At 39.2% G+C, this 57,671-nt stretch carries 62 protein-coding genes, 1 tRNA gene and 3 pseudogenes (1 of these 66 running past the window's edge); 50 read left to right on the top strand and 16 right to left on the bottom strand.

What is annotated here, in order from left to right; genetic code table 11:
• Window positions 1-720, bottom strand: the 5' portion of a protein-coding gene (locus KQH97_RS00330; RefSeq protein ID WP_216552029.1) for an aldo/keto reductase. The gene continues 276 nt to the left of window position 1, outside the view; only the first 720 of its 996 coding nucleotides appear in the window; its start codon is at window positions 718-720; its stop codon lies beyond the left edge, outside the window.
• Between the two features lie 158 nt (window positions 721-878).
• Between KQH97_RS00330 and KQH97_RS00325 the strand changes: the two genes are divergently transcribed.
• Together KQH97_RS00325 and KQH97_RS00320 are read left to right on the top strand one after the other, a co-directional pair.
• The gene (locus KQH97_RS00325) at window positions 879-2,450 is read left to right on the top strand and encodes a CotH kinase family protein (protein WP_216552027.1); all 1,572 of its coding nucleotides are present in this window, start codon (window positions 879-881) and stop codon (window positions 2,448-2,450) included.
• 293 nt (window positions 2,451-2,743) lie between these two features.
• The gene (locus KQH97_RS00320; protein WP_117865353.1) at window positions 2,744-4,108 is read left to right on the top strand and encodes an NCS2 family permease; all 1,365 of its coding nucleotides are present in this window, start codon (window positions 2,744-2,746) and stop codon (window positions 4,106-4,108) included.
• A gap of 118 nt (window positions 4,109-4,226) precedes the next feature.
• Here KQH97_RS00320 and KQH97_RS00315 read toward each other — a convergent pair whose 3' ends face one another.
• From KQH97_RS00315 to fucO, 7 genes are all read right to left on the bottom strand, one after another.
• On the bottom strand, window positions 4,227-5,282 hold the full coding sequence (locus KQH97_RS00315) for an SGNH/GDSL hydrolase family protein (protein WP_216552025.1): 1,056 nt from the start codon (window positions 5,280-5,282) through the stop codon (window positions 4,227-4,229).
• 105 nt (window positions 5,283-5,387) lie between these two features.
• Window positions 5,388-6,554 (bottom strand): ABC transporter permease, encoded by a 1,167-nt coding sequence (locus KQH97_RS00310; protein ID WP_216552023.1) that lies wholly within the window; start codon window positions 6,552-6,554, stop codon window positions 5,388-5,390.
• Window positions 6,541-7,662 carry an ABC transporter permease gene (locus tag KQH97_RS00305; RefSeq protein ID WP_216552021.1) on the bottom strand — a complete coding sequence of 374 codons (1,122 nt, stop codon included), beginning with the start codon at window positions 7,660-7,662 and terminating at the stop codon, window positions 6,541-6,543. Before KQH97_RS00305 ends, KQH97_RS00310 begins: the two co-directional genes overlap by 14 nt.
• 4 nt (window positions 7,663-7,666) lie before the next feature.
• Window positions 7,667-8,614, bottom strand: coding sequence for an ABC transporter ATP-binding protein (locus tag KQH97_RS00300; protein ID WP_038671318.1), 948 nt, complete (start codon window positions 8,612-8,614; stop codon window positions 7,667-7,669).
• Between the two features lie 139 nt (window positions 8,615-8,753).
• Window positions 8,754-10,046: a HAMP domain-containing sensor histidine kinase gene (locus KQH97_RS00295; RefSeq protein ID WP_216552019.1), complete on the bottom strand. Its 1,293-nt coding sequence runs from the start codon at window positions 10,044-10,046 to the stop codon at window positions 8,754-8,756.
• A complete protein-coding gene (locus KQH97_RS00290; RefSeq protein ID WP_117865364.1) occupies window positions 10,039-10,719 on the bottom strand; it encodes a response regulator transcription factor in 681 nt (226 codons plus the stop codon). The genes KQH97_RS00295 and KQH97_RS00290 overlap by 8 nt, the downstream gene beginning before the upstream one ends.
• Window positions 10,720-10,871: 152 nt before the next feature.
• Window positions 10,872-12,020 (bottom strand): lactaldehyde reductase, encoded by a 1,149-nt coding sequence (gene fucO, locus KQH97_RS00285; RefSeq protein ID WP_216552017.1) that lies wholly within the window; start codon window positions 12,018-12,020, stop codon window positions 10,872-10,874.
• Window positions 12,021-12,463: 443 nt separating this feature from the next.
• Here fucO and typA point away from each other — a divergent pair, with 443 nt between their 5' ends.
• Window positions 12,464-14,281, top strand: coding sequence for a translational GTPase TypA (gene typA / locus KQH97_RS00280; RefSeq protein WP_022287673.1), 1,818 nt, complete (start codon window positions 12,464-12,466; stop codon window positions 14,279-14,281).
• Between the two features lie 60 nt (window positions 14,282-14,341).
• Here the strand turns inward: typA and KQH97_RS00275 are convergent, their stop codons facing one another.
• Window positions 14,342-14,965, bottom strand: a complete 624-nt coding sequence (locus tag KQH97_RS00275) for a response regulator transcription factor (protein ID WP_216552015.1) — start codon at window positions 14,963-14,965, stop codon at window positions 14,342-14,344.
• Between the two features lies 1 nt (window position 14,966).
• Complete coding sequence (locus tag KQH97_RS00270) at window positions 14,967-16,052, bottom strand: sensor histidine kinase (RefSeq protein WP_253286322.1); 1,086 nt, start codon at window positions 16,050-16,052, stop codon at window positions 14,967-14,969.
• Between the two features lie 165 nt (window positions 16,053-16,217).
• Here KQH97_RS00270 and KQH97_RS00265 point away from each other — a divergent pair, with 165 nt between their 5' ends.
• From KQH97_RS00265 to KQH97_RS00240, 6 genes are all read left to right on the top strand, one after another.
• Entirely contained in the window at window positions 16,218-18,182 is a 1,965-nt protein-coding gene (locus tag KQH97_RS00265; protein WP_216552013.1) for an NAD(+) synthase, read from the top strand.
• A 126-nt stretch (window positions 18,183-18,308) separates the two neighbouring features.
• Entirely contained in the window at window positions 18,309-19,628 is a 1,320-nt protein-coding gene (locus tag KQH97_RS00260; RefSeq protein WP_117856709.1) for a glutamine synthetase family protein, read from the top strand.
• Between the two features lie 33 nt (window positions 19,629-19,661).
• Window positions 19,662-20,234 carry an ANTAR domain-containing response regulator gene (locus KQH97_RS00255; RefSeq protein ID WP_022288387.1) on the top strand — a complete coding sequence of 191 codons (573 nt, stop codon included), beginning with the start codon at window positions 19,662-19,664 and terminating at the stop codon, window positions 20,232-20,234.
• 100 nt (window positions 20,235-20,334) lie between these two features.
• The gene (gene fba / locus KQH97_RS00250) at window positions 20,335-21,198 is read left to right on the top strand and encodes a class II fructose-1,6-bisphosphate aldolase (protein WP_038671333.1); all 864 of its coding nucleotides are present in this window, start codon (window positions 20,335-20,337) and stop codon (window positions 21,196-21,198) included.
• Between the two features lie 131 nt (window positions 21,199-21,329).
• On the top strand, window positions 21,330-21,860 hold the full coding sequence (locus KQH97_RS00245) for a QueT transporter family protein (protein ID WP_038671335.1): 531 nt from the start codon (window positions 21,330-21,332) through the stop codon (window positions 21,858-21,860).
• A 303-nt stretch (window positions 21,861-22,163) separates the two neighbouring features.
• A tRNA-Leu gene (locus KQH97_RS00240) sits at window positions 22,164-22,250 on the top strand.
• Between the two features lie 195 nt (window positions 22,251-22,445).
• Here the strand turns inward: KQH97_RS00240 and KQH97_RS00235 are convergent.
• The gene (locus KQH97_RS00235; protein WP_117928158.1) at window positions 22,446-24,038 is read right to left on the bottom strand and encodes a recombinase family protein; all 1,593 of its coding nucleotides are present in this window, start codon (window positions 24,036-24,038) and stop codon (window positions 22,446-22,448) included.
• A gap of 108 nt (window positions 24,039-24,146) precedes the next feature.
• Complete coding sequence (locus tag KQH97_RS00230; protein WP_022286812.1) at window positions 24,147-24,329, bottom strand: hypothetical protein; 183 nt, start codon at window positions 24,327-24,329, stop codon at window positions 24,147-24,149.
• Window positions 24,330-25,645: 1,316 nt separating this feature from the next.
• Between KQH97_RS00230 and KQH97_RS00225 the strand changes: the two genes are divergently transcribed.
• From KQH97_RS00225 to KQH97_RS00035, 39 genes and pseudogenes are all read left to right on the top strand, one after another.
• Window positions 25,646-25,939: an RNA polymerase sigma factor gene (locus KQH97_RS00225; protein WP_216552011.1), complete on the top strand. Its 294-nt coding sequence runs from the start codon at window positions 25,646-25,648 to the stop codon at window positions 25,937-25,939.
• Window positions 25,923-26,177: an RNA polymerase sigma factor gene (locus KQH97_RS00220; RefSeq protein WP_178183696.1), complete on the top strand. Its 255-nt coding sequence runs from the start codon at window positions 25,923-25,925 to the stop codon at window positions 26,175-26,177. Before KQH97_RS00225 ends, KQH97_RS00220 begins: the two co-directional genes overlap by 17 nt.
• Window positions 26,170-26,847 carry a DUF4367 domain-containing protein gene (locus tag KQH97_RS00215; protein ID WP_178183698.1) on the top strand — a complete coding sequence of 226 codons (678 nt, stop codon included), beginning with the start codon at window positions 26,170-26,172 and terminating at the stop codon, window positions 26,845-26,847. Before KQH97_RS00220 ends, KQH97_RS00215 begins: the two co-directional genes overlap by 8 nt.
• Before the next feature lie 274 nt (window positions 26,848-27,121).
• Window positions 27,122-27,361, top strand: coding sequence for a hypothetical protein (locus KQH97_RS00210; RefSeq protein WP_216552009.1), 240 nt, complete (start codon window positions 27,122-27,124; stop codon window positions 27,359-27,361).
• A gap of 163 nt (window positions 27,362-27,524) precedes the next feature.
• A complete protein-coding gene (locus KQH97_RS00205; protein WP_216552008.1) occupies window positions 27,525-27,956 on the top strand; it encodes a hypothetical protein in 432 nt (143 codons plus the stop codon).
• 20 nt (window positions 27,957-27,976) lie between these two features.
• Entirely contained in the window at window positions 27,977-29,179 is a 1,203-nt protein-coding gene (locus tag KQH97_RS00200) for an ABC transporter permease (RefSeq protein ID WP_118124897.1), read from the top strand.
• Window positions 29,180-29,184: 5 nt separating this feature from the next.
• Window positions 29,185-30,393 carry a hypothetical protein gene (locus KQH97_RS00195; RefSeq protein ID WP_216552007.1) on the top strand — a complete coding sequence of 403 codons (1,209 nt, stop codon included), beginning with the start codon at window positions 29,185-29,187 and terminating at the stop codon, window positions 30,391-30,393.
• The gene (locus KQH97_RS00190; protein ID WP_216552006.1) at window positions 30,390-31,055 is read left to right on the top strand and encodes an ABC transporter ATP-binding protein; all 666 of its coding nucleotides are present in this window, start codon (window positions 30,390-30,392) and stop codon (window positions 31,053-31,055) included. The genes KQH97_RS00195 and KQH97_RS00190 overlap by 4 nt, the downstream gene beginning before the upstream one ends.
• Before the next feature lie 287 nt (window positions 31,056-31,342).
• On the top strand, window positions 31,343-31,504 hold the full coding sequence (locus KQH97_RS00185) for a hypothetical protein (RefSeq protein ID WP_181979667.1): 162 nt from the start codon (window positions 31,343-31,345) through the stop codon (window positions 31,502-31,504).
• Entirely contained in the window at window positions 31,488-31,754 is a 267-nt protein-coding gene (locus tag KQH97_RS00180; protein ID WP_216552005.1) for a tyrosine-type recombinase/integrase, read from the top strand. Before KQH97_RS00185 ends, KQH97_RS00180 begins: the two co-directional genes overlap by 17 nt.
• Before the next feature lie 202 nt (window positions 31,755-31,956).
• Window positions 31,957-32,682 carry a LytTR family DNA-binding domain-containing protein gene (locus tag KQH97_RS00175; RefSeq protein ID WP_181982743.1) on the top strand — a complete coding sequence of 242 codons (726 nt, stop codon included), beginning with the start codon at window positions 31,957-31,959 and terminating at the stop codon, window positions 32,680-32,682.
• A gap of 1 nt (window position 32,683) precedes the next feature.
• Window positions 32,684-33,928, top strand: a complete 1,245-nt coding sequence (locus KQH97_RS00170; RefSeq protein ID WP_216552004.1) for a sensor histidine kinase — start codon at window positions 32,684-32,686, stop codon at window positions 33,926-33,928.
• A 124-nt stretch (window positions 33,929-34,052) separates the two neighbouring features.
• Complete coding sequence (locus KQH97_RS00165; protein WP_216552003.1) at window positions 34,053-34,208, top strand: cyclic lactone autoinducer peptide; 156 nt, start codon at window positions 34,053-34,055, stop codon at window positions 34,206-34,208.
• Window positions 34,208-34,471, top strand: a complete 264-nt coding sequence (locus KQH97_RS08790; RefSeq protein ID WP_216552001.1) for an accessory gene regulator B family protein — start codon at window positions 34,208-34,210, stop codon at window positions 34,469-34,471. Before KQH97_RS00165 ends, KQH97_RS08790 begins: the two co-directional genes overlap by 1 nt.
• A gap of 237 nt (window positions 34,472-34,708) precedes the next feature.
• On the top strand, window positions 34,709-34,915 hold the full coding sequence (locus KQH97_RS08785) for an HNH endonuclease (protein ID WP_216551999.1): 207 nt from the start codon (window positions 34,709-34,711) through the stop codon (window positions 34,913-34,915).
• Window positions 34,916-34,927: 12 nt separating this feature from the next.
• Window positions 34,928-35,392, top strand: coding sequence for an SMI1/KNR4 family protein (locus KQH97_RS00150; RefSeq protein ID WP_117893104.1), 465 nt, complete (start codon window positions 34,928-34,930; stop codon window positions 35,390-35,392).
• A gap of 19 nt (window positions 35,393-35,411) precedes the next feature.
• Window positions 35,412-35,945, top strand: coding sequence for a T6SS immunity protein Tdi1 domain-containing protein (locus KQH97_RS00145; protein ID WP_117898093.1), 534 nt, complete (start codon window positions 35,412-35,414; stop codon window positions 35,943-35,945).
• 304 nt (window positions 35,946-36,249) lie between these two features.
• A complete protein-coding gene (locus tag KQH97_RS00140) occupies window positions 36,250-36,612 on the top strand; it encodes a hypothetical protein (protein ID WP_216551997.1) in 363 nt (120 codons plus the stop codon).
• Window positions 36,613-36,624: 12 nt separating this feature from the next.
• Window positions 36,625-37,077 (top strand): annotated as a pseudogene (locus KQH97_RS00135) (polymorphic toxin-type HINT domain-containing protein); the annotation flags it as partial.
• A 175-nt stretch (window positions 37,078-37,252) separates the two neighbouring features.
• Window positions 37,253-37,720, top strand: coding sequence for a hypothetical protein (locus KQH97_RS00130; RefSeq protein ID WP_117925367.1), 468 nt, complete (start codon window positions 37,253-37,255; stop codon window positions 37,718-37,720).
• A gap of 70 nt (window positions 37,721-37,790) precedes the next feature.
• Window positions 37,791-38,327, top strand: a pseudogene (locus tag KQH97_RS00125) (polymorphic toxin-type HINT domain-containing protein); the annotation flags it as partial.
• A 5-nt stretch (window positions 38,328-38,332) separates the two neighbouring features.
• Window positions 38,333-38,794, top strand: coding sequence for a hypothetical protein (locus KQH97_RS00120; RefSeq protein ID WP_216551995.1), 462 nt, complete (start codon window positions 38,333-38,335; stop codon window positions 38,792-38,794).
• A 214-nt stretch (window positions 38,795-39,008) separates the two neighbouring features.
• Window positions 39,009-39,551 carry a hypothetical protein gene (locus tag KQH97_RS00115; RefSeq protein WP_216551993.1) on the top strand — a complete coding sequence of 181 codons (543 nt, stop codon included), beginning with the start codon at window positions 39,009-39,011 and terminating at the stop codon, window positions 39,549-39,551.
• 50 nt (window positions 39,552-39,601) lie between these two features.
• Window positions 39,602-40,111, top strand: a complete 510-nt coding sequence (locus tag KQH97_RS08560) for a hypothetical protein (protein ID WP_253286321.1) — start codon at window positions 39,602-39,604, stop codon at window positions 40,109-40,111.
• Window positions 40,112-40,118: 7 nt separating this feature from the next.
• Complete coding sequence (locus KQH97_RS00105; protein WP_216551990.1) at window positions 40,119-40,322, top strand: hypothetical protein; 204 nt, start codon at window positions 40,119-40,121, stop codon at window positions 40,320-40,322.
• A 51-nt stretch (window positions 40,323-40,373) separates the two neighbouring features.
• On the top strand, window positions 40,374-40,916 hold the full coding sequence (locus tag KQH97_RS00100) for a polymorphic toxin-type HINT domain-containing protein (protein WP_367614644.1): 543 nt from the start codon (window positions 40,374-40,376) through the stop codon (window positions 40,914-40,916).
• Between the two features lie 15 nt (window positions 40,917-40,931).
• On the top strand, window positions 40,932-41,579 hold the full coding sequence (locus tag KQH97_RS00095) for a DUF2625 family protein (RefSeq protein WP_216551986.1): 648 nt from the start codon (window positions 40,932-40,934) through the stop codon (window positions 41,577-41,579).
• Window positions 41,579-41,998 carry a polymorphic toxin-type HINT domain-containing protein gene (locus KQH97_RS00090; protein ID WP_216552052.1) on the top strand — a complete coding sequence of 140 codons (420 nt, stop codon included), beginning with the start codon at window positions 41,579-41,581 and terminating at the stop codon, window positions 41,996-41,998. The genes KQH97_RS00095 and KQH97_RS00090 overlap by 1 nt, the downstream gene beginning before the upstream one ends.
• 10 nt (window positions 41,999-42,008) lie before the next feature.
• Window positions 42,009-42,506: a hypothetical protein gene (locus KQH97_RS00085; protein ID WP_216551984.1), complete on the top strand. Its 498-nt coding sequence runs from the start codon at window positions 42,009-42,011 to the stop codon at window positions 42,504-42,506.
• 9 nt (window positions 42,507-42,515) lie between these two features.
• The gene (locus KQH97_RS00080) at window positions 42,516-43,043 is read left to right on the top strand and encodes a T6SS immunity protein Tdi1 domain-containing protein (RefSeq protein ID WP_216551983.1); all 528 of its coding nucleotides are present in this window, start codon (window positions 42,516-42,518) and stop codon (window positions 43,041-43,043) included.
• Window positions 43,044-43,307: 264 nt separating this feature from the next.
• Window positions 43,308-44,087, top strand: a complete 780-nt coding sequence (locus KQH97_RS00075; protein WP_216551981.1) for a hypothetical protein — start codon at window positions 43,308-43,310, stop codon at window positions 44,085-44,087.
• Between the two features lie 46 nt (window positions 44,088-44,133).
• Entirely contained in the window at window positions 44,134-44,586 is a 453-nt protein-coding gene (locus KQH97_RS00070) for a hypothetical protein (protein WP_216551979.1), read from the top strand.
• Between the two features lie 138 nt (window positions 44,587-44,724).
• On the top strand, window positions 44,725-45,696 hold the full coding sequence (locus KQH97_RS00065; protein ID WP_216551977.1) for a hypothetical protein: 972 nt from the start codon (window positions 44,725-44,727) through the stop codon (window positions 45,694-45,696).
• Between the two features lie 58 nt (window positions 45,697-45,754).
• Window positions 45,755-45,982, top strand: coding sequence for a hypothetical protein (locus tag KQH97_RS00060; protein ID WP_216551975.1), 228 nt, complete (start codon window positions 45,755-45,757; stop codon window positions 45,980-45,982).
• 14 nt (window positions 45,983-45,996) lie between these two features.
• A complete protein-coding gene (locus KQH97_RS00055; RefSeq protein ID WP_216551973.1) occupies window positions 45,997-46,449 on the top strand; it encodes a hypothetical protein in 453 nt (150 codons plus the stop codon).
• Window positions 46,450-46,546: 97 nt separating this feature from the next.
• The gene (locus KQH97_RS00050; protein WP_216551971.1) at window positions 46,547-47,296 is read left to right on the top strand and encodes a hypothetical protein; all 750 of its coding nucleotides are present in this window, start codon (window positions 46,547-46,549) and stop codon (window positions 47,294-47,296) included.
• A gap of 10 nt (window positions 47,297-47,306) precedes the next feature.
• Window positions 47,307-48,221 (top strand): DUF5104 domain-containing protein, encoded by a 915-nt coding sequence (locus KQH97_RS00045; protein WP_216551969.1) that lies wholly within the window; start codon window positions 47,307-47,309, stop codon window positions 48,219-48,221.
• Window positions 48,222-48,236: 15 nt separating this feature from the next.
• The gene (locus tag KQH97_RS00040; protein WP_216551967.1) at window positions 48,237-49,118 is read left to right on the top strand and encodes a DUF5104 domain-containing protein; all 882 of its coding nucleotides are present in this window, start codon (window positions 48,237-48,239) and stop codon (window positions 49,116-49,118) included.
• Between the two features lie 27 nt (window positions 49,119-49,145).
• On the top strand, window positions 49,146-50,075 hold the full coding sequence (locus tag KQH97_RS00035) for a fibronectin type III domain-containing protein (RefSeq protein WP_216551965.1): 930 nt from the start codon (window positions 49,146-49,148) through the stop codon (window positions 50,073-50,075).
• 395 nt (window positions 50,076-50,470) lie between these two features.
• On the opposite strand, the gene KQH97_RS00030 is transcribed toward KQH97_RS00035, so the two are convergent.
• The 3 genes from KQH97_RS00030 to KQH97_RS00020 all read right to left on the bottom strand — a co-directional run bounded on the left by KQH97_RS00030 (window position 50,471) and on the right by KQH97_RS00020 (window position 53,795).
• The gene (locus KQH97_RS00030; RefSeq protein ID WP_216551963.1) at window positions 50,471-51,514 is read right to left on the bottom strand and encodes a GIY-YIG nuclease family protein; all 1,044 of its coding nucleotides are present in this window, start codon (window positions 51,512-51,514) and stop codon (window positions 50,471-50,473) included.
• Window positions 51,515-51,517: 3 nt separating this feature from the next.
• On the bottom strand, window positions 51,518-52,642 hold the full coding sequence (locus KQH97_RS00025) for an ADP-ribosylglycohydrolase family protein (RefSeq protein WP_253286320.1): 1,125 nt from the start codon (window positions 52,640-52,642) through the stop codon (window positions 51,518-51,520).
• Window positions 52,643-52,841: 199 nt separating this feature from the next.
• Window positions 52,842-53,795: an AraC family transcriptional regulator gene (locus KQH97_RS00020; protein WP_216551961.1), complete on the bottom strand. Its 954-nt coding sequence runs from the start codon at window positions 53,793-53,795 to the stop codon at window positions 52,842-52,844.
• A 111-nt stretch (window positions 53,796-53,906) separates the two neighbouring features.
• On the opposite strand from KQH97_RS00020, the gene KQH97_RS00015 reads away from it, so the two are divergent.
• Window positions 53,907-55,091, top strand: a complete 1,185-nt coding sequence (locus KQH97_RS00015; protein WP_216551959.1) for a sugar MFS transporter — start codon at window positions 53,907-53,909, stop codon at window positions 55,089-55,091.
• A 107-nt stretch (window positions 55,092-55,198) separates the two neighbouring features.
• Here the strand turns inward: KQH97_RS00015 and KQH97_RS08780 are convergent.
• Window positions 55,199-55,891: pseudogene (locus tag KQH97_RS08780) on the bottom strand (AraC family transcriptional regulator); the annotation flags it as partial.
• Window positions 55,892-56,955: 1,064 nt separating this feature from the next.
• On the opposite strand from KQH97_RS08780, the gene KQH97_RS00005 reads away from it, so the two are divergent.
• Window positions 56,956-57,671 (top strand): hypothetical protein (locus KQH97_RS00005; RefSeq protein WP_216551957.1); only part of this gene is annotated, 716 nt, incomplete at its 3' end.

The raw sequence follows: 57,671 nt of genomic DNA, 5'->3' as shown, positions 1-57,671 counted from the left end.
CGGTATGCCTTTTAGATATTTGCTTGTGAGAAAGCCCTGATACAGCGGCGAGAACACTGCAATGCCAAAGCCTTCAGAAAGTGCAAGGCTGTCAAGCTTATCGTCCTCTATCCAGCGGTTGAGTATGGAATATGAGGGCTGATTGACAATAAAAGGAGTTCTGAGCTCTCGGAAAATTTTCAGCATTTCGGCTGTGTCGGCTCTGTTGTAATTTGATATGCCAACATAAAGCGCCTTGCCCTGACTTACTGCATTGTCAAGTGCAAGGGCAGTCTCTTCAAGAGGCGTTTCGGGATCTCTTACATGGTGATAGAAAATGTCAACATATTCAAGCCCCATTCTTTTGAGAGATTGGTCAAGGCTTGCCGTGAGATATTTTCTCGAGCCGTTTCTGTCACCGTATGGACCTGCCCACATTTCATAGCCTGCCTTGGTGGAAATGCACATCTCGTCACGGAACTCTCTCATGCCACGGTCGAGTATCCTGCCGAAGTTTTCCTCTGCCGAGCCGTTGTAGGGATTGCCATAGTTGTTTGCAAGGTCAAAATGTGTGATACCGCTGTTGAACGCAGTGTGTACCATTCTTTCCATGTTCTCAAAATTGTTTTTCAGGCTGAAATTCTGCCAAAAGCCCAAAGACAACGCAGAAAGCTTAAGCCCGCTTTTTCCACAGCGGTTGTATATCATTTTGTCATATCTTTTATCGTCAGGTATAAACATTTCAAAAAACCTCCTATATAATCGTGTTAGTGCATAAATTATCCCACTTACTTTTATGATTATAGCATATTGTATTATCTATGTCAATGTGCTATAATTGAATAAGTTATATGATAAAAAATATGTGTGTAATGCACAATAAATGGAAAGATAATAATATGAGAAATGATATGAACAGAAGAATTATCGCTGCTGTATGTGCAGTAGTCATGACGGGAGCAATGCTCACAAGCTGTGCTAAAGAAACAGGGGAAAGTTCAAAAGCAGAGAGTAGTTCTGCCGGATCTCAGACTGTGACAACAACGGCTGAACCTGTTGTAACTCTCCCTGCCACCACAAAACAGGTGATAAACTCTGAACCTGCTACTTATGAAAGCCTGAGTGCTGACAAGGCTGAAAAAGAAAGCTTTAAGAAAAAGATACGATCACAAAGCAAGATACCTGTTATAAGCGTCACGACTGCCCCTGATGATATGATAGCTTCAAGGGAGACGTATACTTCCTGCGTGGTGGACGTTTTCAATTGTGATGAAAAATTGGAGATAAACGAAGCCTCAGCAGGCATAAAGGTAAGAGGAAATTCAAGCGCATATTACGGTGATGTTAGTCAGATCCTTGCAAACAAAGTGCCTTATAGGATAAAATTTGATAAAAAGACAAATATGCTTGGGCTTAATAACGGCGCAGAGTGCAAAAGCTGGGTGCTGTTGAAATCAGATTGGGATCTAATAAGAAACGATATCGCATTCCGTTTTGGCAGAACTATCATGGGTGACAGCAATTTCTGCTCAGGCGGTCAGCTTGTTCACCTCTATGTGAACGAGAAGTTTCAAGGCGTTTATGAGCTTTGCGAACAGTGTCAGATAAATCCAAACAGAGTGGATATCTCCGAGCCTGCGGAGGGCTACACCGACACTGATATAGGCTATTATCTTGAGCTTGACAACTATGCAACAAGCGATGAGGATAACCATTATATAAGCATGGACTATGAAAATGCCACTGTCACCGACATAAACGGCGAAACAAGGAAGTTCGTTTCTGCGGAATATTCTATCAAGAATGACCTCTATTCGCAAAATCAGATAGACTTTATTGACAAGTATCTCAACAATCTGTTCAAGATAGTTTATGAAGCCTGCGAGAACGGCAAGTATTACAAATTTGATGAAAATTATGACCTTGTTGACTCCGATGTTACTACCGCTGAGGAAGCCGTTTCTGCCGTTATGGATATAGACTCAGTGAGAGATATGTATATTCTTTATGAGATCGTACATGACTATGACTGTGGTGAGGGAAGCTTCTATATGTGCGTCGATCTTTCAAAGGACAGTAAATGTCCTAAGCTGAAATTCACCTCACCTTGGGATTTTAACTGGGCATATAATGACAGCACTGAGAAATATTATGCTGGTGCTTTCACAGACAAGAATTTTGTGGCTAAAAACGGCGACCGTTCAAACCCATGGTTTATCATTCTTTGCAAGCAGGATTGGTTTATGGCTACTGTCAAGGAAAAGTGGACGGAGATGAGCCAGGAAAAGCTTTTACAGGGCTGTATAAAAACAGAGCGTGAATATCTTAAAGAGTATGACGCCGACCTTAGAAAAGGCGAAGAGTGGGGTCCTGACTCTGCGGAGGATCTTTTCAATTGGATCGAAAACCGCATTTATTGGCTCAATAGTCAGTGGAAAATAAAGTCTGACGTTAGTAACAGTGCTTCTTAAATGATAAATTTTATTCAATTAAGGCAATACCGCGCAAAGATTGTGCGTCAGATGCGTAGTCAGATTTTTTGTCAGATTGTACAAAAATTCCGCAGGCATACTGCCGTATGTCAAGGGATTTTTGTGTGATATGACGGAAAATCTGCAAGCAGATGGCGTGCAAAGCCGTCAGGCGGGCTTTGTGCGGTGTTGCCTTAATAAATCAGGCTTGAAAAATGCTGTAAAATCGGTATAATAAGATAGTATCCCCATATTGAAAGGAGGAAATGTCTGCAACGCAGGCATAATAAAATATGACGGAAAAATTATTCAAGCTGAAAGAAAATCACACCGATGTTAAAACTGAGATAATGGCGGGCGTGACGACTTTCATGACCATGGCATATATCCTTGCCATAAACCCGAGCATTCTCGGCAGTACGGGCATGGATCCTACAGCCGTACTTCTTGCCACCTGTATCGCCTCTGTTATTGGAACAGTGTGCATGGGACTTATGGCAAATCTGCCTTTTGTGCTTTCCGCAGGCATGGGACTTAACGCTTACATGGCTTACACTGTTGTGGCAGGCTACGGCTATCCATGGCAGGTGGCACTGCTGGCGGTTTTCGTCGAGGGTATCGTCTTTATCGTGCTTTCTCTTACAAACGTCAGAGAAGCCATTTTCAATGCAATACCTGTGGTGCTGAAAAAAGCGGTGTCTGTTGGTATCGGTCTTTACATTGCCTTTATCGGACTTCAGAATGCCGGACTTTGCGTTGACAGTTCAGCCACTCTTGTTACCATAACAGGCTTCCGCAAGAATTTCACAACTTCGGGCATATGTGCGCTTCTCACTATCGTGGGACTTTTCATCACTATTATCCTATATATCAAAAAAGTCCGTGGCTCTATTCTTATGGGTATAGTGGCAACATGGGTAATAGGCATGATATGTCAGCTTGTAGGGCTGTATGTCCCTGACGCTGAAAGCGGCTATAATTCGCTTTTTCCTACAATGTCACTTACGGATTTTTCAAAGCTTGGCGAAACATTTGGTCAGTGTTTTAAGGTGGATATGCACAGCATTGGTATCTTCAATTTTATAGTTGTGGTATTCTCCTTCCTGTTCGTTGACCTTTTCGACACTTTAGGCACTCTTATCGGCGTATGTTCAAAGGCAGATATGCTTGATGAAAAGGGCAGACTTCCGCAGATAAAGCCTGCGCTTCTTGCTGACGCCGTTGCCACAACAGCAGGCGCAGTTCTTGGTACTTCCACCACCACAACATTTGTTGAGTCCTCAGCAGGCGTTGCCGCAGGAGGCAGAACAGGTCTTACCTCTATCACAGCCGCAGTGCTGTTTGCACTGTCAATGTTCTTTGCACCTATCTTCACGGCTATACCATCCTTTGCAACAGCTCCTGCACTTATAGTAGTAGGCTTTTTGATGTTCAGCTCTATCACTGACATCAAGTTTGATGACGGCAATTATACAAAGGCTATCCCTGCGTATCTTTGTATTCTTTCAATGCCTCTTTTCTACAGCATTTCAGAGGGTATCTCTCTTGGAATAATCTCATACGTTGTTATAAATCTTGTTTGCGGAAAGCGCAAGGATATCACACCGCTTATGTATGTGCTTGCAGTGCTTTTCGTGCTGAAATATGTGTTCTTATAAGGAAAGCTTTCAAAGAACAGTTCTGATACTAGCCATGCTTTCCTGTTCATTCTGCTACAGAATGAGAATTGGCGTAAAATGACAAAAAATCGGCAGCCGTTACCGACTGCCGATTTTGTTATATGCTTTTTATTATCTCTCTGAGTTTTTCCGTAAGCACTGCCGCTGCCTTGGTGTGGGTCTTTTCAGTAGGGTGCCAGTTTGCCGCAAAGCCGTCATTTGCGCCGTCCTGCTCATGGAACATCATTGAGCTTATCTTGCTGTCAGCGTGGCTTTTAAGATATATCTTTATGCCCTCTTCAACAGCAGGGAATATCCTCTCGCCCATTATTCCAACAGTGCAGAGAATGTAAGCCTGCGGATTTTTCTCCCGAACGACCGCAAGAAAATCAGCATAAAGCTTTGAGAAAACAGCCTGCCTGTCCTTGTAGTCACGGCAGTAGCTGTCGTCGTTTGTGCCAAGGTTTATAACGATTATCTGCGGAATATATTTGCTGAAATCCCAAGGGATATCCTGCGGAGCAGTTCCTGCAAAATTGCCCCTTGAAAAGCCGTAGCTGCAATAGAACTGTGGAATTGTCTGTTCGCTGATAGGCTCGTCACCCTCAGTATAGCCTGATACTATGCCATAGCCGCTGGCTGAAAACATACTGTATTCAGCGTCAAGTGCCTTGGCAGTCTTGTAGGCGTAGGCTTTTGTAACGTCCTCTGTGGCGGTGGTGAACTGGTGGTTTTCGTCCTCATCATCAACACCATAGCCACAGGTTATAGAGTCGCCGATAAATTCTATTTTAAGCGGGTTTTCAGGCAAAGCCTCAGCACTGCCCTCGGCGAAAGCCTCAATGCCAACTGCTGACATTGGAGATTCCGAAAGCTTTATTATCTCCACCACCGACTTGGCACTTTCCGTGCAGTCTATTACCGTGATCTCTTTTTCTGCACAGTCGATCATCTCGTCAACTACTCTCTTGCCGTCAACATAAACGGCTATCCTTGCATAGTCGATAGGGTTTTCGCCCACTGCGATATTGTCGCCTTTGAGCTTCAAAACAAGCTTTGTGCCGTCAAATGTGAATGACGCACCGCTTCCTGAAAGACCGAGCCACATTACCTCGTCTTTGAAATATACTCTGCCTGTGAGCTTTGCATTTTTGTCAAGCTGTAATCTATCCATACTTTTTCCTCTTTTTCATCTATGATCTTCTTTAGCTGACGCAAAAAGGCTGCGTGTCAGCTCCGTAACAATAAGAGTATAACACACAGCCATATTATTGTCAACTTATGCAAGGGAATTTACATCACCCTCACGCTTTTGCTTAACAAGCAGAGCAGCCACAGCAAAGAATGCCACTGCGAACAGCGCTTCGATACCAATGCAGATGAGATATTCCTTTGTGCTGAATACTCCGCCGCTCATGCCGAAAAGCATATTGTTGGCTTTGGTGTACCAGTATGCAGGGAACAATCTTCCCACTGCAAGAACGCCTCCTGTGAGCAATTCCTGCGGCACGAAAACTCCGCAAAGAAAGCTCATGCCAAGACCGATTATGTTCGATATAGCATTTATGCCGTTGTCGCTAAGGTCAAACTGCGCTATTATCATTGCTATGCCTGCGGCGGCAATGATATATACAAAGCTGTTAAGGCAGGCGAGCCAGAATTTCACGCTGAGCGTTTTGCCCCAAATTATTGCGACTATCATAAACAAAAGCCATATGCTAAACACCAAGATACTTGCCCCAAGAGCCGTCTGTCTGCTGTAGTTTGCTGATGTCAGGCTTGAACACATTGTGCGTTCTCGAACGCCTTTTCTGTTTAGCGTCAGTATAACGGGGCAAAGGGTAACAATGAGCATGGAAAGCATAACGTATGCAAGATACTGAAAATAGTAGCCGAATATTGCCGGCATACCTGTTCCGCCCTTGTTGTTAAAGTTTTTAAGCTCCGCATTTACTTGCTGAGAAACTGCCGTTTGGGCAAGCTCCATAGCGTTTTCTGTGCTTTCACCTGCCGTCATGTATGCCTTTACGCTTGAAAGATAGCCGTCAAGCCTGCTTTCAAAAAGCTGTCCGCCGTAGCTGGAGGGCATTTTGAAATTCTCAAAAAGTCCGTCAAAATCTCCTGCGTTTATCTTGTCGCCAAAGCCCTTGTTTATATAGAGAACATAGTGGGAACGTCCGTAATAAACGGCGTCGGTTATCTCGTCAGTATCGTCCTTAAGCTCCACCTTTTTGTTGCCGCTGAATATAAAGTCCTGCAAACGCTTGCTTTCGGCACTGTTGTCACGGTCAATGACGGATATGGACATTTTATAGTCCTCATAGCCATTATCGTCTTTTGCAATATCTGCCATCAAAACTGCTATGACCATGAATATGACGAAATATAATATAGCAGACGTAAGCTTTGTTTTGAGTATTTTCATAAAGGTCTTAAAGACTTGCATATTTACGCCTCCTTGTAAGAACATATCCACCAAGGGTGAACAGCACTGTGTATATCGCCATTGAAATTATCTTCACTGTGAACCGCCTGTAATCTTCGTAGAGATTAAGACAGTAAAAGCTGTCTGAGATAATGGCGGCAGGGTTTATTTCATTGAATATCGGGCAATGCTCTGCAACAGTGCCTCTTATGGTATTTGACATAAGACCGCTGAAGAAACAGCAGGTCATTGATACCGCCATGACTACAGATATTTTTAAACCCTCTTTTATGCGGAAAGAGCCAACGAAAAATCCCATGGATATTCCCGTTATTCCTCCGATTATTGCGGCAAGATAAACAAGTGGGAGCTTACTGCCGAAATCCACTTTAAGCACAAATCTCAGGAACGTCACGGATATCACCATGCATATCATTTCCACCGCATGAAAAGCAAGGAGCGTTGCCGTTATGCTTGTAAGCTTGTTCACCGGAGAACAGCACCGCCTTGCGCCAAGTGCAGACAGGTCGCCCTGATTTTCCTGTGCCACGAACAGACCTGACATCGAGCCGAAAAGTGCCGTCATGGCAAGGAGATTATAGAAATACTGTATCGTTATATCAGGATTGCCGTGGAGAGGTATATCCTCATTTGGGCTTATCTTCTCGGAAAGGGAAGCTATGACCTTATCAAGCTTTTGCGGAGCGTTCTTTGCAGTGTCGGTTATTATCTTTTCCTGCGTTTTGTATTGCTGTATGAAAGTCTTTACAATGGTCTGCTGGATACCTGTTGAGCCAAACTCAAGGGAGAGGTCGGAAGCCTTTATAATGCCTTTTATATCCTCGCTTTTAAGCATTTCTTCTGCCTTGTCAATGTCCGTATACGTCACCTTGAAAAGAGCCTCATCACTATCTGATATCTGTTCAAGCACCTGCTTAAGGATATCGTTTTCTTCTATATTTGTCACCGCAACAGGTATCGCATTGAATACAACATCTTTTTCGTATATTCCTGAAAACGCCATCTTAAAAAAGCAACCCAGTATTATAGGAAAGGCTATGAGCCAGAAGAGTATGGCTTTTTGACGCAGACAGCTTTTAAATTCGTATTTGAATATGTGTGAGAACATTCTATCACTCCTTATCCCTGAGAGCCTTGCCGGTTATTTCAAGGAAAACGTCATTGAGGGTAGGCTGCTCAGAATAAACGCTGCCGAAGCCCACCTGATTTTCCTGCAATATTTTCAGTATCTCAATAAGATTGTGCCGTCCTCCTGTACAGCGTGCAACGAGCTTGTTGTCGGCATAGGAAACATTATAAACGTGTTCCAAAGCTTCTATTTGTTCACGGACGTTTTCAGGAAGCTGGAGTATCTCGGCGGTGATAGTTTCGGTGTTCTTTATCATGCGTTTGAGTTCCTCTGTAGTACCCTCGGCTATCTTACTGCCCTTATCCATTATGGCGATACGGGTGCATATCTGCTCGACTTCTTCCATGTAGTGGGAGGTGTAAATTATAGTCGCACCCTCACGGTTGAGCTGTAAAATGCCCTCCAATATCTTGTTTCTTGATTGTGGGTCAACAGCAACTGTCGGCTCGTCGAGTATGATAAGCTCAGGCTTGTGTGCGATACCACAGGCAATGTTAAGTCGTCTGAGCAGACCCCCTGAAAGCTTTTTAGGGTGGAACTTCACGAAGTCCTCAAGCCCCACAAAAGCTATGGCATCGTCAACATATTTCTTTCGTGTGGCTTTGTCGGTGATGTAAAGCCCGCAAAAATAGTCAATGTTCTCATACACAGTCAGCTCGTCAAACACCGCAACATTCTGCATTATAACGCCAATACGCTTTTTTACCCCATAGTTCACAGGAGACATTTTTTCACCGAATATCTCGATGTCGCCCTTATCGTATGCCAGCAGTGAGAGCAGGCAGTTTATCGTGGTGGTCTTGCCCGAACCGTTAGGACCGAGAAGCCCGAAGACCTCGCCTTTTTTTATTTCAAGATCAAAGTGGTCAAGAGCAATAAGTTCCTTGTATCTTTTTACCAGATTGTCTATTTTTACTACAGTTTCAGCCATAAGAAAAAACCTCCCTTAGTTTGTATTATCATTATACAATACTATCCGCCAAAAAGCTAGTGAGCAAAGTCACATCTTCATGTGACAAATGTCATATTATAAAAAAGCAGAGCGGCTGGTGACCAACTCTGCTTTGCAATTATTTAAGCTGTGCTGTAAATATCATCATGCCGTTTTCGGCTTTGCATGATATCTTGCTTTTGTGCGACCTGACTATTGCCTGTGCAATAGAAAGCCCAATGCCGTAGCCGCCTTTTTTCTCTCCCTTTGACCGAGAACGTGAGCTGTCGTCACGATAAAATCTGTCAAAAAGTTTTGTTAGGTCGCCTTGCGGTGGTTCTTTGCAGGTATTTGAAACTTCAAGGTCTGTTTCCTTGCCATTATGAGAAGTGAAAAGCTTTACGGCTATCTCGCCGTCCTCGTCAGCGTATTTTACTGCATTTTCCGTGAGGATAGAAACAAGCTGTCTTATCGCACCCTCGTCGCCGTGATAGGAAAGTCCGTTGGCAACATCAATGGTGAGCTTTTTGCCCTTTGTTTCCGCAAGGGTAGTAAAAGGCGAAGCGGCGTCATAAACAGCGTCAGAAATGTTGAAGTCAGCCATGGTAAGAGCAGGCTTTTCCTCCTCCATTTTTGCAAGGCTCAAAAGCTCTTTCAGCAGACCGTTGAGCCTTGTTATCTGATTTTTTATGCTCACCGTCCACTCGTTTGGCTCTGACACCATTTCAAGAACTTCCGTGTTTGCGGAGATTATGGCCAGCGGCGTTTTTATCTCGTGCCCTGCGTCGGTGATGAACTGCTTTTGCTTTTCAAAGCTTTCCACAACAGGTCTTATGGCACGCTTTGAGAAGATTATGATAAGCAGACATACAAGTATATATCCTGCCGCACCTATAGCGCACGACACCAGCAAAAAGCGATTTTTGGTGGCACTGTCACTGCGGCAGTCCATGAAAACTATTATCTTGCCTTTGTCAGTGTCGCCTGTTTTGTAGCGGTAGTTTCCTGACGTGCCTGAAGTCTTGCCGCTGTCAAGAACGCTTTTGCCGTATTCTATAGCCTGCGAACTTGACACCGCCGCAACGTGTCCTGTATCTACCTTGGTTATTTCGCCATTGCTGTCGGTATATACAACAAAATACCTTGTCTGATACTTAGTTTCCTCGTTAAAGCCTCTGTGCTTATCAGGCTTTTTGCTCTCAGGGGGAGATGAGCTGTCTGAATTATCCTGCGGCTTGTCATGCTTCATGCCCATGGGATCAAACTCAGGAAATCTGCCGTCATTTTCGATTATTATGTTCAGCAGATTGTCTGCATTCTTGTTGGTCTGATAGATGTTCACTCCATTTATGCCGCCTATTATGGCAAACTCTACGATAAGAAGGCACACAGCGGCGATAACAACGAATTTCCGCTGTAAACGCTTAATCATTATGCTTTTCCTCTAGTGTGTAGCCCACGCCCCTTGTAGCTTTTATCTCGACATCAGCTCCGATAAGACCAAGCTTTTTACGCAGATATGAAATATATACCCACACCACGTTTATCTCAGCGTCAGAGTCATAGCCCCATATCTTTTCCATGAAACGCTCTGTGGAAATAAGCGTGCCGTGATTTAGCATAAGGGCTTCTATCATTTGAAACTCTTTGTTGCCAAGCTTCTGAGAGCCGTTAGGACCTGAAAGCTCAAAGCTCTGTCTGTTGAGAGAAACGTTTCCGAAAGTAAGGGTAGAGGGTGCAAACTCAGTGCGGCGGCGTGTCATTGCCCTTATTCTCGCAAGAAGCTCGCCCATTGCAAAGGGTTTTGTAAGATAATCGTCAGCACCTGAATCAAGTCCGGTTATCCTATCGTCAATATCAGACTTTGCAGTAAGCAGCAGAACAGGGGAGTCGATACCCTTTTCACGAAGCTTTGTAAGCACCTGTATGCCGTCCATACCAGGCATCATAATGTCAAGTATTATGCCGTCATAATCCTGTGCAATTGCATAGTTGTATGCGTCGATGCCGTTGTAAACAGCGTCAACAGAATAGTTTTTGTGTTTAAGCACTGCCGAAAGCGCATTTGCAAGCTCCACTTCGTCCTCAGCAAGAAGTAATCTCATTAAAATTCCTCCCTATAAGTCAGTATAATATCTTACGATATATGATAACCTATGAACTTTAAACTCACTTTAAATGTATTATACCATAAATATTCTTTTCGGGCAATAAAAATCTGCCCCCGAAAACCGAGGGCAGATAAAAGATTTTTGAATTAGAATGCTGTCTTATAGATGCCGAGGATAGACTCAACTGTGCAAGGTCTTGGATTTCCTCCTGTGCATACGTCTGCAAATGCAGATTCGCTCAAAGCCTGAAGATCCTCTTCCTTAACGCCTATCTCGTGGAGCTTCTCAGGGATTCCAACGTCCTTTGAAAGCTGCTTAACTGCGTTTACTGCGGCTGCTCTGTATTCAGCCTGGCTCATGCCTGTTGTGTCAACGCCCATTGCCTCTGCGATGTATTTGAACTTTTCGCCTGTGTATTCAGCGTTGTACTCCATTACATACGGAAGAAGTACAGCGTTTGCAATTCCGTGAGGTGTGTCATAGAATGCACCGAGCGGGTGAGCCATGCCGTGAACAACGCCAAGTCCGACGTTTGAGAAGCCCATGCCTGCGATATACTGACCGAGAGCCATATCTTCTCTGCCCTGTGGGTCATTCTCAACAGCCTTTCTCAGTGAACGTGAGATGATCTCGATAGCTTTAAGATGCATCATGTCTGTAAGCTCCCAAGCGCCAAGTGTTGTGTAGCCCTCGATAGCGTGTGTAAGAGCGTCCATACCTGTTGAAGCTGTAAGTCCCTTTGGCATTGATGACATCATCTTAGCGTCGATTATAGCAACAACCGGGATATCGTGTGGATCAACGCAAACGAACTTTCTCTTCTTCTCCTCGTCTGTGATAACATAGTTGATAGTTACCTCTGCGGCTGTGCCTGCTGTTGTAGGAACAGCGATTATAGGAACACTAGGATTCTTTGTGTCAATAGCGCCCTCAAGAGAAGTAACGTCAGCATACTCAGGGTTGTTTATGATGATACCGATAGCCTTTGCAGTGTCCATTGATGAGCCGCCGCCGATAGCGATAAGATAGTCAGCGCCTGCTGCCTTGAAAGCTTCGATACCAGCCTTTACTACCTTTACAGTAGGGTTAGCCTTTACCTGAGAGAATATATCATAAGCAAGTCCTGCTTCCTCCAAAAGATCTGTAACGTTCTTTGCAACGTTAAATTTGATAAGGTCAGGGTCTGTTACAACAAGAGCCTTTTTAAAAGTTCTCTTCTTTGCCTCTGTAACTATCTCGCTGATCGAGCCTGCACCGAAATATGAAGTTTCATTAAGTATCATTCTGTTAGCCATTTGATTATTCCGCCTTTCAAAATATATGATCTCTGTTATCAAAGTTATATCTTTGATTATTGATATTATACAACTTTTATACCGTGATTTCAATTATTTTTATGTAAAATATTAGTGGCGTAATATTGTGTAAAACAGCCAAAAACATAAATCATTTAATCTAAGGCACACTGTACAAGGCGTAACCTGTGAATGATACTTTTTTCTTGACAAATCGGCAAAAATGTGCTATAATTCTCAATTAGGAAAGTTACCTTGCGGAAAATTTCGCAAGGTGCTTTTGTGTTTTATAGGCTTTTTGTGAAAAATTACGATTTTCTTTCCTTTGATGGGAGAAAATATATTTATAATTTTTATTGTTTATAATTTTGGCGAAATATATTAAGCAAATCGTTACAGAAAGCATTCGCTTTGCTGTGTCTTGATAAATCGGAGGAGTATGTATGATTAGAGAAGATTTAAGAAATGTTGCTATTATTGCCCACGTTGACCACGGTAAGACTACCCTTGTAGACCAGATGCTCAAGCAGAGCGGTACTTTCAGAGAAAATCAGGCTGTAGAAGAAAGAGTCATGGATTCAAACGATATTGAGCGTGAGAGAGGAATCACTATCCTTGCAAAGAATACTTCTATCAAGTATAAGGACGTTAAGATAAACGTTATCGACACCCCAGGCCATGCTGATTTCGGTGGTGAGGTAGAGCGTGTTCTTAAAATGGTAAACGGTGTTATACTGCTTGTGGACGCAGCCGAGGGTCCAATGCCACAGACAAGATTTGTGCTTCAGAAAGCACTTGAGCTTGGTCATAAAATAATCATCGTTATCAACAAGATAGACAGACCTGACGCTCGTCTTAACGAGGTAGGCGACGAAGTTCTCGAGCTTCTCATGGATCTTGACGCTACTGACGAGCAGCTTGACAGCCCTATTCTTTATTGCTCAGGCAGAGCAGGTACAGCTACTCACTCACCTGATGAAGAGGGCAAGGATATGATACCTCTCTTTGATGAGATTCTCAGCTATATCCCTGCACCTGAGGTAGATACTGAGGGTCCAATGCAGTATCTTGTTTCCGCTATCGACTACAACGAGTATGTAGGAAGAATAGCTATCGGCCGTATCGAGCGTGGCGAAATGAAAGTTAATCAGGACGTTACGATCGGCGATTATCATCAGACTAAGAAGGAATATCGTGGCAAGATAGTTACAATGTATCAGATAGAGGGACTTAACAGAGTTCCATGCCAGAGTGCAAAGGCTGGCGATATCGTTTGTATAAGCGGTATTGAGAACATCACTATCGGTGACACTATCTGCGACTTCGGCAACTTTGAGGCTGTTCCTTTTGTAAAGATATCCGAGCCTACAGTTGAAATGACATTCTCTGTAAATAATTCACCATTCGCAGGCAGAGAGGGCAAGTTCGTAACGAGCCGTCACCTGAGAGACAGACTTTTCAAGGAGCTTCTTAAGGACGTTTCACTGAGAGTTTCTGAAACAGACAGCACAGACGCATTCAAGGTCGCAGGACGTGGCGAAATGCACCTTTCTATCCTTATCGAGAATATGCGTCGTGAGGGCTATGAGCTTGGCGTTTCAACACCGCACGTTCTGTTTAAGGAGATAGAGGGCAAGCTTTGCGAGCCTATCGAAAGACTTGTTATTGACGTTCCTGAGAACTGCGTAGGTTCTGTTATGGAGAAGATAGGTGCAAGAAAGGGCGAGCTTCAGGAAATGGCACCTGTTGGAAGCAGAATGAGACTTGAATTTCTTATCCCTGCAAGAGGACTTTTCGGATACAAGAGCGAGTTCCTTACAGACACAAAGGGTGAGGGTATCATGAGTTCTGTATTCCATGACTACGAGCCATATAAGGGCGAGATACCAAAGAGAGCAACAGGCTCACTTGTTGCGTTTGAAACAGGCGAGGCTGTAACATACGGTCTTTACAACGCACAGGAGAGAGGCGAGCTGTTCATCACAGCAGGCACACCTGTATATGAGGGAATGATAGTTGGCGCTTCACCAAAGCAGGAAGACCTTGTTGTAAATGTCTGCAAGAAGAAGCACCTTACAAATACCCGTGCAAGCGGTTCTGATGACGCGCTCAGACTTGTTCCGCCAAGAAATCTCAGCCTTGAGGATTCACTTGAGTTTCTCGCTGATGATGAGCTTCTTGAAGTAACACCAAAGAGCATAAGAATAAGAAAGCGTATTCTGAGCAACTCACAGAGAGCTAAGGAAAGAGCTAAAATGTAATAATAACAAAAAGAGGAGCGGTCATGCCGTCTCCTCTTTACTTTTTATGAAATTGTAGTGCTATTGTATGTTGGTGTAGTAGAAAATAGCAAGCTGTGTGCGGTCACGGAGGGAGAGCTTTTCTAGGATAGTGCTGATGTAATTTCGCACTGTGCCCTCACTGAGATAAAGCAGTGAGGCTATTTCCTTGTTGCTAAGCCCTTTTGCCACCTGTTCGATTATCTCCTGTTCTTTTTCGACTATGCCGTAGTGGTCAAAATCAAAACTGCTGTGATTGGTAAGAAGCTCAGGAAGCTTGCTTGCAACATCTGAGCCGAAAACTGTCTGCCCATTCATAACGGTTTCAAGGGCAGGGCATATGCTTTCAAAATCCTGCTTTAAAATATATCCCTTTGCTCCCATAAGCACAGCCTTTATTATGTATTCATCATCAGAAAATGTGGTAAGATAAAGTATCCTTGCGTCATGGTACCCAGCAAGGATCTTTTCGCCGGCTTCAATACCGCTCATGCCGTTCATGCGGATATCCATAAGCAGAACATCAGGCTTGAGAAGAGAATAAAGCTCTATGGCTTCCTCACCGCAGCTTCCCATGGCAAGAACGTTCACACTGCCTGTGCTTTCAAGAATGGTTTTCAGCGACACCGCCACAAGCTTGTCATCATCTATTATAACAATGTTCATGTCAAGACCTCCGTTCAGTCAGGTTTTGTTTCGGCACAGACAGAAAAATGCGGAATCCATTGCTGCCCGATGTGATGTTTATGTTTCCATTTAAAGAAGCCGCACGCTCACGCATATTGGCAAGTCCCATGCCGCTTTCGTCTATCTTTTCGGGACAGCTTCCGTTGTCTGCGATACTAAGCTGATAAAGAGCAGGGTGTTCACGAATGATTATTTTTATGCTGTCGCCGTCGCTGTGCTTTGCAGTATTGGAAAGTGCTTCTTTTATAACGCCAATAAAGCAAAGCTTCACATCTCGTGACATTCTTTCGGAAAAGTCATAATCACAGCTTACTGCAAATCTGTCTTTCAGAGGTCTTATGCAGTCTTCAACAGCAGGCTTTAGTGCGATAGAATCGTCATGAAGATCATGAACGCTGCTTCGTATGCTCGTCATGGCGGTGTTCAGCGTGCCGCTCAGGTCGTTGATGGCTTCACCGACAGTTTCATCTTTGTTTATGACCGAAAGCGCACCAAGCTGTAAAATAGACCTTGTGAGCATATGCCCCACGTTATCATGTATCTCCCTTGCAATGCGGTTACGCTCTTTCAGCGTGGCAAGATATATCTCGTAGTCTTGATTTCTCTGCATGGCTTTGTTTTTCTCTACAAGCTGGGTGGTAAGTTCTTTTGAATTGTCACGAGTATTTATGAGCATCTTTGTCAGCTTTTCGTTCAGAACGCTGCGGCTTGAAATTGTGAAGCTTACCAAAAAAAGAGCGACAAGCGGGAAGAGGTCGTTTCCCAGAGTGAATATATTTGCAAGTACACCTATGAATGTTAAGATCATAGCAGGGTAAAATTTTGTACAGAAAGCATCATAAAGCACCAAAGGGGCGAATATCAAAGCTTCTTTGCTGAAAATGCAAAGTGAGCTGTACGCAATAACTGAAAGGTATGCAACGGCAGAGCTTGGTTTTATTTGAAAGATAGCGGAGCATATGACAGCCAACAGCAATGTGGTGATGTTTGACGGATCTGTTTCCTCTGCAAGCATGAATGCACAGCAGCTAAGGCCTAAAAGAAACTTATCCCACAGCTTGTTCATATGGCGTTCCCCCTTTGATGTGATATCTCAATTTTAACACATTAGTGGCGGATTGTCTAGTATCGTTCTAAAATAGTTTTGCTATACTGTAAAAATCATTGACTTATACCTATAAAAAATGGTATAATGATAACAATGATAATTTCTTGTAAGGAGCATATTTTTATGAAAGACGGTTTTATAAAGGTCGCCGCCTGCACCCCTGAGATACAGGTGGCAGACGTTGACTTCAATGTGGATAAAATAATCAGTCAGCTTGAAAAGTGCAGGGAAGAGGGCGTAAAGGTCGCTGTGTTCCCTGAACTTTGCATAACAGGTTATACCTGTCAGGACTTGTTCTTTCAGAACGCTTTGCTTGACAAGGCAATGGAGGGCGTTGTAAAGATAGCAAAGACTACTGCTGACAGCGATATGCTTGTGGCTGTGGGCGTGCCTGTGAGAGCAAACGGCAAGCTTTATAACTGTGCGGCTGTGATGCAAGACGGAGAGGTGCGTGCCTTTGTACCTAAAACGCATCTGCCGAACTATAACGAATTTTATGAGGCAAGACATTTTGCACCATACAGAGGCGAATGTGCTGCCATTGATCTGAGAGAGTACGGACAGCTTGAATTTATACCGCCTATGGAACAGACCGTTTTCGTATGTGAAGAGATACCTGAGCTTGTGGTGGGCTTTGAACTTTGCGAGGACTTGTGGGTGGCTGACCCTGTTTCAAATTATCTTGCTAAGGCTGGGGCTACCCTTATATGCAATCTGTCTGCAAGCGATGAAGTTATCGGCAAGGACTCATACCGCAGACAGCTTGTTTCAAACCAATCTGCAAGGCTTGTGGCAGGGTATATCTATTGTTCTGCAGGTGACGGCGAGTCAACGCAGGATATGGTCTTTTCAGGTCACAATATCATTGCGGAAAACGGCTCTATACTTGCGGAGAGCAGGCTTTTTGAAAACGGCATTACCATATCGGAAATAGATTTTAAAAAGCTTGCCTTTGAACGTAGAAAAATTTCCACCTATCCTGCAAGCGCAGAGTGGGACTATTCTTCCAAAGACAGCGGTTTCTTGGATATGGAAAACATTTCTCGTGAGAGATTTTCCCTCGAAATTGGCGAAACAGCTTTGACAAGAAAATTTGCAAAAACGCCTTTTATCCCGTCAAATCAGGCGGAGAGAAACGAGCGCTGTCACCTTATTTTGCAAATGCAATCCCATGGTCTTATGAAGCGTATCGCACACACACATTCCAAAACTGTGGTCATTGGCATTTCAGGGGGACTTGATTCTACGCTTGCACTGCTTGTGTGCGTAATGGCAATGGACTTGCTGAAACGTCATCATACTGATATCGTTGCGGTGACGATGCCATGCTTTGGCACAACAAAGCGCACACGCTCCAATGCGGAGATACTTTGCGACGCTTTGGGGGTAACGTTCAGAGAGGTAGATATCTCAAAAGCAGTTTTACAGCACTTTGAAGATATCGGTCACGATTATAACGATCACAGCGTTGTGTTTGAGAATGGTCAGGCGAGAGAGCGCACAAAGGTGCTTATGAATATCGCAAATCAGGTGAGCGGAATGGTGGTCGGCACAGGCGACCTGAGCGAGCTTGCTCTCGGCTGGGCGACCTACAACGGCGACCATATGTCCATGTACGGTGTGAACGCTTCTATCCCTAAAACGCTGGTAAGACATATCGTTCAGTATTACGGCGACACCTGCACATCTGATACTCTGAGAGATGTGCTGTACGATATTTTGGACACTCCTGTTTCTCCTGAGCTTCTTCCTACCGACGAGAGTGGAACTGAGATGACACAGAAAACAGAAGACCTTGTCGGTCCATATGAGCTTCATGACTTCTTCCTTTACTATGGCATACGCTGGGGCTTTGAGCCGTCAAAGGTGAAAAGGCTTGCGAAATATGCCTTTGAGGGGGATTATCCTGACGAGGTCATAGACAAGTGGCTCAAAACATTCTATCGCAGATTTTTCTCACAGCAGTTCAAGCGTTCCTGCCTGCCTGACGGCGCAAAGATCGGTTCTGTTACCCTGTCACCGAGAGGAGATTGGAGAATGCCGTCTGACGCTGTGGCTAAGCTTTGGCTGGAGGATATCGACAAATAACGCAAGGTAAAAATAAAGTAACAAAATCTTTATAACTGCTCGGTTTTACAGAATTGGCTGTTCAGATATAATTATAAGTAAGGAACGGAAAACTTTTCTGAACAGTATCATTACGGAGGATTTATTATGAAATACACAGAGAAAGAGGTTTTGCAGTTCGTTGAAGAAAACGACGTAAAGTTCGTAAAGCTCATGTTCTGCGATATATTCGGTTCGCTAAAGACTATCTCTGTTATAGCAGGCGAGCTGCCGAAAATATTCAGAGAGGGACTTATCTTTGACGCTTCAAAGCTCGGTGGCTTTTTGAATGTGACTGCTTCAGACCTTAGACTTTTCCCTGACCCTGATACGCTGGCGCTTCTTCCATGGCGACCGCAGCACGGCAGGGTAGTAAGATTTTTCTGCCACCTGAAATATCCTGACGGAACGGCTTTCGAGGGGGATGGCAGGTTTTTCCTCAAAACTGCTATCGCATATGCGAAGGGTAAGGGATATAACTTCCAGATAGGTACTTCATGCGAGTTTTACTGCTTTGAAAAGGACGATACTGATATGCCTACAAAGCGTCCTCACGATTATGCAGGCTATTGTGACGCTGCACCTGTTGACAGGGGAGAAAACCTCAGACGTGATATTTGCCTGACACTTGAGCAAATGGATATTTTCCCAGAAAGCTCAAGACATGAAACCGGTCCGGGTCAGAACGAGATAGATTTTCAGTATTCAAACGCACTGAAAGCCGCCGATAATCTTGTGACATTCAAGAACGTTGTAAAATCTGTGGCTGACAGAAATGGGCTTTACGCAACGTTCATGCCAAAGCCTATCGTTGACAACTGCGGATCTGGTCTGCATATAATGCTCATGTGCATGAAAGGCACGGAAAATGTTTTCAAACCTCAGCTTGGCGGACTTTCCAAAGAGGCTGAGCGCATGATAGCAGGAATACTGAAAAACGTTGGCGATATGACGCTGTTTCTAAACACCACTACAAATTCATACAAACGTTTTGGCAGTCTGCTTGCACCTAAGTACATTTCATGGTCACATGAAAATTATGCACAGCTTCTTCGTGCACCGCTTGCTGATACAGATGAAAATGGTATAATACTCCGTTCAGCAGACAATACCTGTAATCCTTACTTTGCTATGGGTTTGCTTATTTATGCCTGCATAGACGGCGTTATAAATAAGGAAGAACTTCCAAAACCTTTTAATTTCAATATAGGCTCGGCAGACGAAAGCGAGCTTGCAAAGCTTGAAACACTTCCGCAGTCTTTGAAAGAGGCAGTGGAACGTGCTGAAAAGAGCGAGTTTCTTGCGGATAGGCTTCCTGAGCATATGTTGGAGCGTTTTATCGCAATAGAAAAGGAGCTTATCATAGAATATGAGAGAGCTGCCGATAAGGAGCAGTTTGAAACAGCCAGATATTTTTATCATCTGTAATGTCAGAGAAAGCTAAAAAAAGGAGGTGGGGAAATGGACAGGATACTTGTGGCTTCAAGCAATGACAAGGCAACAGCTATGCTTGTGAGTCTGTTAAAAGAAACCTTTCCCACCTGCAAGACTTCTATAGCCGCAACGGGTCTTGAAACAAGGCGTGCGGTAGGGTCAGGCAGTTATGACTGTGTCGTGATAAACTGTCCATTGTCAGACGAATATGGCAACGAGCTTGCGGAGATAGTCTGCACCTCAACTGACGCAAGCTGTGTGGCTATCGCAAAGTCGGAAAATGCGGATATCCTTGCGGATAAACTGGAAGATTTCGGCGTAATGGTGATACCAAAGCCACTAGGCAGACAGTATTTTTACCGTTCAATGAAATTTGTCAGTGCCGCAAGAAAAAGAATGCTGGGCATAAGGTCTGAGAACCTGAAACTGCACAAAAAGCTTGAAGAGATAAGAACGATAAACAGAGCAAAGTGCTCACTTATGCAGTATCTTGGCTTTACAGAACAGCAGGCTCATAAATATCTTGAAAAGCAGGCTATGGATAAGAGATGCACAAAGATCGAGGTGGCTCAGAAGGTCATCGAGATGTACGAGGTTTAAATGTTACATAATTGTTAAATTAATGTCACACTATTGCAATTGGCGGAGTAATGTTGTATAATAATAAAGGAAAATTTAAAATAACGGAGGTCGTTAAAAAATGTTAGTTTCAGCTAAGGAAATGATGACAAAGGCACTTGCAGGCAAGTATGCTGTAGGTCAGTTCAATATTAACAACCTTGAGTGGACAAAGGCTATCCTTCTCACTGCTCAGGAACTGCAGTCACCTGTAATTCTTGGTGTGTCTGAGGGCGCAGGCAAGTACATGACAGGCTTTAAGACAGTTGCCGCTATGGTTAAGGCAATGGACGAAGAGCTTGGTATCACAGTACCTGTTGCACTTCATCTTGACCACGGAACATATGAGGGCTGCTACAAGTGCGTAAAGGCTGGCTTCTCATCTATCATGTTCGACGGTTCACATTATCCATTTGATGAGAACCTTGCTAAGTCAACTGAACTCGTTCACGTTGCAGATCAGCTTGGTCTTTCAATTGAGTGTGAAGTTGGTTCTATCGGTGGCGAAGAGGACGGCGTTGTAGGTATGGGCGAGTGCGCAGATCCAGACGAGTGCAAGACTATTGCTGATCTCGGCGTTACAATGCTCGCTGCTGGTATCGGTAACATTCACGGTAAGTATCCAGCAAACTGGCCAGGTCTTTCATTCGAGACACTTGCTGCTATCAAGGAAAAGGTTGGCGATATGCCACTGGTACTTCACGGCGGTACAGGTATTCCTGACGATATGATCAAGAAGGCAATCTCACTTGGCGTTGCAAAGATCAACGTAAACACAGAGTGTCAGCTTTCATTCCAGGAAGCTACAAGAAAGTACATTGAAGAGGGCAAGGATCTTCAGGGCAAGGGCTTTGATCCAAGAAAACTTCTCAATCCTGGCTTCGAGGCTATCAAGGCTAAGGTCAAGGAGAAGATGGAACTCTTCGGTTCTGTTGGCAAGGCTTAATCAATAGCTAAATTAACGTAAATAAACGGGCTGTCGTTTCGGCGGCAGCCTTTTTATGTTATTTTATTTTCCAATTAAATAGAGTGTAACCTAGATCAACCACTCACAAATAAAAACAAGGAGATTTTTTTATGGAAATTTTCAGTGCACGTCGTTTAACAAACATGGGACTTATTGCAGCGATATACGTTGTGGCTACGATGCTTTGCAGCTCGCTTGCATACGGACAGGTACAGTTCCGCATATCTGAGGTTTTGATGCTACTTTGTTATTTCAACAAGGATTACATCATTTCGCTTTCTATAGGTTGTTTGATAGTCAATCTATTCAGTACGCTCGGAATGGTGGACGTAGTATTTGGAACGCTTGCAACAGTTGTGGCAGCGGTTCTTATCTATCTGCTGAGAAACAAGGTAAATCTTGTAGTTGCGTCGCTTTTCCCGGTGATATCAAATGCGGTGATAGTTGGCTTTGAACTGACATATGTCTTCAAGACGCCGCTTCTTGTGAACATGGGCTGGGTAGCCTTAGGCGAATTTGTATGCGTAACGATAGTTGGTGTTATACTTATCAAGGCGCTTATGAAGAACAAGTATTTCAGCAAGCTTGTGACTTTCGGCATGAGTGATCAGGCTCTTAGTGAGCAGTTTAAAAACGGGTGATGATTCCGATATAAAAATCAGCCTGACTTTTTAGTCAGGCTTTATTTTTTGGCGCTTTTATCGAAAAAACTGCGAAAAAGTATTGACAAAGTACGTGTAATATGATATAATATATATGTTGCATTGAGCAACGTTAAATATGCGGATGTGGCGGAATTGGCAGACGCGCTAGCTTCAGGCAGCGTAACGACAGTGAATTTATTTGCTTGGCTGCTTTTCGGTTCATCATAAATGTGGATTAGTGTGATAAGCACCCACCTCGGTTTTGGATTTGAGCCGAGTAAAAGTTTCAAATTTTTATATGCGGATGTGGCGGAATTGGCAGACGCGCTAGCTTCAGGTGCTAGTGATCGCAAGGTCATGTGGGTTCAAGTCCCGTCATCCGCACCATGAAAAGCTCGATTTTATCGGGCTTTTTTCTTTTGCTCCAGTAAAAATAAATGGGCAGACACGCTGGCTCTAAGAACAATTTTTAATTGATATTATGCTAAAACGCACTACCATAGCTAATGCGTCTGTCGGTTAATATATTCATATATGTAACGAACAAATCCGCAGGCGATACTGCGGATTTCGTTTTAATTTCTATGCACTTTCTAATTCTTCTGTTGGCTCAATAAACACGCTGACAGTTCCATTAAACTCTCCGTTCATCTCGAATCTGATATCAAGACTTTTATCTTCATTTTGATGAATGAAAATTCGCTTGACTAACATTCTTAGATTGATATCCGAAATCGTACCCTCGGACAGGATTTCATCAAGTATCTGTGTTGTGTTTTTAAGCTGTTCTTTTCTCTGTTTGCAGATTTTGTCATATTCCCTCAAGTCGGTTATCCGTTTTTCAATAGCGGATATTTCTTCTTCACGCTTAGTAATCATATTGTTGTAAACTTGTGCGTGTTCTCTGTCGCCGATTCGCTCTATAATCAAATCTTCGATCTGCTGTCGGAGTGATAATATCTTATCGTTGAGCTGCTGTATCTGACGTTCATACAGCGGCTTTTTCTTTACCCAATCCTTGACAATCTTGTTGTAGCGTTCGCTTTCGGCAAGTATCGTTTCACGAAGTCCTCGGACTTCATCTTCGATCAAAGCGTCAAGCTGATTTTCACGGACTGTGTGCGGAGTACAGTATTGCTTGCCGTAGCGGTGTGCGCTGTTGCAAGTGTATTCAACGTACTCTTTGCCTTTCCATTTTCTTGTGCGAGCTACAAAGCAAGCCCCGCAGTCGGAGCATTTTATTAATCCGGAATAGCGATGAAGATTCCTGCCATTTTGCGAACGTGGATTAATCTGTGAACGCTGTTCCAGTAAAAACTGTGCCTGTTTCCAAGTTGTTTCATCAATTATTGGTTCGCAGAAATTCTCATGGCGATACTGTTCTTCGGGCGGAATGAAAGTTTTGGTTTTGTATATTTTTGAAGTTACTGTCTTATGATTAACCATTGTGCCAATGTATAATTCATTTGTGAGAATGCGTTTGACTGCTGTTTGTACCCACAAGTATTTTTTAGAGATGTCGGGTTTCCAATCTGCTAGCTTTCTGCGCTGATAGTATTCTGGTGATTTTATTCCACGTTCGTTCATCTTCTTTGCGATTGTGGTCAAGCCGTAGCCGTCAACGTATAGCTTGAATACTTCCTGCACTATCCAAGCTGTTTCATCGTCTACCAAAACAGTATTTGTGTTTCGGTCACGCTTGTAACCGAGGGGTAAGGACTCTATCAGACCTTTTCCTTTCTGCTTTTGACGTACACCTGCTTTTACTTTTTTGCTGATGTCCTTAGCATAAAAATCGTTGAAGATCTGCTTGAATCCAATCATCAAATCGTCATTCTCGTTACTGGAATCAATGCCCTCAGTCACAGAATAGACCTTGACATTGTTCTGTCGCAAGTGATCTATGAACAGTTCCGTTTGAGTACGGTGTCTGCCAAGTCTTGATAGATCCTTGACCAGAACTACATCAATTTTACCTTCGTCAACAGCAATTTCAAGTTCTCCTAAGCCTTTTCTGTTAAACGTCATTCCTGAAACATTGTCATCAAAGCTCTCTCCGACGATTTCGTAACCATTCTGCTCAGCGTAATCAACTAAAATCTGTCGTTGATTTTGCAGACTGTTCATTTCCTCATCTTCGTCACGAGATAATCTGTAGTATAGCCACGCTCTCATTTTATCGACCTCCTTTAAATTCGGCAGGCACGCTATGGTGTGTCTGCGTTACCTATCTGAACTTCGTTCAGATTGACACTACCACAAGCCGACCTGAAAGTCCAGCGATTACGCTGTTTTATCAACAAGTTCTACCTTTTCAATAAAATCGGAGTCGGAGCATTTGGACATACTATCTGAATTCAAATAGTCGTTAATCATGGACTCCATGAAGGTATCAAATGTCTTTCCGTCGCCATTATAGATAACAGTGACTGAATTGATTTTCGGGATTTCTCTTTGTCTTGGCATATTTTTATCGCCCTCCTTACTGTCTTTTCAGTTTCTTTTTCTCTGATTTTTAAACTGATCATTTTTAATCATTCCTTTCTTAAAATTTCGTTTGACATCATCAACAACGCCCGCAATTATGCCGATTTCACGCAGTTTTTTGCACTTACGACCCCTCAATCATTCAAAGCTCAAATTTATGACCCCATAAAAATTATGCACAATCATTTTGCTGAAACTGCGTATTTTCGGCACTTTTGCGGCGAGCTTTGCTCGTCCGCTGTGAACGTTTAGGGGGCTGTGACCCCGAAACTTTAACTTGCAATGAAATATTTCACTTTGCTTTAACTGCTGCATATCCGGTATTTGTGCAGATTGACAACTGCCTTTTTATTATCAGAATTAAAACCTCTCCCACATATCGCCCACAGCGGCTCACAAATCGCTTGTTTGTGGTTTTGGTGAGTTTCTGCTAAACTTACCCGACTGATTTTTTTAGCCCACAAATCGCCCCACGTTCGCTGATTTGGGTTGACATTAAAACTTTTATTTGAATTTTACCGTCACACTCTGTAAATTAAGATTTTACAAGGCTTTTCAGACTTTTTGAATCAGCTTGTTGACAGTAACTTCGCTAGTGTTTTTACTGTCACTACTGTCACGCTCTGATAGCTTTTGCTTATCAATAAGTTTATACTCATAGCAGAGAAATGGAAAGCGACAGACAAGTAATTTAATACAATACCTCCATTTCATTACGCATTTGATGACTTTTCTTTTTGAATAGAGAGTATGCATACACCCTTTCTTTTGCTATATTAAAATTACTTAGTATGTTATATTAAAGGTATGGCTGTGTGAGACGGAGGATATCGCAGATCACTTCAATTGATCTTTTATTATTACCGGCAACAAATTTGAAAAAAGTACAGGATTTTTTTATTTTGGTTTTATAAATTTCATATGTTTGCACAAAATTGAAATTGATAATTTGTCGAGTTTCCCTATACTTGTATAGGGGAAGTAACTGACGACTTAACAACCTTATTTGAAAAATTTTTTTCAAGTTTGTATGATTACACAATAGCCAGAACTTTTATGACTTTTTGCTTTAGCATTTACACAAAGTTATGAGGTGGTAAAACGCCACCTCATAATTTTTATTTATGCGATAAGAATATATTTCCTTGTCTAAAATCTATTTGTTTGAGTTCTTGTACTGGCAAAAAAAGCATAATCATAAAAATGACGATAAGAATGTTGCAAATTGGTCTTAGATGTGATATACTCAATTTTGGAAAAATAAATGTTTTGACTTATTGATAGGAAGTGACAAAATGTTACCGATTTATATGGTATTAGTTGATGATGACGATGTATCAGATTTTGAGGTACTGTATAGAGAGTGTAGAAATAAAGCGTACATAATTGCTTATAAGATATTAAAAAACGAAAGTCTTGCGGAAGAATGTGTTTCAGAAGTCTTTCTTTCTGTTGCAAAGAATTTCAAAAAAGTTAACAATTTAACTTCTTACGAAAAGCAGAAATATGTTGTTATTAGTGTTAGGAACAAAGCTTTCAACATCCTTACGAAAGAAAAAAAATACATCGAATTTGCCATACGAAGATGATATTTATTTTAACGACGATAAATATTCGGAATTTGATAAGGATAAATGGTCTGATTTCATAAGGAAATTAAATAAAACTGATAGAGATATACTCTATCTTGTATGCGTCCAGGGAATGGACTATAAAGAAATTGCAGATTCGTTTGGTATCAGTTATGCAGCAGCCAAGCAGCGATATTGGACTGCTAAAAATAATCTTAAAAGAATAATTTTAAAGGAGGGGATGCTTGATGAATGAAAATTTGCAGTTTTTACAGGCATTAAAAGATGTATCTGATGAAGATTTTAATGAAGATATGAATTCGATCTCTTTAACGGGCGAACATGAATTCAGCGACAAATTCAATAGGAAAATGAAAAAGCTTATTGCAAGGCAAAAGAAGCAATATTTTAGATTTGTTAGTACAGCAGGCCGTAGAGCTGCATGCATTATATTAGCAGTGGTCGTGATATCTGCATCAGCGTTAAGTGTCGAAGCGGTTCGTAATGCAGTATATGATTTTATAATAAAAATCTTTTCGAATCACAGCGTTGTAACAACCGAAAGTGGAACGGACGACGGTTATCCGACTTCTATTGAAGAAAAATATTATATTTCAAAGTTGCCTGCCGGTTTTGAACAGACTCAATATGGTGAAACAGATAATAGTATTTCAGTTTTTTATTCAAATGGCAAAAAAGGAATTTTATTTGACCAGAATGTCAAAGGTGATCATAAGATATATATGGATAATGAGCGAACGGATTTTACGAAGATCGAAATCGATGGTCAGGAATATTTGCTTTTTGAATCTGATACTGATGTGACGTGCATTTGGGATAACGGCAGGTATATATTGTCAATTTCCAGCAATCTTGACAAAGAAATTGTTATAGATTTATGCAAGTCTACAAAGTTACAAAAATAGTCTTACTAATTTGATTTTTTATTGTTATATAGGGTAGAGAGGTCGATTTGATCTTTCTACTCTATTTTTTGTGAAAGGATAATAAAAGATGAAAAAATTATTAGCGTTACTTGTTTCTTCCATTATAGTGTGTGGAGGTGGCATATCTGTTTGCGCTGAACCTCAGTTAAGTACTCCTGTCGAAGGTGAATTTACAGAATACTATAAATACACTTCAAAAATTTATAACAGTATGACTATTTCAAATAAGACTGCTTCGTGCAAAAGTACGATAATGGGTTTTTCAGATAAGACAACTAAAGTGGTTGTTACACATACACTAGAGAAAAAGAGTGGAAAATGGTGGATAGATGTTACAAGCTGGTCTAAAACTTTCAACACATATACAGCAATATATTCCACGTCTAAATCATCGTTAAGCAGCGGTACATACCGCCTTAAAACAGTCGCAAAGGTCTATAATGGTTCTGATTATGAGACCATTACGATTTATAGTAGCACAGTGTCATGCTGAAAATACAATATAAGAAGAAAGGCTCGGTGATTCCAATGCAGAACTAAAATATTTAACAATATTGCACGATTCAATTTGTGCAGGCTTACGAAACTGTTTGAATACAAAGGATTTGCATTGATATTTTTTGGTATTAATGCTATAATTTAAAGGAGAAATTTTTATGAATATGAAAAAAACTATTACAATTGGTATAGCTTCTATTATTGCCTTCAGCACGATAGCGACGACTGCAATGGTATCAGTAGGGGCATTTGATCAAACGTATGAATCAAATTATAATTATACATACAATGGTAATTCATATGCAAAAATGGATTACTATGAAGCTGGCAATTTTGTTCAAACAAGGGCAACGAATAAGCAATCGCTGACAGAATATCCTAAAATCAGTGTTGATGTTTACTATTCTAACGGCGGATATTTGGATGGAGCATCTGAATATAAGACACTCAGTACAAAAGGATCGATCGGCATCAAGGGTTGTTCAAATTACAGAAGCTCAGGCGGAAACAATTATAAACATACTGTAATTGTGTATCGTGATTCCTCACGTACAAATAAAGTTGCCACAATCAGCAAAAACGTAGGATAAATCATGAAAGGTCGGGGCATATGTTTTTTATTCTTAAAAACATTGCACAGTTTATCAGACACAGCAAGGTTATCTTTGCTGTGTTTGTGGTCTGTGAGATCACAAGCTTGATGCTTATTATTTTTTCATTTGGGATATATCAGAATTATTCACAGCAGATAAAGGACATTGCTTCAGATGAGCCTATTGATGAAGAAAAGAATTGGATTAGCTTTGATTTTGAAAGCGACATTGATGAGGAAAATCCAATTTCAAATGAATCGGTTTTGACTTTTCTTAACGAGATGGGGTCAGCGCTTGGGAATAAAATAGGGTACATAGATTTTGACTGCGGCGGATATTACGTCTGCCTGTCATATAATGACGGCTGGGAAATGTATGATATTAAAAAAAATCTGAAAACTAACGGAAGGTGGTACAGTGGTAGCTCTTTCAGTAAAACAGATTATGACAAAGCTGCTAAGGTATGTATAGCCCCGATCGAATGTTACAAAGAGATAGACAGCGAGATCGGATATGACGACGACCTTTCTCCTGAAGATTACAGCTATCAGGCATATGATAAAGACGGCAAAATATTTGTCGATCTTCCTGAAGGAACCTTTGAAGTGATCGGATTCACCAAAACCTGGGGAGACAGATATTTTATACCGTATACGGTTTTTTCATCAGATGCCGAAGTTACGACTTTTCCGCAGGTGAAAATACAACAGATTCTGTATCAGAATGAATATAACAGCGCTGTTAACATTTTCAAAAAGTGCTTTGGTGACAGAATAAGCGATGAGGAAATTTCGGATATGCCGGTTTATGATGCCGAGGTGCTGAAAACCTTTCAGACAAAAATGACGATCTGCGTTGTTATTGCGATCATATCTTCTGTCAATATCACGGCATTGTTTAAATATGTGATTGATCTTAGACGAAAGACTATGGCTATATTCAGGATCAATGGGTGTTCTAAAAACAGGCTCAAAGGAATCATGGTCAGCGAGATGATGATATATAGTGCGATCAATATTCTGCTATGTATATCTTGTTTTAATTTTCTTATACTTCCCGGACTAGCCGGTATTTTGCCGTATGTCACTCTTGCATATTCAGTGAAAAACTATATTTTACTTGCAGCGATCTACATAGCTGTGACCTTCGTTTCTCAAAACATAATGATTTATTTCAGCATTTCGCGTTCGCCAGTGCAAATGCTGAAATCACGGAGGTGAAAACGGTGCGCGCATCATATATCAGATATGGTATCAAGGAATTTGAACGTAATATATTTTTTAATATTTTTATAATCCTACAAATTTCCGCAGCTTTGATACTGATAGTTTACTGTGTGTCCTCAATAAACTATATCTCAAAGTTTTATTCACCGATAAAGGAACATATAGACGGAGAAGGAATTTGCAGTATCGACATACCGAATTATCCTCTGCTTGAAGAGATAAGCGGTTTTGAATATGTTGACGAGGTTTACTCCTTCAATTCAGTTGGCGGACTTTATAACAATAGCAATGCCTTTTATAAAAATGACATCAGGTACGTTTATATCAACAGCTATGATGACAAATTCATCAATGATTACATACCAATCCTTGAAAAGGGTAAATGGTTAAGCGAATGTGACAGCGAAGACGGCATAATTAACGCAGTAATATCCTATAGTGATGAATATGAGGTCGGCGATGTGATAACTGTGGTTTTCGATCCGCAGTCAGATTGTGAGAAGGAATTAAATTTTAAAATAGTAGGAATGCTTTGCGATGGAGCTAAAGTTTTTAACGCCTATACATTGATGTCCGAAGTTTCAGACGCTTCATCTTTGTATCCAAATTATTATAGTGCGCAGCATAAAAATGAAATTCTCCTGCTTACTGAAAAAAATCAAAAGCTAGGCGGTTGTCCCGGAATGTCGCTTATTAAATTCAAAGAGGGTCGTAGCGATGAGGAATATGAAAATTTCACCACTCAGTTAGGCGCTGATTTTGATATAAAAGGGATAAAATTATCAAAAATAAACGAGACAAGCTTAAAACAGATAAACGAGCAAAGGGTGATGATATTACCGCTTATAATCGGCATAAGCATACTCATTTTTACAAGCATTTTGAGTATGAGTGCTATAAGTACAAACAGGCAGCTGAAAAATTACGGCATATACAGCATTTCCGGCGGAACAAGGGCAGGCTGTGTTTTAATACAGATGTGTAATGTATTATGCTGCTGTATCTTCTCATGTTTTCTTGCTTATTTGTTTTTCAATATTTTAAAGATCAGTGGAAAGCTTAACGGATCAATTGTTGCTTTTGGTACAAATGAGTTTTGTTCATGTGCAGCATGGCTGATAATTACAATTATAGTTTCATCGATTATGCCTATATTAATAATCGGGAAAAAGAAGATAAAAGATATGTTGCGGGAGATGGAATTATGATTAAGCTTAACAACATAACAAAGATATATAACCCTAAAAAGTCCAACGAATTTGAAGCATTGCATGGAATTTCTTGTGAGATTAATGACGGAGAGCTTGTGGCTGTTATTGGCAAATCCGGAGCAGGAAAATCTACACTTTTGCATATTCTTGCTTGCATTGACAATTATCAGGAAGGCGAATATACTATTGACGGAACTCTGGTAAAAAATCTTTCAGAAAAGCAATATGCAAAAATTCGTAATGAAAAAATAGGCATGGTAATGCAAGATTTTGCTCTTGTAGAAGATTTCACAGCTTTGGAAAATGTTATGATTCCACTCAATTTCTCAAAGCAGAAAATAAAAAATAAAAAAGAAAAGGCTCTTGCTGCATTAAAATCTGTTGGCATTGGAGAACTTGCGAAAAAGCCCTGCAATAAGCTTTCTGGCGGACAAAAGCAGAGAGTTGCAATCGCCCGTGCGATAGTCAACGAACCGAGCATGATACTCGCCGATGAACCAACAGGTGCGCTTGATACCAAAACCTCTGCGGAGATCATGGCACTGTTCAAATCATTGAATAAACAGGGACGTACAGTAGTGATAGTTACTCACGATCCCAAAATCGCCGAACAATGCGACAGGATTATTGAGATAAGTGACGGGAGAATAGTAAAGTAAAATAAAGGCGGATATCGGGCGCTATCTCGCACTGTCGTTACGCTACCCTCAGGTGCTAGTGATCGCAAGGTCATGTGGGTTCAAGTCCCGTCATCCGCACCATAACAGGACACCATTTTTGATACAATGCGTATCTTGATTGGTGTCCGTTTTCTTTATCCGAAAGTCCTTGTTTAATGGGATTTGTCAACACAATTTAACGAAAGCAGGCAATAAAGCTCGCAAAGGAGATTGGCACCAAGGCAGCAGATGAGCTGCACATCCCCAAAGGGACGCTGGGGACGTGGGTGCAAAAGGCGAGGATCGGGGAAATAGACACAGGTGCAGGCTCACGTACACCTGGAGAGTCACTTACTATCGCACAGCAGCTTCAGGCAGCAAACAAGCGGATCAAAGAGCTTTTAAAGAAAAACCGTGAGCTTGAAGAGCTTAATGAATTTCTGGAGTAAGCATCTGTTTTTTTCGCTGCGAACCGTCGGAAGTCAGGAAAGAAGAACGGTTAAAGTTCATTTCCAAAACGTTAATTTTCATTTACTGCGTCACACATACGCTACTGTTTGTATTGAGAATGGCTTTGATGCTAAAACTGTCAGCGAGTTGCTAGGTCATTCTAATGTTAATATTACACTTAACCGCTATGTTCACTCATCGCTTGATACAAAAAAGAAATATGTTGAAAAACTTAATTTTGTAGCTTAAAAGTTTTTAGCCGTCAGAAATATCTGATTGGTAGTAAATAATGCATGATTTTACGTTGCTTTTTTGCCTTTTTGCCTGTAGGTGCAGATTTTGCGAAAAAATTATATTTTGTTTTGTAAACTATTATACCAGAAAATTGATAAAATATGTATTGATTTTCTGAAAAATGTTTGGTATAATGGCGAATAAAGGCGGTGATCGTATGATCAGAGTTGCAATTTGTGATGATGATAAACATATGCAGGAAAGTTTATCAAAGTATTTGTTAGATTATTCAATACAATGTGACAGAGAAATTGATCATGCAGAATTTGATACTTGTGAGGAATTAATGGACGAGTATCTCAAGGGGAACTCGTTTGATGTTATATTGCTCGATATTGAATTTAAAAATAATGATGAAAAACAAATGAATGGTATTGAACTTGGGAAAAGACTGCGTGGACTGTATGCCAATGACAACACTGCTATCGTTTATGTGACATCTTATGGCGAGTATGCTATTGACTCCATTAAAATAAGGCCCTATGATTATATAAAAAAGCCAATTACCTATAGAAGAATAGTTGATTTTTTTGAAACTTATTATTTGGATCAAGCTAAGAGAAAAAAGGTGTTTGAATATACTGCACATAAAGTCAAAAACAGTATCATAGTATCTAATATTTGTTATTTTGAGAGTCAAGGCAGAACAATAGTGATCCATACTATTACGAATCAATATACCTTTTACGGAAAACTATCTAACCTGCTTGACAATGAAAGTCTAAGTGATTTTATCAGTATTCATAAATCGTATTTAGTAAATAAGAATTATATTGAAAGATTCACGTCACATTCAGTCGTCCTTATTGGCATAGACCGAGTGGAATTGCCGATAAGCCCTAATAAGAAAATGGAGGTCAGTGAACAGCTGTTGAAAGAATGATATGACTACTTTATTTTATTTGTTTTCAAATGTGTTTCACATATATGCCACTTATCAGTTTTCCAATGTGTTTTTACAAAAGAAAAAAGAGTCGGCAAAATCAGACATCGTCCTGTTTACACTTTATTACATTATAAATAGCTGTGCGTATTTACTGTTTGACAATCGGCTTATTACAATCCTGTCAAACATTATACCATTTATTCTTATATTTTTGTACTATAAAGTATCGTTATTTAAGTCTTTGTTGTCAGCATTTGTGTTATGTGTTTTTTCCATTGTAGTAGATACAGCGGTTGTTGCTATACAGTCTTTGCTCAATATAAACTCTGTTTTTTTTGATGAGGGATTTGTATCAAATATTGTGCTTCTAACACTTGTAAATATCATAGCTAAGAGCTATTTTAAATACAGCGATCAAATTGTAAAATTACCAATAATGTATTATATTACTGTGATATTTGTTCCGCTTGGCAGTATAATGGTTGGTTACTTTGTCGCAAAAGATCTCAATGTCGTATCGTTGATTTTAAGCGTTATCATATTATTGATGAACATAGTTATTCTTTACCTTTACGATAATTTGGTAAATATGTTTTCCCAACAATATGAAACTGACGTTATTGAGCAGCAAAACAAGGCATATCTTAATCAGTTGCATTTAATGCAGGAATCTCAGATGAAGATAAGATTTTTAAAGCATGATATGAAAAATCATATTATCAACATGCAAAGTTTGCTTAGTGCTGAGAAATACGATCAGCTTAAAGATTACCTTGCTGAAACCAATGATTATATTTATAGTAATAATGTTATTATCGACTCAGGGAATGAAACGATCGACAGTGTTCTGAATTACAAATTGGCACCGTTAGAGAACAACAGTATTGAGAAAAGCTATCATGTTGTTCTACCTGAGCAAATTCTTATTAGTTCATTTGATTTAAATATTGTTATTTGTAATCTGATAGATAATGCACTTGAAGCGTTAAGCCTTCTGGGCGAGAACGATGAAAAGAAGATAACTATCGATATTGTTTATAAGCAGGGTTACATTAAAATATTAGTAGGAAATTCATTTGACGGAATCATACACAAGGATAAAAGGACAAGAAAAAATGATGAGATAAATCATGGAATAGGGTTAAAGAGTGTTCAAAATATTGCGGAAAAATATGGAGGACTTTTAAAAACTGATGTATCTGATAACTGGTTTGAAACATCAGTGATAATGTATGAAAAATAGAGGTAGCAATAAGTTACCTCTATTTTTTTTTACAAAAAAGACGTTCTTTTTGACATTTACGTTTTTTTTATTCTTATATTATGTATAATCAAGTCATAACTTGTTATGAAATGAATAAGATCATATGAAAAAAAATTTAATGAAACTCAGCACAAGAATGGGTAAGGTGTTTGTTGCATTGGCACTTTTGGTTACTGTATCAAACGTAAATTCTACATGCCTTTTCATCACTCACCAGCCTGAACTGCCTGCTGATTATAAGAAACTGCGTAAGTTCTAATGTTTAAGAAAACTGCCTGCAAAATAACGCAACGTCTATGTGAAAAAGGTATTATATCCGAAAGAGATTTCGATTTGTATGAATACGGATTTAATATGGGAATAACGGTTTTACTTAACCTTATCAGCACTATAGTTATCGGCGTTATTGCGGGCAAGGTGTTTGAAAGCATAGCTTTCTTAGTTTTTTATATACCACTGAGAAGCTATGCCGGAGGATACCACGCTAGCACCCCGAGGAGGTGCTATTTTATTTTCATTTGAGGATTTTCATACTTACTATGTTGGTATGAATAGAATTTGGGTCCATAATGAATGTAATTTGCCGACTAAAAGATCTAAAAATTTTGTAAAAAGAGTAAATCACAGGGATGGTAGTGTTTCAATAACAAAAAAATAGATAATAAAAATGTAACCGTAAAGTATACAAAGAATAAAGGCGGAAATTTATATCCTAGGTTCGAGAAATTTGCTCATCCAGAGTACCCTAATCCGATAAAAATGAAAGCAAAATTAACTGGTGTTTTTAGAAAAGATGTTAAAATCATTCGTAATGAAACTGGTATAAAATTACCAAAGGATTATACTTGGCATCATTTGGAAGATGGAAAAAGTGTGTTAATGGTTCCTTCCAAAATCCATTCACCAAGGTGTGGCGGATTTAATCATATGGGCGGAGCAACTAAAATAAGACACGGAATAATTTAAAGGAGGATAATTATGAAACTGGTCGAAGTTGGCGAAAAGCTAAGCAGCAAGGATATCAAGGAAATGGAGGGTGAACTGAATTTAAGCTTTCCAAAGGACTATAAGGACTTTTTGCTGAAAACAAACGGCGGAATGCCTGAGGATGAAGTGGAGTTCGATTTTATTGAGAACGGAACTTCCGACGAGGATGAGTTTGAGCAGGGCAGTGATATACACTATTTCTATGATGACAACGAGATAATGGAGTCATACGAGAATTTGGTGGACGAGGAACTTATCCCCGATGAATATCTGCCGATAGCCTGTGATTCTTTTGATAATCAGATATTGCTGCGTTTGGGCAAAGGCGATAATTATGGTGCGATATATTTTGCAGACGCTGAAAGCGAAGAGAGCGAGGACTTAGGTTGGGTGCTGTCAAAGGTGGCAGACTCATTTACTGCGTTCTTGGGTATGTTAAGACCTGCGGAGGACTGATAAAAATGGAGGTAGTTATATGTTAAAAGATTACGTTAAATTCAGAGATATTGATGTGTCACGAATCGAACAGTATAAGGGCAGATTGCCTGAAGAATTGTTTGATTTTTGGAGAGAGTTTGGTTTGGGAACATTCTACAATGGTTACTTAAAAGCGATAGACCCGAACGAGTATATCGAACTTGTGCAGCAGTCATATTTTGACGGTGAAGTTACTATCCCGATATTTGCGACAGCATTTGGTGATATCATTACATGGGAAGATAACAAGTATATCGGGATACTCAAGTATAGATATCAAGATAGTGATATAATATCAACTGGATTTGAGGACTTTTTTGAGGAAGTTGAAGAGGGCGTCCTTGATGACGATTATTTCACTATCAAAAAGTATAACGCAGCAGTTAAGAAATATGGTGAACTGGAGTATGATGAGTGCTTTGGATATGTTCCGCTGCTTGCACTTGGCGGAAAAGAGTCTGTAAAAAACCTTAAAAAAGTCAAAATGCGTGAGCATATTGCACTTATAGCTGAACTGACAGACGGCATTTAAAACTATTTTACTTTAACAATATGGAGGTGATAAAATGCCCATAAACCAAGAAAAAGTTTCACAGCTTTTAGCGGCAAGGAGATATATAATAATCCTAAAACGGGGAAACAAGTAGTATATGATACAGATGGTAATTACTTTAGGATTGAAGACACAACTTTAACAGGAAAAAGAGTATACACTGATATTAATGGAAATCAAATCCCAAATAATAAATTTGTTAATTGAAAACAGATAGGTATTTCGAAATCTGAATATAATCAGTTGACACATTTTAATAATATTGATTAAGGTGATTGTTGAAATGAAACAAATGGCAGAAAGTAATAATTATCTTATACTAAATGAATATGAAAAAGTATTTCTCAAATTAAAAGCAACATCTCAATTAATTTTAATTGGTGAATTCTATGGCGATCCAGATGTTGCTTTGATTTCAGACGATGAGACATACTGTGCTGTTGGTGGAGAAGGTGTGATTATTTATTATTTAAGAGATCCATTTGAGGAATTTTCCACCGATCACAAATCATCAAATCAATGGAAAATTTGGGGAAGAGACACCGATGGAGAAACAATGTGGGTGAGCAAAATAGATCAAATTGATAGTAAACATATTCGAGTTGAATTAGAAGATTCTGAAACCATACTATTGTCTATTTTCTAACTTGCGTTTTGAACCTATATATGAGAAGATTCTAAGCTTATTCATTTGGTGATCAACGGCGAAGAGATCATAACGACTGAAACCCACCCGTTCTATGTAAAAAATCAAGGCTTTATCAAAGCAGGAGAACTAATAGTTGGTGATGAACTTCTTGATGTAAACGGAAATGTTCTTTTAGTTGAAAATTTTGACGTTGAGTTGACAGACAAACCTGTCAAGGTGTATAATTTTCAGGTAGAAGATTTTCATACATATCACGTTAGTGGTTTTAGCGTGTTGGTACATAATGCAAGTAATGAATATAAAACAAAGACTGTCCGTACCGCCAAGGAAGAAGAAAAAATTCCCATTGTTGATAAACCAGGCTCTCCTTCTTGGAAACAAGCAGTTAAAGAATTAAGATCTGCTAGAAAAAAGGAAACAATTATATTGCTTCAAATAGACAGCAAGCGGAACAACTTATAAATGAAGCAATGCCTGATTTGCCTAAAGCAGAAACATATGCAACAAATGCGCCAAAATCTAATTATCAAATTCACCCTATTGATAATGAATATAACATGCCACATATTTGTTATCATGATTGGGCAAAGGGAAAACATAATGGCTCTGCAGGACATATATTTTGGGAGGAATAGATATGGATATAAAAGAATTTAAATATGCTTGGAGATATACAAGCGAAAATTATGCGCTATTCTCTCCAAAGCAGCTATCAGAAATGAATGTTGTTAATGAAAACAAAGCAGTTGAAATTTGGAATAGTATATGCGATAATGAAATACTTCAAAAAAGTTCATATGTTCAAATGATGATTGATCATAAACTGACTGTTTTCATAGGTGACTGTGGTTGGGGCGATGAATCAATGGAGAGAGTAACTCAACAAAAATTAATGAGTTTATTCGAAAAAAGTATTTCAGACAAAGTAACATTGTTATATGATCATACTTCAGCAATAAGCATTACAGCATCTATTTTTTGTGAAAAATGGTCGGATTTTTGTTATCCTTCAGATGTGCTTCTTATTGTAAATAACAATATTGTTCTATTGTATTATGAAGATACATTATACGGACCTTTAGAATCCTTTGAAAATATAATATAATTACTATTTACAGAACATTTTTATCAACGATTTTGCAGGTACACCGATTTGAACTGTAAGTGTACTTGCTTCAACTGAAACGCACCCGTTCTATGTAAATAATCGTGGCTTTGTCAATGCAGGAGAACTAATAGTTGGTGATGAACTCCTTGATGTAAACGGAAATGTTCTTTTAGTTGAAAATTTTGACGTTGAGTTGACAGAAGAACCTGTTAAGGTTTATAATTTTGGGGTAGAAGATTTCCATACTTATCATGCTTGTACATTGGGCGTGTTGGTGCATAATGCAAATGATTATGTAAATCCTCGTACACAAAATACATCTGATCTGGATATTCAAAAAATCAAGGAAACTAAATATGATGGAACAATAAGAACTGGTGGAAGAAGTGGAGGTTCAAGACCTCTTGAAGGCCAGCCGAATACCTATGTGAATACAGAGAGTGGACATAAATTGGTTTATGGGGCGGATGGTAGATTAAATTTGGATATTTCTACAAAGAGAGTCAAAGCAAGAGTCTATGATATTGCTCCGAACGGACACTTATATCCACGTGATATGAAATTAATTGGTCCTGTTCCAAGAGAATTATTAGAAAATCGGTGATTAAAATGAAAATATATAAAAGCATAGTTGATGAGAGGATACTACATGATTTCTCTAAAATACAGGGAAGGTCTTTAATGAATCATGTTGCCAATTCATACAATATTGAAATGGCAATTGGATTTGCAAGTTTGTTTTGTCCAGAGATCATTGAAGTTGATGATTGTATATTTATTTCTGAGTTCTATAATGGAAATATCATGGGATTAAGGAAACTTTATAAAAATACTAAAGATATTGAGATGTTCGTCAATAGTTGGTCATTGCAAAGTTTAGTCAAAGAATGTGACGTTATAAATAGTTCAGGTGACTATATTGAGGAGTTTGCAAAGGCAATTCAGTATTTTTGGCAACTCAGAGTTAATTCGCTTTTCCCAAGCAGAGATATCGTAGTAGAAATTGGCGAAGAAATTATGGGCGAGGAAGGACTGACAGTTACGTTATATCAAAAAGGTCAGCCTAAGTGATGCAAAAAAATATTACAGTAAGACGTCTAATTAAAATATTTCACACCTACCGTGTTGACTTCTTTTGTGTGCTGGTACATAATTTTGGTAGAAAATATTCTCCTGCTAAGGACTTTAAGGGGGGTAGATTTTGATTTTAATAATACAAAACCTGCTGATACATCGGGTCAACACGATTTAATAGTAAAGTAATGATATAACGAGGTAATATTTTATGCAAAATGATATAAAAAAAGCGATGGAAGATATATACATAAACGGAAATACAGAATTATTTACTTCAAAGTGCAGAAAAAAAGTTGATTTTCTTGATGAACTAATGGAAAAATTAAAAAACAAATCGGAAAGTATTGAGAGATTTGTTGATTTAAATGAGCCTTCTTCGGAGATTAGAATTGTTGTAAATAGGTGTTCTTTTTCAGAAGGTGAAATTGAATATGTTTCTCTGCTGCAAATAAACAAGATAGTTAAGTATTTCTACCTTCAAGATGAATTTTCTATTGCCAATCCTGATACTGACGGAATGGATTCATATCTTGCTGGATTCAGAAATGAGCCGTATAGTAAAAAGCAATTTGATGTTGATGAAATGATTTGCAATTATCTCAAGGAAAAAGGATATTCAAGATTATATATTAATGATATGGACGAAGTATATCCAGGTATAAAAAAGTTTAAAGGCAGAGAAGAAACTAACCAAATGACTGTGGGGAATGCTTTGTTTATGGATATGTGGGAATTATGTAACAGTGATTAGATATTAGTTACGCAGATAACTCAAAGTTTCCAACGGTGTATAATTTTCAGGTGGAGGATTTCCATACTTATCATGTTTGTACATTGGGCGTGTTGGTGCATAATGCGGGAAAGAATTACGCTTCCTTAGAACCAGATAAGTATACTGAACTTACACAATCGGAAGTAAAGGATATATTAAAAGAACGAGGATTAGATGAGCGAGCAGCTCAGAATCTTATAGATTCGTTTGATGGACCTATTTATAAAAGAGAAGGTTTCGAAGGGGAAACATTTACGATTACGGAATCAAATGCCGGAGAAGCATCTGGAGTATTTGTTACAAGAGAATCTGCAGGTGTAACTCCTACAGAAAGAATTAATAACTTGGTACTGCCGCCGAATAATACTGCGATGGCTGAAAGCACAGTGCAACTAACAAGATCGCAGATTTTGCTTGAGGGAAAGGTAGCTGCACAACCTGATTGGACAGTTATTGCTGATGATGGTATACCGAGGAGCGGTGGCGGTTGGCAAGTTGTTACTGACGGTGGAAAATACAATGGTGCGATTGAGAGGTAAATCTAAAATGAAAGATAAATTACTTAAATTACATGACTATCTATTAAGTAATGGTTATATAAAAGATGCCGATAGAATATACAGTATACTTGAAGAATATGAAAATGAAAATAAATTGTCCGATCTTTCCGCTCAAAAACTGATTGTTATGTGTAATCCGAAATATCTTGGAAACTATTATATTCGCGAATTTGATGATTTATACAAATGATGGAATTTTCTGGCTGAGATTGTTTCGGGTATTAGATAATAATTTTAATATATATCAGTTGACCACCCGTTCTATGTAAAAGATAAGGGCTTTATCAATGCAGGTGAACTTAAAATTAATGATGAGCTCCTTGATTCTAATGGTAACATACTTTTAATTGAAAATTTGGCAATTGAGTTGACAGAGAAACCTGTTACAGTGTATTATTTTCAGGTGGAGGATTTCCATACTTATCATGTTGGTGAGTTTAGAATATTTGTACATAACGCAGATTACAAAATTACATTATCAATAGAAAAGTATCCAGAGTCTGCAAAACACATTGAGGATGCAATAAAAAATGGTCAGCCAAGGGAACTTACAATAAATAGAAGTGGAGCAAAATCTAATATAAAAGCGTCACTAAAGGGAATTAGCAAAGTTTCAGGTAAGGATTTGGATGAGTATCCTTTTGCAATGTGTAAAGAAGGAGGCAAAGGGGCTCATGTTCGTGCAATCAAAAGATCCGATAATAGAGGTTCAGGTTCTTTTATTGGGCATAAACTAAGGGGTCTCCCCGATGGGGCTACATTTGAAATAATAATTGTTGATTAATGGAGGTTAATGAAAATGCAGGAAAATAATAAACTGTGGCTAGAGATCAAGGAAATGTTTGAAACGTCACAGACAGGGGTAACGATATTTAATGGTGCTGGGTCATACAGTGCTAAAATATGTGATATGCTTAGAATAACTTCTGCGTCTGCTATGGGTGCTGTCATGCTGAACACATCAGGAGTTGTATTTGATGATTGGATAAGACTTTATGGCGGTGATACATCTGATAGGGTAGGCATATCTAAAATAAATTTGCTGTCTAAAAACGGTACACCTGAGAGGGTCAAACAAATGCTTATCGTTGCCACTGATGTTGTGGGCGGTATATTTGCGATCAATTCAGGCAAATTTGATGAGGGCATAGGCGATGTGTGGTATTTTGCTCCTGATACTTTGGATTGGGAAGACCTTGAGTTAAGATACTCTGAATTTATTGCCTGGCTCGCTCAGGGGAATATAGATGAATTTTATAGTTCAATGAGGTGGACAAATTGGAGAGAATCTGCAAAGAATGTGGAATTTGATAAATCCATTTTGATATATCCGTTTCTTTGGTCCGAAGAAGTTAACATTGAAACTGCGTCAAAATCAATAGTTCCATTTGACGAGTTGTTTGCTACAAACATGGAATATAGAGAAAAGTTTGGCATTGGCGATTAATAGATCTTAATTGGAGATTAATTTCTGAACTAATAGTTGATGATGAACTTCTTGATGTAAACGGAAATGTTCTTTTAATTGAAAATTTTGATGTTGAGTTGACAGATAAACCCGTAAAGGTGTATAATTTTCAGGTAGAAGATTTTCATACTTACTTTGTTGGACAGAATAATATTTGGGTGCATAATGCTGGGAAAGAATATAAAATTCCTAAATCTGGGACAGGGAAAGAGAAAGCAACAGACATTCCTAGCCGATTTAAAGGTGAACGTCCTTATATAAGTGAATCTGGAAAAGATTTTGCAAAACGTTTATGTGATGAAGCATTTGGTAAAGGCAATTATGATACTGGTCCTAAATCTGATTATAATAGGTTGAAAAAATATGGCGACAGAGCCTTTACTAATCCAAAAAAATAGGAGCAAAGTTATGGCAAAATATTATTTGACAAAAATCATTTATAATGGATTAACTTATTTTTTGATATGGTATAGCAATGATGAAGATGGGTTATTACTTTTTGATCAACAACTGTTAGTTTTTTTTAGTGTCGAAGAAGCAAATACATTTGCGGATAAAGAACATATTATTTTTGAAAAGGGAATAACAGTTTTTGATCTATCTGAAATTATCGAGTTAATAAATAATGTGGAAATATCGCAAAATTGTCGAATTTTGATAGATATATGGCATTTTTTTAGTGATTTATCAAAATCGCTAAATGAAGGATTTATAGGAGACTATAATGATGAAGAAATCATCGATATTTATAACAAGTTGTTCTATGGAAGTAATTTGGAACTTTTGAAAAATGAAGAATATCATCCTAGCTTCAATGTTGATGAAAAACATAAATGCTGGGAGATTTTTGAAAGTGGGTTATCGATACTTAACAAATATCTTAATGATGATTTCAGTATGAAATAAGGAGGAAATATGTTTAGAAAATTTTTGGATTTTGTAAAAGAGGAAAAACAATATGATTTTGAGAGTAGTGAACAATTTTTAAAAACGATGGGGGGAAAATCTTTCCTAAATGGTATGTATCGAATTTTTGATGAAAAAAGTATACCGAAATGGAATGATATAGTTAAAAAATCATTTCCAAAATACAAAAATCAAATAAGTGTCTTTGGGTATGACTGGTTGGGAAGAATTTTTGCTCTTGATACGCAAAGAGATGTAGTTTTGATATTTGAACCAGGTACAGGAGAGATACTTAATACAGAAGAAAACTTTGTGAATTTCCATGATAGTGAGATACCACAATATCATGACGCTTGCTTGGCGTCTGAGTTCTTCACTGAATGGTTTGAGGCAAATGGCAATTTTGTTTTGCCTCACAATAAATGTGTGGGTTACAAAGTACCACTATTCCTCAATGGGGAAGATGACATAGAAAATCTTGAAGTATCCGATATGGAAGTATATTGGGAAATAATGATGCCATTAATGAATCTTTAACCAATATACTTACGAAGGTGTAAAATTGCCAAGCAACCAAGAAAAAGTTTCACAGATTTTAGATATTATTAGGAGTTGTAGTAAAATACAACTGTATAAACTCTGACTATTATTGAGAGCAAAGACGATTATTACGACGAGTACTACTACATGAAGCCCGAATGTGAAAAAAGCCGTTGGGAGAAATTCAAAGACGGCTGCAAAAAGGTCGGCGAGTAGTGCAAGGAGCATTGGAAAGAAATTGTTATAGTAATTGGCGCTGTGTTGATAATTACAGCAATTGTAATCACGGGATTTACATCATTAGTTCCGCTATTGACTTTTTGGGGATTGTCTGTAAAATTAGCTACAGTGATAAGTGTGACCGTTTGTGGTATCGCTTTTCTTGCTTCAAGTATTTACTTACTTGGATATCCACTTAATATTCTTGGTAAGATATTCAAAAGTGACGCTTTAAAAACTATATCATTTGGTTTAAGGCATCCAATAATATCTCTTCAAATTGGAAAAGTTAAGCCTGGAGTGGGAAATACTAATATTAGTACAAATGTCTCTCGTTTTGCAAATGCATTTGATTTTGAAGATAATGATGCTCAAGAAGGATCAGAAGTAAATGCTTTTCGACACACTTTTTGGATTTCAATTATAACAAATAAGTGGGGAGAGAATATAGGCTTACAAACTGGTAATGCTCATGAAAAAAATCAAAACGTTATTCATGAAATCAAAGATATATACTCGCATAAGTTTAAAACTTTAAGTGATGCTGATCAAGCAGTTGATTTGTTAAACAATGTTATTGGACGGAAAATTGGAAAAACAACATCAATTGATAGTACATCCAAAGATATAGCAAAAAAAGTATTAGATTACTATTATACAAATGGATTAAATATTGTGAAGGAAACTGATGATGGACATTATGTGATTGTAAAAGAACGACTTTCATACGAACGATACAAAGATGATTTAATTATATTGGAAACACTTGATGAAAACGGATTTCCACCAGATAATAAATACTATAATAAAAAAGGTGATTGAATTGGTCAAGAAATATATTAGAGTAATTTTAATTGGAGTATTGTGTATGGGAGTTATACTGAGCATTTTTTCAATAATAAATTATCGTCATTCAAAATCGTTAAAGGATAAAATTATAAAAAAATGTAATGATGATACCGAGATTATTATACATATGTCTGATTTTACTGGCTTTGAATGGGATAAGTGTATTGTATATGGACCGTCAACGCAAACGAAAGATATATGTGATGCATTTGATATAAATTATAATACATATCTCGATTTAAATTATGGAATTATTTTCCTTAATAATAACAATGTTACTTATGAAGAATTTTTCAAAGTCTCAGATCATGATTTTACAAATAAAATTCCAGAATTTATTATTTATCCATATAGACAAAACGAAAGTACGCAAGTAAAATATGCAAGTTTTGAAAAGGATGAAGCGGAATTTAAATGTATAAAGAAAGATTCTGATAATGGCTATTATTATAGGCTTTACCCTATTAATTAAGTCGACATCGCACAAAGATTTTGGGTTACACTTGATTTTAAATAAGAGCATAAAGTGGTAACAAATGATCCAACGGCAACAACGGCTGTATATTGGTGAGCAGAATGGTATGCGTTTTTGAAAACCAATTAAGGTGAGATGGAATATTTATTATTTGAAATATTGTATCGAGGTTTAAACTATGAGAAGATGCGAACCACTAAACACATAAAAAGCAAACAGATAATTGAACTTAGAAAACATATGGCACTATTGAAAATGGTTTTGCACTTTGTCAATGCTATATACTATAAATTAGGAAATGATTATTGCAAAGCAATAAAAAATAACATTACATCAATAATAAAAATTGATCCTGAATATGCCGTAAAATATTCTCACCCTTTATTTATTAATGATAATGCTGATTTGAAATCACTGAAATCAAAAGTGCTTTCCATAGATGAAAGCATATACGACGTTGATGATGGTATCAGCTCGATAAAATCATCAACGCAGACCCAAGAGGACAAAATTGAATCAATTGAGTCATTGAAAGAAAATATTAGTGAATACATTTCCGATGTTGTGACTATTGACCAAAATGCGGCTGATGCTATCAATAAAAGCAGAAATGACTTTTATGAAAAATATGAATACTTAAAACCGGATATTGAAAAAAGCTGGTTGGAAGAAAAAGTAGATAACGCTTGTGAGTGGTGCAAGGAAAATTGGCAGTCAATAGTTAGTGTGTTTGTGACTATTGTCATTGTTGTCGGTATTGTTATATTGAGTATTTCAACATTTGGAACGGCAATTCCAGTAATTGCTGTTGGTGTAGTTGGAGCAATCGTAGGCATTTCAGGTCAATTAATTAGTGATATTATTTCATGTGCGATAACAGGCGATTGGAATGGTAACTGGCAATCATATATTGGATCAGCGATAGGCGGTTTTGCTGGTGGTGTTTTATTATTGCTTACTAATCCAATTGCTGCTTGTTCAGTAGAGGCGGCAATATCAACGTTTTTTGGCGAAAATCTTGAAAATATCACTGGGGGACAAAAACGATCGACTTTTGAAATATTATTTGATACTGGTTTAAGCACAGGAACAGCGGCTTTTTTTTAGTGTTGCTTTAAGTAAAATTACTGGAAAGCTTTCAAAAACTCTTTCGAAAAAAATTCCGGTGTTCAAAAGTCTTTCAGGCATAAATAGCTATGATGCTTCATTTAAAATGGTAATAACAAAATTAAAACAGGGAAGTATTAAAAAATTTCATTATAAAACAATTAGAAATGGTGTAATTTCAGGACTTCCTGGAGGTGCATTGGAAAATATAGCAAGTGGTTTTTTGATGGGATTAAGGAATGGTATGACGAATGGAGAGAGTTGTTACAAAATTAATAAGAAATGAAGGAGGTCTGATCAATGAAATCAAAATCGAAATTTACTGTGAAGATACCGTCAGAGATTTACAAAGGTGAAGTTTTTATAACTGCTTTTTTCATTGTTTTAAACGTAATGTATACGATTTTTGGTAATCCTCCGCATTTCCCTATGTATATTTCAACAATATTATTCGTTTTTATTCCAATAGCTATTTCATTATTGTGGATAAGAAAATTAAAAATTGTAGTAAGCGGCAGCAGAATAACCGTTAGGAAGATTTTGGGATCCAAATATAGTGTGTATGTTTCAGAAATAACAAAGATAAAATGGATAATTAATGATACTAGATTGGGGGTTAATGAAAAAATTTTAATTTATGTGAACTCTGAGCATTTTGCTGTTGAAACTCTTATGGACGGATTTGAAATAATGTCAGAATATCTTTTGAAAAATGTTGATCCTGATAAAATAATTTATATTAATAAAAAATAGAACATTTGGCAATAAAATAATCGGAATATTTTATCAGATAGGTGGTGTCTGGCTGATAAAGAAAATTGCGGAGTTAGGAACAATCGCTGCAGTATTTGTGAGAAAGCATCCGATTTTGTCTTCATATATTCCTGGATTGAATGTTGTTGCAGATATGACAACAGGATTTTTCTCCTTGACGTTGGGTGCAGATATGGATGATGATGGTATCTATCATATGAGACCTGATTGTTTGCAACAATATGCACATTATACCACAGGCTATGACGATGTTTTCCGAGCTGCGGTTAACAAAGCTTCGGGCGGTGAAATAACCGTAGATGCTCATCAATCTCAGATTTTTTGGGTAGATCTTGACGGTGATAAATCCAAAGATGAAGGAGAAGAATTTATAATATGGTCATTGAAGGGCGACTATATGAACCTTGGAGCAGGCGCTGAAACAGGTATTTATCAGGTGAAAGATGGAGAAATTTATGAGTATGGAAATTATATTATGGAAAATGGTGAATACTCATATCTTTATGCCGAAGTTAACAGAGAATATTCTGTTGAAATGACTCTTGAATTATATCATGATTCTAATGGGGATGGAATCTTCAGTGATGATGAGCAGCTGTATAAACATGAACCAGATGAATTACAATGGTGGATAACGGGATTTGATCCGTTGGTTCAGAATGTTAAAGCTGAGGATCTCCAAGCCGTAACTACTATAGATTTTTCGAGCTTTGGAGAAAACAAAGATATAATGTTAGATTCTTTCAGAGAATTTAATGCAGGAGAAGTCGAATGGGATATTCCAGAAAAAGATTCGGGTTCATACATTGTAACTCTGACTTGGTAAGGAGAATATTATGTTAAAATTTAAAAACTTGCTTTGCTGCACAATGTCCGTAATATTGATGTTAAGCCTAATGTCCTGTTCTGTTGTAGAAAAATTGAACAGCCATTATGAAGGTGATCTCGTTATTGATCAGACGGAGAATGTGAGTGTTTCAGAAACAGTAATAAAGGCTTTGGAAAATAACGATGCGGACGCAATCAAAAATCTGTTTTCTGTTCGTGCCAAAGATCTTTGTCCGGATCTGGATGAAGGGATCGGATATATGCTCAGCATATATGAAGGCGAATTTGTTGAAGTTACGCAGAATAATTCAAGCTCAAATAAATATTCGAGCGGTGGTGAAAGATGTATTGTTTCTCCGGTATGCGTTTTTAAAACAACAGAAAACTACTATAAGCTTACTTGGAATGCGTGGACGATAAATGAAAAAGATAAGGAAAAAGAAGGAGTCTACAGCATGAAACTCCAGATTTGGCCGGATGCCGGACTGGATCAGGGAGGTGAAGATCTTTTTGTTGCAGGGGTAGTGTATCCTGCTAATTCCGAGGAAAGTGATATGGCGTTTACTCTTTGGAAAAACATTTATCAGCAAAAAAATCATGACGATCGCATAGAGAGATTTCGTGAGCTGCTTTCTGACAATATGCTGGCTTCAGGCGTAACGGACGATGAAATAGATCGCTTTTTTGATTACTGTCAGCCAATGCGAGAACTTCACGAAGGCTGGACGGAAATTGATGATGGAAATATCACCGTTTATATTACGTCCATGAAAAATGATACTCCGATATGTTTTTGTTTTAGACTTGACAAGGAACAAACGGATAAAATATCTTTTCTAAAATTTGCCGAGATAGGCGATGAAAAGACTATCGGTGATTATAATTTATCGGAAGAAAATGCGGGAATTTATTTGCCAGATTAATGGAAGTGATTAATTATGAAAAAACTTATACTATCCGTTTTGCTTTTTTTACTGGTGGTGAGTTCTACAGGCTGTACTATATTAAACGATAGCCAAAGTTCAATAGAAAATGATGATAAATTAATTATCGATCAAACCTCAACGAAAAATACTTCGGATGTTCTGATACAAGCCTTGGAGACCAACGATGCTGAACTTTTTAAAAGCGTTTTTTCAGAGCAGACTTTGAAATTACAGCCTGATATTGATGAAGGTATCAAATACATATTTAATATATTTGAGGGTGACAATTTAGAGATAGTTTATGAAAATCAGTCATCAGAATCTTTTTCTGATTTGCAGGCAAAATGTGTATGGTCGATCTGTGTAATTAAGACTACTGAAAAATGCTATTCATTAACATGGACTGAGTGGGTACAGCAGGAAACTGATCCGTCTGCCCAAGGCGTATACAGCTTGATTTTTGAAGAATGTGAGGAAGATCAGAGAGGAGCAGGCGGCGGAGATCTGCTTGCCGGAATATATTACCCCGGATGTGAAACCGAGTCTGATATTTTAAACACATTTTTCGGGGCGATGCATAATAAAGACCGAGAAGAGCTTGAAACTATATTTTCCAATGAGTTTCTGGAGAATCCAGAAGCTGTGAAGAATATGGATAAATTTATAGAACGATATACTCCTTCATATTCTAATTTGTTAGCCGCATGGGAGGTCAATGATACTATTTGCATTCAACTAAGGCGTTTCGATGCTTTTATTTGTCTGCATTTTGATAATAAACAGACAGATAAAATATCATCTATTCGAGTATTTGACAGTACAACTGAAGATGAAGAAAGCATATCACAATACGATTTTAACCAAGATGAAATGGGAATTTATTTTCCAGATTAGTCAAATGCATCTTAATAAGTATCAATAATGTTTTATTACATTGATGAGGGTACTGACTATACTGTTACTTATTCTGCAAACACAAAGGTGGGTACTGTTGAAGTCACCATAACAGGAACAGGTTCATATATCGGCGAGATAAAGTCAAGTTTTGATATACTGCCTGCAAAACAGCAGATACAGAAGCTTGAAACACGCTTCAAAGGCTTTTTCATAGACTGGGCGCAGAAAGGCTCTGCAACAGGATATGAGATAGAATATAGCACAAATGCTGATTTTAAGGACAGCACGGTTAAAAAGCTTACCGCAAACAAGCCTGATACTCTCACCATAAGCGGTCTGACAGCAGGAAATAAATATTATGTTCGTGTACGTTCCTACACAAACGTTGGCGAAAAGGTATACTATGGAGCATGGTCAGACAGCAAAAATGTTACCGCCGCAAAGTATGACATTACAAAGTCAGCGATCTCAGGTATTTCTACAAAGACATATACAGGAAAGAATATCACGCAGAGCGTAAAGGTAAAATACAACGGCAAGACGCTTAAAAGCGGCACAGATTACACAGTTTCATATTCAAACAACAAAAAGGTAGGAACAGCCACAGTAAAGATAACAGGCAAAGGACAATACGGCGGAACTGTCAGCAAGACATTCAAGATAAACCCTGCCAAGCAGAAGATACAGAAGCTCACAGCGAAGTCAAAGGCATTCTTTATTGATTGGGCGCAGAAAGGCTCTGCAACAGGTTATGAGGTGCAGTACGCCATAAACTCTAAGTTTACAGGCGCAAAGAAGCTTGATGTTGCAAACAACAAGACCGACAAAATGACGATTTCAAAGCTTTCGGCAAATAAGAAATACTATGTTAAGGTACGTTCCTATACGCTTGTAAAGGGTACTAAATATTATGGAGAATGGTCGGCTGTTAAGAGTGTGACAACGAAGAAGTAGTATGCTTATAAAACCAAAGCCATTTTTTCTTATAATAAATTTTCTCCGACAGTACACTATGTAACTGGTCATTCGACCCGCTCGTCATTAAATATGATCCAAAATCTTATGAATTCGTACAAACAGATATCAGGAGCCGATATTGATAGGTTAAAATTAGGACTGTTCTGAATAGAATAAGCTGCCACAGATTTTTCTGTAGCAGCTTATTTTTTTGTTTATGCTATTCATTCTTGCGAAGATATCCGTCATCATCATATTTTTTTAGCTATATGCTGTGCAGCTTGCTAATCGCCCCATTTGTCCACAGCCTTATTCCAAATTATCATATATTACAACCTGTTTTCTGAAAAAGCTTACATTTATCAACATGGAAGTTGAAATAGCCGCCACTATTAACACCAGTTTGCAGAACTATAAAATCTCAGCTTTCCGTCCTTGTCCACGTCATAATTATATACTGACATTTGGTTTTTGAAAAATCTGTCCTTGAGATATGTGCCTTTTAGTTTGCATAGATACGAATATTCCTCGCTGTTCTCAGGCTTGCACTTTTCAAAACCGATTCTCTTCCGACGTGTATCAAACCATTTTTCATCATTCTGTCCGCCAAGACGTTTGTACTCGTCATAAGTCCTATTCTTTTGTATCAACAGTTTATCGTTTTCTCGATACTTCTTGGGATATGTGGGGAATTCCTTTTCATCAAAGTCAGTTGTAACTCTCCAACAATCCTCATTAACAGGATACACACCTACCACTATCTGCCTATAAAGTGCTAAAACATATTTTGCATACCTTGTACGCCTTATGTTTATATCCCAAAAGCCCCTTGCTGAATCGTATATAAAATCTTCCCTTTGCAAGTCGGCACATTTTTCCTTGTACATAAGCGGATAGCTTTTATTTATTGTAATGAAAACAACAGGGATATTTCCACAGTATTCTTTGAAATCCACTTCTCTTATGGCAACATTATCAAGAAAATCCTGCACATTTCTCGCTTTCGTTTTATATCCGTCAAGTGCGTGAGAGTGCTTTTCAGCATTGCTTGCGTGACCATTAGAAATATTGGTGAGCGTTTCAGGAAAAATGTGATCATACATATTCATAAGCGCAGATTCGCACATAAATGCTTCATTTTCGGTCAACCCCCATTTTATTATGACCTTTTCAACCTTCCCGCTGCTTTTAATGATAGTTTTTATTTTCTCAGATAATTTGGAATAATCGACATTTCTATCTCCGTTTTCTGAGCGTATAACTTCTAACAGTTTATCAGCGTCGTTTTCGTGACAAAACACTCGTCCGCCTTGCCCTTTGCCGATATAAAAAGGCTTTCCATTATCGTCTTGCAGCATATAAACATAAAACCTGTCTTCCATGTTCTCGCCCAAGGTGTAACTAAGTCTTGTGAGTTCGTCATTCCGCTCGCTCAAAGCCTATCCCCTCTTTCCATACGTCTTATGAACATACTTATCAAGCCATACCCTGTCATAATTGTCGCTGTACTCAGACATCTGACAATCGTTGTAAAGATCGTTTGCAAGGGTCAAAAGAACATCATGAAATTCCAAATTCGTCTTAAACTTTTGTGGTATTGCATTATAGCCAAGATATGCACCAAGAATATTTCCGCAAACTGCACCTGTTGAGTCGCTGTCGCCGTTGTGATTTACCGCTGTGCATACAGCTTTATCAAAATCATCCTGATATCTCAGTGAACAATACACTGCAATAGCTAAAGTCTCCTCAGCCACCCAGCCCTCGCCAAGCTTATGTATATTGTCGAGGTCACTGCCGCCTGACTGTGAAATCTTGACCGCAAGCTCGATCAATTCCACAAAATCGTCAATATATTTAGCTCGGTTAAATATCTGCTGCATTGTCCTTACCGAACTCGTGACAGCTTCAAGCAGTGTGATATCATTATTGTGGGACAACAAACTGACCATATGAACAAGAGCCGCCGCAGGGATATATCCAAGCTCATGCCCATGAGTAATAGCGGCACATTCAGCGCCTATCTTATCAATACTTGCGATATCCATTTTACCCTCTGAAAAATATAGCCCGATAGGTGCGACACGCATTATTCCGCCACAGCCTTTGCTGTTATTTATAGGCTTTTCTATAGTACCCTTTCCCCCTGCCGCCAAGGCTGACAAACAAGTATTTCCCGGTGCACGGTGGCTGAACATTTCAGGCAAATTCATGACCCAGCTATATTTCGCATAATTTTCTTCAATATCAACAGGATAATTTGCGGTCTGTGTCAGATACCAACCTTGATACTCAAATGCCATGTAGGTCGAAAAGTCGCCCATTATCCCACGAAGCTTGCCCCTTGTTATCCCGTCCAGCAACGCAGTTGCAGTAAACATCGTCATTTGAGTATCGTCAGAAATAAGGGCTTTACCATTTTTGAGCGCATATTCAGTTATGCCATTTTCTCCATATTCGCTGAAAATTTGTCTTTCACTGCAAAATTCCACGGCATACCCCAAAGCGTCACCCACAGCACCACCGACCAGTGAACCTCTGTATTTATCAAGCATATCATCCATTTTGTTTTCCTCCTATGATCTTAATTTCTTTTATAATACCATATTTATAAAGATTTGTGGGAAATAATTTTGTACAGTAAAAGTAACCGTCAAATCCTCCGCATCTACTCCACCGATGACTAAAGAAGTATAATAAACTTCAAGCAACTCCATAGAGTAAATTACCCAATCTCAAAAAGTCAATAGAGCAGCTATTTCATCAGCCCGACAGGACATTTGTGTCAGAATGTGTATTTCTCATTGAATTACGCTCCGCACTGCGACAGTGTTTTCTGTAATATATCGGCGTAACGCCGTACAGCTTTTTGAATCTGCGGCAGAAATAGCCGATGTTCTCAAATCCCGTTTCCTGCGCTATGTTGCAAACGCTGTTTTCGGTATCAACAAGCAGTTTTGACGCACGTTTCAGTCTGTATTCCACAACGTAATTTATCGGCGAAGTGTGCAGGTATGTCCTGAAAATATTTAGAACACTGCTTTTGCTTATAAGAACTGTTCCTGCAATATCATCAAGTGTTATCTGACCGCTGTAATTATCATGAATATACTGCATCATTATCTGAAGCTTAGCCTGCGTCTGTGCGGAATGCCCGGACACGGGGCCGCAGTCTGTTATTTGTATGCTTTCATATAACAGGCGCCATAGTTTCAGCAGCAGTTCTACCGTTTCCATTTCAGAAGCCGTGCCAGAACCATGCACAGCAAATACCGACCTCATTGTTTCGATAATGCTGTGGTGTGCTGTTTCTTCGGCGGAAAAAATCACACATTCGGTAGTTGATTCAATTATCGGTCTGATGTATCTGCTGTATATCAGACTGCCCTGCGGCGCAAGCAGAACAGGTGAAAAAACAATGTTCGGAATGATGGCGCTGTCTTCTGCTTCAAACCTGTGTATCACCTGAGAATTTATAAAGATCCCATCGCCCGAGCTTAGAACATACCTGTTTCCACCCACCAGAAAATCAGCCTTGCCATGCTGTACATAAACAAATTCGACCTCCGGGTGCCAGTGCCAGTCGATACAGTGAAAATCGAAATCCCAGATGTCCTCATAATAGTAACTGAACGGATATTCTTCGCTGCCGTGACTTGCAGTTTCACGTAAGGTTTCGTCCGTTGTGATCCTGTCCTTTTTGATTTCATTTCCCATGTTCTCACCCGATTTACGATATTGTGTAATAAAAATGTGATTTTGTGTATTGAAATGTTACGATATTTACTATATAATCTGATTATATCATTTGTCAAGGAGTTTGTCAATATGGCTGTAAATTACAGAAAAACACTTATATCCTGCTATCTTGGATTCATCACACAGGCAATAGCGGCTAATTTCGCTCCGCTTCTATTTCTCACATTTCACAATGGCTATGGTATTCCGTTTGGGAAAATTGCTCTTATCTCGTCGGTATTCTTTGTTACTCAGCTTATCATAGATGTGCTGTGCGCACGTTTCGCCGACAAGATCGGCTATCGAAAATGCGTTATCGGTTCGCAGGTGTTTTCTGCGCTGGGACTTATCGGGCTTGCTTTTCTGCCAGAACTGCTTCCCGATCCGTTTTCAGGAATAATTATAAGCACGGTCATATATGCAATGGGAAGCGGTCTGACCGAGGTGCTTGTAAGTCCGATAGTTGAAGCCTGCCCGTTTGAGCACAAAGAAGCTGCAATGAGCCTGCTGCATTCATTCTACTGCTGGGGTTCGGTCGGAGTCATACTCATTTCAACACTGTTTTTTACTGCTTTCGGCATAGAAAACTGGAAGTGGCTCTCTTGTATCTGGGCGATAATTCCACTGGTGAATGTTTACAATTTTTCAGTATGTCCCATTGCACACCCCGTCGAGGACGGCGAGGGAATGCGTATCCGTGACCTGCTCAGAGTACCGCTGTTCTGGCTTGCGATACTGCTTATGGTTTGTGCAGGAGCCTCGGAGCTTTCAATGGCGCAGTGGGCGTCGGCATTTGCAGAATCCGCTCTCGGACTGACTAAATCAGTCGGAGATATTGCAGGACCGTGTATGTTTGCGGTGACGATGGGCATAAGCCGTACACTTTACGGGAAGTACGGCGAAAAGCTCGATCTTATGAAATTCATGATAGGTTCGGCGCTGCTGTGTCTGATCTGTTACACCACTGCATCCCTGTCGGGAATACCTGTAATCGGACTTCTAGGCTGCATAATGTGCGGATTCTCGGTAGGTATCATGTGGCCCGGTTCTATAAGCATCTGTTCGGGAAAAATACCCACCGGCGGAACTGCAATGTTTGCACTCCTCGCCATGGCTGGTGACCTTGGCGGAGCACTCGGTCCTGCTATTGTAGGAAATATCACCCAGAGTGCAGGCGATGATATGCAGAAAGGTATGCTCGCAGGCTGCGCATTTCCCTTGATACTTATGATATCGCTCCTGCTGCTGAACAGAGCCAGACGCAGGAATAACTGATCGTATCCGGCAGGTTTATGCAAAGCTACAATAGGAAAAAGGCATCATGTATCCGGTCATGATGCCTTTTTGTTTTTCATACAGTGTCAGCGGTCAATTTACGAATTTCATAGAGCCTGTTCTATACTTCTGAACTGCGACGGAGTAATATTCTCGAACCTTTTGAAAATCTTACAAAAATAACTGCTGTCACAGAAACCTGTTTCTTCAGCTATCTGATCGACAGTTTTCTGTGTTTCCGCCAGAAGCATTTTAGCCGCCTGTATCTTGCGTTTTGTGATATATTCCATCGGTCGGCAGTTCAAGGTCTGCCTGAATAATCTGCACAAATGCTGCGAAGAAACGCCTGCGGCTTTACTTATGGATTCAAGACCGGGCTGTTTCGTATAGTTTTCGTCAATATATGCGATCGCCTTTGTCACCGCAGGGGCGATTTGTACACTGCCTTTTCCTTTCGCCGCAAGACGGCTCAATTCAATGAAAAAGCTGTACAGATAGCCCGACGCTCTGAAATTTCCGTCAACCCTGTCAGACAGGAGTGCCTCGTGCATACATCTGAAACAGTGGTCAAGATATGTAATTTCTTCCTTTGGAAGAGAGAAGATTTTTGGCTTGTCAAAGCCGAGTGCTTTAAGCATATCAGGGCAGGACTTTCCTGATGGTTTTATCCAATGCGTATCCCAGGATTCGTCCGTTGAATAATACTCATGCGGACAGCCGGCAGGGATAAAGAATGCGGTGTACGGTTTTATTATATGTTTCTCTCCGTTCATTATAAGTACGCCGCTGCCTTTTGTACAATAAAGAGCCTTGGCATAATTGTCACCTTTGTCGCATTTAACATGATACTGTCATTCGTTCAGCCCTACGCTCACCAAAAAGACGGGAAGACTGCTTTCTTTGCTGATTATCGGATAATCGTAGAATTTCAAAAATAATTCACCGCCTGTGCTAAAATCGTTATATCTTAATAATATCATTCATTGACTTGTATGTCAATAAGCGTTATAATCTGGCTATTTCAACTTCCGTGTTGATGTTAACAAGCATTTAACAATCAACTTATGTAAAATGAAATAATTTAGAACGCAATATTTGTTCAGCTATACAAAATCTTGTGCATATGAGAGAAATATGCAGAATATAGTGACTTTTGGTGTTATATGTGTTAAAATAATGTATGCATAGATAAAAAAGTCTATTGCAAAAAAGAAATGTGGTGAGTCAATGAAGATGTGAATATTCATTATGCACAATTATCAGTTGCAATAATTGTGTTATATGATGAAATTGAATTTATTTGCAACAAAACTTGAAGAAAATCACACCTATATTATGAAAAATATCGTTAAGAGGATCGCAGCTATGGGTGCTGCTGTTATGATGATGAGTTCTATGGCTATTGGGGCAGTGCGGCAGATAGTTTCTCGTTCTATATTTCCAACACTGGATCTGTTACGTCAAAAGTTATTACTGCTGGAAATGCAGCTCAGGATGATTATGTTAGGGTCAACTACCGAATTGACAAAATTTCCAATGCTACATCCGTTTCATATAGAACAACGGTTGGAGTTACATATATTGCAAGTGGAAAAATCTCGAGTAAAGGAAACCATACTACGAAACACACTAATGCGACATATATTGATAAAGGTGAACGTATTTTGTGCACCATGTCACTCAATCCAGCTCCGTCAGGTGTAGGTAGTTATGCTTCAGGATATGTTAGCGGTAAATAAAATTTAAACTAAGGCAATATCACTAACTATCTTTTTATGTGATATTGCCTTAAATTATACGATCAATTTAACAGCTTGATTTCTATACTACCTCGCAGCAATAACCCAAAAGAAAGGAATGACATATGAAAAATATCAGAAAAACAAAAGTATTATTGTCCGTGATGTTGGCGGCTGTGGTGCTGTCAGCTTGTGAAAATACTCCCGACAATATCAGAAGTAATAAGCATTCGGCTGAGGTGGACAGCGGCGAGGCTTATGTTTTGCCCGAGAATATTTATGACAGCTTTGACGCTGCTTTTGAAAAAGAGTATGCAAAATTCAAGCTGCCCGAAAAATCGGCGGTGAGCATTTGCAAACCTGACGGTGTTTATGACTTTGAGCTTGCATATATCAATGCCGAAAATGATATGGACTGGCTGTCATCAAAAGTGGAAGAGCTGCAAAGTGCCTTGGATATCAAGATCGACGGTAAGATCGAAACTGTGGAAGATCAGGCACAACTCCAGGACGAACATAACAAACTTAAAATGACACGCTTTGCACAGCCTTATTGCTGTTGGGAGGCAAGCGAAAACGGCGTAAATACCGCAGACGCAGACGCCGATAATATTGACCTTTTTTATCTCGACAGACCAACTTCTGAAAATGCTGACAGCGGACTTTTGTCTGCTGCTGACAAGGCAAAGACTTTGGCGGACACGTTCAGCAAGGTGCTTGGTGAGGAGCTTGACAATGTGGTCAGCGACGGGTATGTTATCACGACCGACAGCGGCGTTGGCTATGAGATAGAGATACAAAAGGCATATAAGGGCATCGGCATACAGAATGTTTTTTCCAC

The sequence above is a fragment of the Ruminococcus sp. MSJ-25 genome (assembly GCF_018917825.1).
Taxonomy (GTDB): domain Bacteria; phylum Bacillota; class Clostridia; order Oscillospirales; family Ruminococcaceae; genus Hominimerdicola; species Hominimerdicola aceti.
The sequence above is the reverse complement of the archived record's forward strand: the minus strand, read 5'-3'. Positions and strand labels throughout refer to the sequence as shown.

Excerpts from the sequence above, each read along its gene's own strand:
- KQH97_RS00230 (WP_022286812.1), bottom strand. The coding sequence starts at position 24,329 with ATGCCAAGACAAAGAGAAATCCCGAAAATCAATTCAGTCACTGTTATC.
- KQH97_RS08785 (WP_216551999.1), top strand. The coding sequence starts at position 34,709 with ATGAAAGCAAAATTAACTGGTGTTTTTAGAAAAGATGTTAAAATCATT.
- KQH97_RS00105 (WP_216551990.1), top strand. The coding sequence starts at position 40,119 with ATGAAAGATAAATTACTTAAATTACATGACTATCTATTAAGTAATGGT.
- KQH97_RS00260 (WP_117856709.1), top strand. The coding sequence starts at position 18,309 with ATGAAATACACAGAGAAAGAGGTTTTGCAGTTCGTTGAAGAAAACGAC.
- KQH97_RS00115 (WP_216551993.1), top strand. The coding sequence starts at position 39,009 with ATGCAAAATGATATAAAAAAAGCGATGGAAGATATATACATAAACGGA.
- KQH97_RS00295 (WP_216552019.1), bottom strand. The coding sequence starts at position 10,046 with ATGATTAAGCGTTTACAGCGGAAATTCGTTGTTATCGCCGCTGTGTGC.
- KQH97_RS00320 (WP_117865353.1), top strand. The coding sequence starts at position 2,744 with ATGACGGAAAAATTATTCAAGCTGAAAGAAAATCACACCGATGTTAAA.
- KQH97_RS00190 (WP_216552006.1), top strand. The coding sequence starts at position 30,390 with ATGATTAAGCTTAACAACATAACAAAGATATATAACCCTAAAAAGTCC.
- KQH97_RS00305 (WP_216552021.1), bottom strand. The coding sequence starts at position 7,662 with ATGTTCTCACACATATTCAAATACGAATTTAAAAGCTGTCTGCGTCAA.
- KQH97_RS00290 (WP_117865364.1), bottom strand. The coding sequence starts at position 10,719 with ATGAGATTACTTCTTGCTGAGGACGAAGTGGAGCTTGCAAATGCGCTT.
- KQH97_RS00045 (WP_216551969.1), top strand. The coding sequence starts at position 47,307 with ATGTTAAAATTTAAAAACTTGCTTTGCTGCACAATGTCCGTAATATTG.
- KQH97_RS00265 (WP_216552013.1), top strand. The coding sequence starts at position 16,218 with ATGAAAGACGGTTTTATAAAGGTCGCCGCCTGCACCCCTGAGATACAG.
- typA (WP_022287673.1), top strand. The coding sequence starts at position 12,464 with ATGATTAGAGAAGATTTAAGAAATGTTGCTATTATTGCCCACGTTGAC.
- KQH97_RS08790 (WP_216552001.1), top strand. The coding sequence starts at position 34,208 with ATGTTTAAGAAAACTGCCTGCAAAATAACGCAACGTCTATGTGAAAAA.
- KQH97_RS00205 (WP_216552008.1), top strand. The coding sequence starts at position 27,525 with ATGAATATGAAAAAAACTATTACAATTGGTATAGCTTCTATTATTGCC.
- KQH97_RS00245 (WP_038671335.1), top strand. The coding sequence starts at position 21,330 with ATGGAAATTTTCAGTGCACGTCGTTTAACAAACATGGGACTTATTGCA.
- KQH97_RS00015 (WP_216551959.1), top strand. The coding sequence starts at position 53,907 with ATGGCTGTAAATTACAGAAAAACACTTATATCCTGCTATCTTGGATTC.
- KQH97_RS00025 (WP_253286320.1), bottom strand. The coding sequence starts at position 52,642 with ATGGATGATATGCTTGATAAATACAGAGGTTCACTGGTCGGTGGTGCT.
- KQH97_RS00120 (WP_216551995.1), top strand. The coding sequence starts at position 38,333 with ATGAAAATATATAAAAGCATAGTTGATGAGAGGATACTACATGATTTC.
- KQH97_RS00270 (WP_253286322.1), bottom strand. The coding sequence starts at position 16,052 with ATGAACAAGCTGTGGGATAAGTTTCTTTTAGGCCTTAGCTGCTGTGCA.
- KQH97_RS00080 (WP_216551983.1), top strand. The coding sequence starts at position 42,516 with ATGTTTAGAAAATTTTTGGATTTTGTAAAAGAGGAAAAACAATATGAT.
- KQH97_RS00315 (WP_216552025.1), bottom strand. The coding sequence starts at position 5,282 with ATGGATAGATTACAGCTTGACAAAAATGCAAAGCTCACAGGCAGAGTA.
- KQH97_RS00150 (WP_117893104.1), top strand. The coding sequence starts at position 34,928 with ATGAAACTGGTCGAAGTTGGCGAAAAGCTAAGCAGCAAGGATATCAAG.
- KQH97_RS00085 (WP_216551984.1), top strand. The coding sequence starts at position 42,009 with ATGGCAAAATATTATTTGACAAAAATCATTTATAATGGATTAACTTAT.
- KQH97_RS00065 (WP_216551977.1), top strand. The coding sequence starts at position 44,725 with ATGGAATATTTATTATTTGAAATATTGTATCGAGGTTTAAACTATGAG.
- KQH97_RS00040 (WP_216551967.1), top strand. The coding sequence starts at position 48,237 with ATGAAAAAACTTATACTATCCGTTTTGCTTTTTTTACTGGTGGTGAGT.
- KQH97_RS00225 (WP_216552011.1), top strand. The coding sequence starts at position 25,646 with ATGTTACCGATTTATATGGTATTAGTTGATGATGACGATGTATCAGAT.
- KQH97_RS00095 (WP_216551986.1), top strand. The coding sequence starts at position 40,932 with ATGCAGGAAAATAATAAACTGTGGCTAGAGATCAAGGAAATGTTTGAA.
- KQH97_RS00140 (WP_216551997.1), top strand. The coding sequence starts at position 36,250 with ATGAAACAAATGGCAGAAAGTAATAATTATCTTATACTAAATGAATAT.
- fucO (WP_216552017.1), bottom strand. The coding sequence starts at position 12,020 with ATGGCTAACAGAATGATACTTAATGAAACTTCATATTTCGGTGCAGGC.
- KQH97_RS00235 (WP_117928158.1), bottom strand. The coding sequence starts at position 24,038 with ATGAGAGCGTGGCTATACTACAGATTATCTCGTGACGAAGATGAGGAA.
- KQH97_RS00310 (WP_216552023.1), bottom strand. The coding sequence starts at position 6,554 with ATGCAAGTCTTTAAGACCTTTATGAAAATACTCAAAACAAAGCTTACG.
- KQH97_RS00070 (WP_216551979.1), top strand. The coding sequence starts at position 44,134 with ATGGGAGTTATACTGAGCATTTTTTCAATAATAAATTATCGTCATTCA.
- KQH97_RS00145 (WP_117898093.1), top strand. The coding sequence starts at position 35,412 with ATGTTAAAAGATTACGTTAAATTCAGAGATATTGATGTGTCACGAATC.
- KQH97_RS00020 (WP_216551961.1), bottom strand. The coding sequence starts at position 53,795 with ATGGGAAATGAAATCAAAAAGGACAGGATCACAACGGACGAAACCTTA.
- KQH97_RS00165 (WP_216552003.1), top strand. The coding sequence starts at position 34,053 with ATGAAAAAAAATTTAATGAAACTCAGCACAAGAATGGGTAAGGTGTTT.
- KQH97_RS00180 (WP_216552005.1), top strand. The coding sequence starts at position 31,488 with ATGAATTTCTGGAGTAAGCATCTGTTTTTTTCGCTGCGAACCGTCGGA.
- KQH97_RS00130 (WP_117925367.1), top strand. The coding sequence starts at position 37,253 with ATGGATATAAAAGAATTTAAATATGCTTGGAGATATACAAGCGAAAAT.
- KQH97_RS00215 (WP_178183698.1), top strand. The coding sequence starts at position 26,170 with ATGAATGAAAATTTGCAGTTTTTACAGGCATTAAAAGATGTATCTGAT.
- KQH97_RS00210 (WP_216552009.1), top strand. The coding sequence starts at position 27,122 with ATGGGTTTTTCAGATAAGACAACTAAAGTGGTTGTTACACATACACTA.
- KQH97_RS00325 (WP_216552027.1), top strand. The coding sequence starts at position 879 with ATGAGAAATGATATGAACAGAAGAATTATCGCTGCTGTATGTGCAGTA.
- KQH97_RS00255 (WP_022288387.1), top strand. The coding sequence starts at position 19,662 with ATGGACAGGATACTTGTGGCTTCAAGCAATGACAAGGCAACAGCTATG.
- fba (WP_038671333.1), top strand. The coding sequence starts at position 20,335 with ATGTTAGTTTCAGCTAAGGAAATGATGACAAAGGCACTTGCAGGCAAG.
- KQH97_RS00275 (WP_216552015.1), bottom strand. The coding sequence starts at position 14,965 with ATGAACATTGTTATAATAGATGATGACAAGCTTGTGGCGGTGTCGCTG.
- KQH97_RS00055 (WP_216551973.1), top strand. The coding sequence starts at position 45,997 with ATGAAATCAAAATCGAAATTTACTGTGAAGATACCGTCAGAGATTTAC.
- KQH97_RS00035 (WP_216551965.1), top strand. The coding sequence starts at position 49,146 with ATGTTTTATTACATTGATGAGGGTACTGACTATACTGTTACTTATTCT.
- KQH97_RS00300 (WP_038671318.1), bottom strand. The coding sequence starts at position 8,614 with ATGGCTGAAACTGTAGTAAAAATAGACAATCTGGTAAAAAGATACAAG.
- KQH97_RS00170 (WP_216552004.1), top strand. The coding sequence starts at position 32,684 with ATGACTACTTTATTTTATTTGTTTTCAAATGTGTTTCACATATATGCC.
- KQH97_RS00175 (WP_181982743.1), top strand. The coding sequence starts at position 31,957 with ATGATCAGAGTTGCAATTTGTGATGATGATAAACATATGCAGGAAAGT.
- KQH97_RS00200 (WP_118124897.1), top strand. The coding sequence starts at position 27,977 with ATGTTTTTTATTCTTAAAAACATTGCACAGTTTATCAGACACAGCAAG.